50 protein-coding genes and 1 riboswitch (1 of these 51 running past the window's edge) are annotated in these 57,671 nt (G+C 73.2%); of the genes, 24 read left to right on the top strand and 26 right to left on the bottom strand.

Annotation, left to right across the window (positions count from 1 at the left end):
• From araD to ACFOSY_RS27930, 11 genes are all read left to right on the top strand, one after another.
• Window positions 1–151, top strand: partial view of an L-arabinonate dehydratase gene (araD, locus tag ACFOSY_RS27980; RefSeq protein WP_394311945.1) — the end only. Its footprint begins 1,580 nt before the window's first position; 151 of the gene's 1,731 nt are visible here — the last part of the coding sequence; its start codon lies beyond the left edge, outside the window; the stop codon is at window positions 149–151.
• 123 nt (window positions 152–274) lie between these two features.
• Entirely contained in the window at window positions 275–1,207 is a 933-nt protein-coding gene (locus ACFOSY_RS27975; protein WP_394311939.1) for a carbohydrate ABC transporter permease, read from the top strand.
• Window positions 1,204–2,100 (top strand): carbohydrate ABC transporter permease, encoded by an 897-nt coding sequence (locus tag ACFOSY_RS27970; RefSeq protein WP_394311937.1) that lies wholly within the window; start codon window positions 1,204–1,206, stop codon window positions 2,098–2,100. Before ACFOSY_RS27975 ends, ACFOSY_RS27970 begins: the two co-directional genes overlap by 4 nt.
• Window positions 2,097–3,263 carry a Gfo/Idh/MocA family protein gene (locus ACFOSY_RS27965; protein ID WP_394311935.1) on the top strand — a complete coding sequence of 389 codons (1,167 nt, stop codon included), beginning with the start codon at window positions 2,097–2,099 and terminating at the stop codon, window positions 3,261–3,263. The genes ACFOSY_RS27970 and ACFOSY_RS27965 overlap by 4 nt, the downstream gene beginning before the upstream one ends.
• Window positions 3,260–4,105 carry a DUF6807 domain-containing protein gene (locus ACFOSY_RS27960; protein ID WP_394311933.1) on the top strand — a complete coding sequence of 282 codons (846 nt, stop codon included), beginning with the start codon at window positions 3,260–3,262 and terminating at the stop codon, window positions 4,103–4,105. Before ACFOSY_RS27965 ends, ACFOSY_RS27960 begins: the two co-directional genes overlap by 4 nt.
• Window positions 4,102–5,652, top strand: coding sequence for a glycoside hydrolase family 43 protein (locus ACFOSY_RS27955; RefSeq protein ID WP_394311931.1), 1,551 nt, complete (start codon window positions 4,102–4,104; stop codon window positions 5,650–5,652). Before ACFOSY_RS27960 ends, ACFOSY_RS27955 begins: the two co-directional genes overlap by 4 nt.
• The gene (locus ACFOSY_RS27950; RefSeq protein WP_394311929.1) at window positions 5,649–7,013 is read left to right on the top strand and encodes an ABC transporter substrate-binding protein; all 1,365 of its coding nucleotides are present in this window, start codon (window positions 5,649–5,651) and stop codon (window positions 7,011–7,013) included. Before ACFOSY_RS27955 ends, ACFOSY_RS27950 begins: the two co-directional genes overlap by 4 nt.
• Window positions 7,014–7,128: 115 nt before the next feature.
• The gene (locus tag ACFOSY_RS27945; protein ID WP_394311927.1) at window positions 7,129–8,454 is read left to right on the top strand and encodes a pectate lyase family protein; all 1,326 of its coding nucleotides are present in this window, start codon (window positions 7,129–7,131) and stop codon (window positions 8,452–8,454) included.
• A gap of 89 nt (window positions 8,455–8,543) precedes the next feature.
• Window positions 8,544–9,656, top strand: coding sequence for a pectinesterase family protein (locus ACFOSY_RS27940; RefSeq protein ID WP_394311924.1), 1,113 nt, complete (start codon window positions 8,544–8,546; stop codon window positions 9,654–9,656).
• A gap of 14 nt (window positions 9,657–9,670) precedes the next feature.
• Window positions 9,671–10,759 carry a dienelactone hydrolase family protein gene (locus ACFOSY_RS27935; RefSeq protein WP_394311922.1) on the top strand — a complete coding sequence of 363 codons (1,089 nt, stop codon included), beginning with the start codon at window positions 9,671–9,673 and terminating at the stop codon, window positions 10,757–10,759.
• 164 nt (window positions 10,760–10,923) lie between these two features.
• Complete coding sequence (locus ACFOSY_RS27930) at window positions 10,924–12,372, top strand: NCS2 family permease (RefSeq protein ID WP_394311921.1); 1,449 nt, start codon at window positions 10,924–10,926, stop codon at window positions 12,370–12,372.
• A gap of 69 nt (window positions 12,373–12,441) precedes the next feature.
• Here the strand turns inward: ACFOSY_RS27930 and ACFOSY_RS27925 are convergent, their stop codons facing one another.
• The 3 genes from ACFOSY_RS27925 to ACFOSY_RS27915 all read right to left on the bottom strand — a co-directional run bounded on the left by ACFOSY_RS27925 (window position 12,442) and on the right by ACFOSY_RS27915 (window position 15,274).
• Window positions 12,442–13,899: a peptidoglycan D,D-transpeptidase FtsI family protein gene (locus ACFOSY_RS27925; RefSeq protein WP_394311917.1), complete on the bottom strand. Its 1,458-nt coding sequence runs from the start codon at window positions 13,897–13,899 to the stop codon at window positions 12,442–12,444.
• Between the two features lie 124 nt (window positions 13,900–14,023).
• Entirely contained in the window at window positions 14,024–14,497 is a 474-nt protein-coding gene (locus ACFOSY_RS27920; RefSeq protein WP_394311914.1) for a GNAT family N-acetyltransferase, read from the bottom strand.
• Between the two features lie 3 nt (window positions 14,498–14,500).
• Complete coding sequence (locus tag ACFOSY_RS27915; protein WP_006132716.1) at window positions 14,501–15,274, bottom strand: IclR family transcriptional regulator; 774 nt, start codon at window positions 15,272–15,274, stop codon at window positions 14,501–14,503.
• Between the two features lie 142 nt (window positions 15,275–15,416).
• Between ACFOSY_RS27915 and ACFOSY_RS27910 the strand changes: the two genes are divergently transcribed.
• A complete protein-coding gene (locus ACFOSY_RS27910) occupies window positions 15,417–16,946 on the top strand; it encodes an aldehyde dehydrogenase (NADP(+)) (RefSeq protein WP_394311911.1) in 1,530 nt (509 codons plus the stop codon).
• Between the two features lie 7 nt (window positions 16,947–16,953).
• Here the strand turns inward: ACFOSY_RS27910 and ACFOSY_RS27905 are convergent, their stop codons facing one another.
• Window positions 16,954–17,616: a response regulator transcription factor gene (locus ACFOSY_RS27905; RefSeq protein WP_394311910.1), complete on the bottom strand. Its 663-nt coding sequence runs from the start codon at window positions 17,614–17,616 to the stop codon at window positions 16,954–16,956.
• Between the two features lie 90 nt (window positions 17,617–17,706).
• The gene (locus ACFOSY_RS27900; RefSeq protein ID WP_394311907.1) at window positions 17,707–19,437 is read right to left on the bottom strand and encodes a sensor histidine kinase; all 1,731 of its coding nucleotides are present in this window, start codon (window positions 19,435–19,437) and stop codon (window positions 17,707–17,709) included.
• Between the two features lie 418 nt (window positions 19,438–19,855).
• Here ACFOSY_RS27900 and ACFOSY_RS27895 point away from each other — a divergent pair, with 418 nt between their 5' ends.
• From ACFOSY_RS27895 to ACFOSY_RS27880, 4 genes are all read left to right on the top strand, one after another.
• Window positions 19,856–20,128 carry a hypothetical protein gene (locus tag ACFOSY_RS27895; RefSeq protein WP_394311905.1) on the top strand — a complete coding sequence of 91 codons (273 nt, stop codon included), beginning with the start codon at window positions 19,856–19,858 and terminating at the stop codon, window positions 20,126–20,128.
• A gap of 66 nt (window positions 20,129–20,194) precedes the next feature.
• Complete coding sequence (locus ACFOSY_RS27890) at window positions 20,195–20,803, top strand: DUF1349 domain-containing protein (RefSeq protein WP_225653374.1); 609 nt, start codon at window positions 20,195–20,197, stop codon at window positions 20,801–20,803.
• A gap of 101 nt (window positions 20,804–20,904) precedes the next feature.
• Window positions 20,905–21,621, top strand: a complete 717-nt coding sequence (locus tag ACFOSY_RS27885) for a DsbA family oxidoreductase (RefSeq protein WP_394311902.1) — start codon at window positions 20,905–20,907, stop codon at window positions 21,619–21,621.
• A 96-nt stretch (window positions 21,622–21,717) separates the two neighbouring features.
• Window positions 21,718–22,770, top strand: coding sequence for an aminotransferase class V-fold PLP-dependent enzyme (locus ACFOSY_RS27880; RefSeq protein WP_394311899.1), 1,053 nt, complete (start codon window positions 21,718–21,720; stop codon window positions 22,768–22,770).
• 126 nt (window positions 22,771–22,896) lie between these two features.
• Here ACFOSY_RS27880 and thpD read toward each other — a convergent pair whose 3' ends face one another.
• The 6 genes from thpD to ACFOSY_RS27850 all read right to left on the bottom strand — a co-directional run bounded on the left by thpD (window position 22,897) and on the right by ACFOSY_RS27850 (window position 28,305).
• Window positions 22,897–23,793: an ectoine hydroxylase gene (gene thpD / locus ACFOSY_RS27875; RefSeq protein ID WP_394311897.1), complete on the bottom strand. Its 897-nt coding sequence runs from the start codon at window positions 23,791–23,793 to the stop codon at window positions 22,897–22,899.
• 6 nt (window positions 23,794–23,799) lie between these two features.
• Window positions 23,800–24,198 carry an ectoine synthase gene (locus ACFOSY_RS27870; protein WP_004932953.1) on the bottom strand — a complete coding sequence of 133 codons (399 nt, stop codon included), beginning with the start codon at window positions 24,196–24,198 and terminating at the stop codon, window positions 23,800–23,802.
• 35 nt (window positions 24,199–24,233) lie between these two features.
• Window positions 24,234–25,505: a diaminobutyrate--2-oxoglutarate transaminase gene (gene ectB, locus ACFOSY_RS27865; RefSeq protein WP_394311891.1), complete on the bottom strand. Its 1,272-nt coding sequence runs from the start codon at window positions 25,503–25,505 to the stop codon at window positions 24,234–24,236.
• 68 nt (window positions 25,506–25,573) lie between these two features.
• On the bottom strand, window positions 25,574–26,080 hold the full coding sequence (gene ectA, locus ACFOSY_RS27860) for a diaminobutyrate acetyltransferase (protein WP_394311889.1): 507 nt from the start codon (window positions 26,078–26,080) through the stop codon (window positions 25,574–25,576).
• Window positions 26,081–26,433: 353 nt separating this feature from the next.
• Window positions 26,434–26,991: a DinB family protein gene (locus tag ACFOSY_RS27855; RefSeq protein WP_394311887.1), complete on the bottom strand. Its 558-nt coding sequence runs from the start codon at window positions 26,989–26,991 to the stop codon at window positions 26,434–26,436.
• 213 nt (window positions 26,992–27,204) lie between these two features.
• Window positions 27,205–28,305, bottom strand: a complete 1,101-nt coding sequence (locus ACFOSY_RS27850) for a pyridoxal-phosphate-dependent aminotransferase family protein (RefSeq protein WP_394311885.1) — start codon at window positions 28,303–28,305, stop codon at window positions 27,205–27,207.
• 159 nt (window positions 28,306–28,464) lie between these two features.
• Here ACFOSY_RS27850 and ACFOSY_RS27845 point away from each other — a divergent pair, with 159 nt between their 5' ends.
• From ACFOSY_RS27845 to ACFOSY_RS27820, 6 genes are all read left to right on the top strand, one after another.
• Window positions 28,465–30,927 carry a phospholipase D-like domain-containing protein gene (locus ACFOSY_RS27845; protein WP_394311882.1) on the top strand — a complete coding sequence of 821 codons (2,463 nt, stop codon included), beginning with the start codon at window positions 28,465–28,467 and terminating at the stop codon, window positions 30,925–30,927.
• A 177-nt stretch (window positions 30,928–31,104) separates the two neighbouring features.
• Window positions 31,105–31,947 (top strand): ABC transporter substrate-binding protein, encoded by an 843-nt coding sequence (locus ACFOSY_RS27840; RefSeq protein WP_394311880.1) that lies wholly within the window; start codon window positions 31,105–31,107, stop codon window positions 31,945–31,947.
• A gap of 4 nt (window positions 31,948–31,951) precedes the next feature.
• Complete coding sequence (locus tag ACFOSY_RS27835; protein ID WP_394311872.1) at window positions 31,952–32,788, top strand: amino acid ABC transporter permease; 837 nt, start codon at window positions 31,952–31,954, stop codon at window positions 32,786–32,788.
• Window positions 32,785–33,582: an amino acid ABC transporter ATP-binding protein gene (locus ACFOSY_RS27830; protein ID WP_394311870.1), complete on the top strand. Its 798-nt coding sequence runs from the start codon at window positions 32,785–32,787 to the stop codon at window positions 33,580–33,582. Before ACFOSY_RS27835 ends, ACFOSY_RS27830 begins: the two co-directional genes overlap by 4 nt.
• 208 nt (window positions 33,583–33,790) lie before the next feature.
• Complete coding sequence (locus ACFOSY_RS27825; RefSeq protein WP_394311867.1) at window positions 33,791–34,882, top strand: amidohydrolase family protein; 1,092 nt, start codon at window positions 33,791–33,793, stop codon at window positions 34,880–34,882.
• Between the two features lie 178 nt (window positions 34,883–35,060).
• Window positions 35,061–35,990, top strand: coding sequence for an SCO1860 family LAETG-anchored protein (locus ACFOSY_RS27820; protein WP_394311863.1), 930 nt, complete (start codon window positions 35,061–35,063; stop codon window positions 35,988–35,990).
• A 504-nt stretch (window positions 35,991–36,494) separates the two neighbouring features.
• On the opposite strand, the gene cobC is transcribed toward ACFOSY_RS27820, so the two are convergent.
• The 6 genes from cobC to cobM are packed head-to-tail and all read right to left on the bottom strand — an operon-like array spanning window position 36,495 to window position 42,764.
• The gene (cobC, locus tag ACFOSY_RS27815) at window positions 36,495–37,556 is read right to left on the bottom strand and encodes an Rv2231c family pyridoxal phosphate-dependent protein CobC (protein ID WP_394311860.1); all 1,062 of its coding nucleotides are present in this window, start codon (window positions 37,554–37,556) and stop codon (window positions 36,495–36,497) included.
• Window positions 37,546–38,454, bottom strand: a complete 909-nt coding sequence (locus ACFOSY_RS27810) for a sirohydrochlorin chelatase (protein ID WP_394311857.1) — start codon at window positions 38,452–38,454, stop codon at window positions 37,546–37,548. Before ACFOSY_RS27810 ends, cobC begins: the two co-directional genes overlap by 11 nt.
• A complete protein-coding gene (locus ACFOSY_RS27805) occupies window positions 38,451–39,038 on the bottom strand; it encodes a precorrin-8X methylmutase (protein ID WP_394311855.1) in 588 nt (195 codons plus the stop codon). Before ACFOSY_RS27805 ends, ACFOSY_RS27810 begins: the two co-directional genes overlap by 4 nt.
• On the bottom strand, window positions 39,035–40,717 hold the full coding sequence (gene cobJ / locus ACFOSY_RS27800; protein ID WP_394311853.1) for a precorrin-3B C(17)-methyltransferase: 1,683 nt from the start codon (window positions 40,715–40,717) through the stop codon (window positions 39,035–39,037). The genes ACFOSY_RS27805 and cobJ overlap by 4 nt, the downstream gene beginning before the upstream one ends.
• Window positions 40,714–41,949, bottom strand: coding sequence for a precorrin-6y C5,15-methyltransferase (decarboxylating) subunit CbiE (gene cbiE / locus ACFOSY_RS27795; protein WP_394311851.1), 1,236 nt, complete (start codon window positions 41,947–41,949; stop codon window positions 40,714–40,716). Before cbiE ends, cobJ begins: the two co-directional genes overlap by 4 nt.
• Complete coding sequence (gene cobM / locus ACFOSY_RS27790; RefSeq protein WP_394311850.1) at window positions 41,946–42,764, bottom strand: precorrin-4 C(11)-methyltransferase; 819 nt, start codon at window positions 42,762–42,764, stop codon at window positions 41,946–41,948. Before cobM ends, cbiE begins: the two co-directional genes overlap by 4 nt.
• Window positions 42,765–42,861: 97 nt before the next feature.
• Here cobM and ACFOSY_RS27785 point away from each other — a divergent pair, with 97 nt between their 5' ends.
• A complete protein-coding gene (locus tag ACFOSY_RS27785) occupies window positions 42,862–43,590 on the top strand; it encodes a ZIP family metal transporter (protein WP_394311848.1) in 729 nt (242 codons plus the stop codon).
• Between the two features lie 17 nt (window positions 43,591–43,607).
• On the opposite strand, the gene cobI is transcribed toward ACFOSY_RS27785, so the two are convergent.
• From cobI to ACFOSY_RS27740, 9 genes are all read right to left on the bottom strand, one after another.
• Window positions 43,608–44,339, bottom strand: coding sequence for a precorrin-2 C(20)-methyltransferase (gene cobI, locus ACFOSY_RS27780; RefSeq protein ID WP_394311847.1), 732 nt, complete (start codon window positions 44,337–44,339; stop codon window positions 43,608–43,610).
• The gene (locus ACFOSY_RS27775) at window positions 44,336–45,868 is read right to left on the bottom strand and encodes a cobyrinate a,c-diamide synthase (RefSeq protein WP_394312069.1); all 1,533 of its coding nucleotides are present in this window, start codon (window positions 45,866–45,868) and stop codon (window positions 44,336–44,338) included. The genes cobI and ACFOSY_RS27775 overlap by 4 nt, the downstream gene beginning before the upstream one ends.
• A 17-nt stretch (window positions 45,869–45,885) precedes the next feature.
• Window positions 45,886–46,494 (bottom strand): cob(I)yrinic acid a,c-diamide adenosyltransferase, encoded by a 609-nt coding sequence (gene cobO / locus ACFOSY_RS27770; RefSeq protein WP_394311844.1) that lies wholly within the window; start codon window positions 46,492–46,494, stop codon window positions 45,886–45,888.
• Window positions 46,494–48,503 (bottom strand): putative cobaltochelatase, encoded by a 2,010-nt coding sequence (locus ACFOSY_RS27765; protein ID WP_394311842.1) that lies wholly within the window; start codon window positions 48,501–48,503, stop codon window positions 46,494–46,496. The genes cobO and ACFOSY_RS27765 overlap by 1 nt, the downstream gene beginning before the upstream one ends.
• Complete coding sequence (gene cobN, locus ACFOSY_RS27760) at window positions 48,500–52,165, bottom strand: cobaltochelatase subunit CobN (protein WP_394311840.1); 3,666 nt, start codon at window positions 52,163–52,165, stop codon at window positions 48,500–48,502. Before cobN ends, ACFOSY_RS27765 begins: the two co-directional genes overlap by 4 nt.
• A complete protein-coding gene (locus tag ACFOSY_RS27755; RefSeq protein ID WP_394311838.1) occupies window positions 52,162–53,673 on the bottom strand; it encodes a cobyric acid synthase in 1,512 nt (503 codons plus the stop codon). Before ACFOSY_RS27755 ends, cobN begins: the two co-directional genes overlap by 4 nt.
• On the bottom strand, window positions 53,670–54,611 hold the full coding sequence (locus ACFOSY_RS27750; protein ID WP_394311836.1) for a cobalamin biosynthesis protein: 942 nt from the start codon (window positions 54,609–54,611) through the stop codon (window positions 53,670–53,672). Before ACFOSY_RS27750 ends, ACFOSY_RS27755 begins: the two co-directional genes overlap by 4 nt.
• A 118-nt stretch (window positions 54,612–54,729) precedes the next feature.
• Window positions 54,730–54,849: riboswitch (cobalamin riboswitch) on the bottom strand.
• Window positions 54,850–55,042: 193 nt separating this feature from the next.
• Window positions 55,043–55,264 carry a hypothetical protein gene (locus tag ACFOSY_RS27745; protein WP_006132671.1) on the bottom strand — a complete coding sequence of 74 codons (222 nt, stop codon included), beginning with the start codon at window positions 55,262–55,264 and terminating at the stop codon, window positions 55,043–55,045.
• A gap of 28 nt (window positions 55,265–55,292) precedes the next feature.
• Window positions 55,293–56,555, bottom strand: a complete 1,263-nt coding sequence (locus ACFOSY_RS27740; RefSeq protein ID WP_394311833.1) for an inorganic phosphate transporter — start codon at window positions 56,553–56,555, stop codon at window positions 55,293–55,295.
• A 155-nt stretch (window positions 56,556–56,710) separates the two neighbouring features.
• Between ACFOSY_RS27740 and ACFOSY_RS27735 the strand changes: the two genes are divergently transcribed.
• A complete protein-coding gene (locus tag ACFOSY_RS27735) occupies window positions 56,711–57,448 on the top strand; it encodes a class II aldolase/adducin family protein (protein ID WP_394311831.1) in 738 nt (245 codons plus the stop codon).
• Window positions 57,449–57,671: the final 223 nt, after the last annotated feature.

Below are 57,671 nucleotides of genomic sequence, written 5' to 3'. Positions count from 1 at the left end.
CCGCCGCCGCGCGGAGTGGACGCCGCCGCCCGCGCGCTACGAACGCGGCTACGGCGCGCTCTACCTCGACCAGATCACCCAGGCCGACACCGGCTGCGACTTCGAGTTCCTCGCCCGGCCGGGCGCCGTCCAGGACCCGTACGCGGGCTGATCCGCCCTCCCCGGGCGGACCGGGCTCCCGCACACCCGTGCAGAAAGCGCTTCCTGCCAAGCGCCCCCCGGATCGGCCCAGGCACCCCGCACAGCACGACGTACCGAGAAACGGAGAACAGTCATGGCCCAAGCCGCAGCCGTGGCGAAACCGCCCGCGCCACCGAGGCGGCGCCGTGCCTCCGCCGCACCCCGCCGACTGCCCTACCTGCTGATCGCGCCGGCCGCCCTGCTCATGCTGGGGTTCATCGCGTACCCGGTGCTCAGCGTCTTCTACTACAGCCTGCGGGACTACAACCCCACCAAGCCCTGGCGGAACGGCTTCGCGGGACTGGACAACTTCACCCGCATCTTCACCGACGACCCCCTCTTCCGGGACACCCTCGTCTTCAGCGCCAAGTGGGTGTTCGTCGAGGTCGGTCTCCAGCTGCTGTTCGGGCTCGCCCTCGCCCTCGTCGTCAACCAGACCTTCGTCGGCCGGGCCCTCGGCCGCGCGCTGGTGTTCTCCCCGTGGGCCGTCTCCGGCGTGCTGACCTCCGCGATCTGGGTGCTGCTCTACAACTCCCAGACCGGCATCACCCGTTACCTCGCGGACATGGGCATCGGCGAGTACGGGGTGAGCTGGCTGTCGGACACCTCCACGGTGTTCCCCGCCGCGGTCGTCGCCGACCTGTGGCGCGGCGTGCCCTTCTTCGCGATCCTCATCCTCGCCGACCTCCAGTCCGTCTCCAAGGACCTGTACGAGGCCGCCGAGGTGGACGGCGCCAGCCGCTTCAAGCAGTTCTGGCACATCACGCTGCCGCACCTGAAGGACGCCATCATCCTCTCCACGCTGCTGCGCGCCGTGTGGGAGTTCAACAACGTCGACCTGCTCTACACGCTGACCGGCGGCGGACCCGCCGGCACGACCACCACGCTGCCGCTGTACATCGCCAACACCTCCGTCGACGCCCACGACTTCGGCTACGCGTCGGCCCTGACCACGGTGGCGTTCGTGATCCTGCTCTTCTGCTCGACGGTCTACCTGCGGCTGAGCAAGTTCGGAGGCGAGAAGTGATCACCAAGGAGGCCACCGCGGCCGCCCCCGCCCCCGCGCCGGCCGTCCCCGAGCCGCCCCGGCCGGCCAAGAGGCGCCGGGCCTGGGACGAGGCGCCCCGCTGGCAGATCTACCTGCCGCTCGGCATCTACCTCGTCTTCACCCTCATCCCCTTCTACTGGATCCTGCTGTTCGCGCTCCGCCCGGCCGGCTCCACCTCGCTGGTGCCCTGGCCGATGACCGGCGCCCACTTCGAGAAGGTGTGGACCGACCGCGGCTTCGCCACCTTCTTCCAGAACAGCGTGCTGGTCGGTGTCGCCACCCTGATCATGACCACCCTGGTCGCCCTGGCCGGCGGCTACGCCCTCGCCCGGTTCGACTTCAGGATCAAGCGCGGCTTCATGCTCGCCCTGCTCTGCTCGCAGTTCGTGCCCGGCGCGCTGCTCCTCGTCCCGCTGTTCGAGATCTTCGCCGAGCTGCGGATGATCAACTCGCTCGGCAGCGTCATCCTCGCCGAGACGGTGTTCCAGCTGCCGCTGTCGATGATCCTGATCAGCAACTTCATCAAGAACGTGCCGTACTCGCTCGAGGAGGCCGCCTGGGTCGACGGCTGCGACCGGTTCCGGGCGTTCCGGGTGGTCGTCCTGCCGCTGCTGCGGCCCGGTCTGATCGCCGTCGGCTCCTTCGCCTTCGTCCACTCCTGGAACCACTTCCTGTTCGCCCTGATGTTCCTCAACAACCAGGAGAAGCAGACCATCCCGGTCGGCCTCAACACCCTGATGAGCGCGGACAGCGTCGACCTCGGCGCGCTCGCCGCGGGCGGCATCGTCGCGGCCGTCCCCGTCGTGATCGTGTTCGCCTTCATCCAGAAGTGGCTGATCACCGGCTTCAGCGCGGGGGCGGTGAAGGGATGACGTCCGCGCCCGTTCCCGTCGTCCTCGCCGGCGCCCGCGGCCACGGCCGCCGGCACCTGGAGAACATCCGCCGCCTCCAGGCGAAGAACCTGGCCCGGCTCGTGGGCATCTGCGAGCTCACCCCGCTCACCGAGGACGAGTGCGGCGGTGAACTCCCCGAGCAGTCACCTGACTTCGGCGCGCTGCTCGACTCCACCGGCGCCCGCGCCGCGGTCATCTGCACCCCCATCCCCACCCACACCCCCCTCGCCCTCACCGCGGCCGAGCGGGGCGTGCACCTGCTGCTGGAGAAGCCCCCGGCGCCCTCCTACGCCGAGTTCCGCCGGATGGCCGACGGGGTCGCCGCGGCCCGGGTGGCCTGCCAGATCGGCTTCCAGTCGCTCGGCTCGCACGCCGTGCCCGCGATCCGCGAGCTGATCGCCGAGGGCGCCGTCGGCCGGGTGACGGGGATCGGCGGGGCCGGCGCCTGGGTGCGCGACGAGGCGTACTTCCGCCGCGCGCCCTGGGCGGGCCGCCGGCGGCTGGACGGCGCCGACGTCGTCGACGGGGCGCTCACCAACCCCCTCGCGCACGCCGTCGCCACCGCCCTCGCGCTGGCCGGCAGCATCCGCGCCGAGGACGTCGCCGGCATCGAGACCGAGCTGCTGCGCGCCAACGACATCGAGTCCGACGACACCTCCTGCGTCCGCGTCACCACCGTCCAGGGCGGTTCGGTCACCGTCGCCGCCACCCTGTGCGCGGAGCACGACGGCGAGCCGTACGTGGTGGTGCACGGCACGAGCGGCCGTATCACCTTCTGGTACAAGCAGGACCGCGTCCTGCTCCAGCGCGCCGGCCACGGCCCCGAGGAACTCCGCTTCGGCCGCACCGACCTGCTGGAGAACCTCCTCGCCCACCTCCACGACGGCACCGGCCTGCTCGTCACCCCCGACGACACCGGCGCCTTCATGCGGGTCGTCGAGGCCGTCCGCTCCGCCCCCGACCCGGCCCCGCTGCCCGACGACGCCTGGCACCGCGTACCCGGCGAGGACCGCCGGGTGGTGCCCGGCATCGACGCCCTGGTCGCGGCCGCCGCGGAGAGCCTGTCCCTCTACTCCGAGCTGGGCGCCCCCTGGGCCCGTCCCGTCCACCACCATCCGCCGAAAGAGGTGAGCCCCCGATGACCGGCAACGACTCCGTGGTGCTGCGCGTCGCCGGACGGCCCGTCGGCCGGTACGTCACCCGGCCCGAACTGCCCGCCCGGCTCTCCCCGCGCCCCTACCTGCACCCCGTCACCACCCTGGCCGGCACGGCGGTCACCGAGCTGAGCCCCGCCGACCACACCCACCACCTCGGCGTCGGTGTCGCCGTTCCCGACGTCGAGGGGTTCAACTTCTGGGGCGGACGCACCTTTGTCCGCGACCAGGGGCCGACCGAGCTGGACAACCACGGCGCCCAGCGGCACACCGCCTACCACCGGCGCGAGGCCGACGGCTTCACCGAGGAGCTGCGCTGGGTGGCCGCGCCCGGCGAACTGCTCCGCGAGCGGCGCACGGTCACCGCGACCGCGCTCACCGACAGTGCGTGGGCCCTGGATCTCGCCTTCGCCCTCACCAACGTCTCCGGACGCCCGCTGTCCGTCGGCAGCCCCGCCACCAACGGCCGCCCCGGCGCCGCCTACGGGGGCTTCTTCTGGCGGGCCCGCAAGGAGGACGCGGCGCCCGGGGTGTTCACCGAGACGGCCGACGGCACGGACGCGGTGCACGGTCACACCGCAGACTGGGTCGCCCTGGCCGGCTCCGCCTGGACCCTCGTCCTCGCCGCGGCCACCGAGGCGACCCGCCGGGACCCGTGGTTCGTGCGCACCGAGGAGTACCCCGGTGTCGGCTCCTCCCTCGCGCACGACGCGCGGCTGCCCGTCCCGCCCGGGGAGACGGTGGAGCGCCGGGTCGTCACCGTCGTCGCCGACGGCCGCCTGGACCGCCGGGAGGCGGCGGCCCTGGCCGCCAAGGCGGTGAGCGCATGAGCGCCGCCCCCGGCGACCCCGTCTACCGCAACCCGGTCCTCGACGCCGACTGGTCCGACCCCGACGTGATCCGCGTCGGCGACGACTTCTACCTCACCGCCTCCAGCTTCGGCCGCGTCCCTGGGCTGCCCCTGCTGCACTCCCGCGACCTGGTCAACTGGACCCTCGTCGGACACGCTCTCGAACGCCTCGAACCCGAGGGCGAGTTCGCCGTCCCCCGGCACGACTGCGGGGTGTGGGCCCCCGCCCTGCGCCACCACGACGGCCGCTTCTGGATCTTCTGGGGCGACCCCGACCAGGGGATCTTCCAGGTCAACGCGCCCGAGATCCGCGGCCCGTGGACCCGCCCCCACCTGGTCAAGGCCGGCAAGGGACTGATCGACCCCTGCCCGCTGTGGGACGACGAGACCGGCGAGGCGTACCTCGTCCACGCCTGGGCCAAGTCCCGCTCCGGCGTCAAGAACCGGCTCACCGGCCACCGGATGCACCCGCACGGCACCGAACTTCTCGACGAGGGCAAGGTGATCGTCGACGGCGACCGCGTCCCCGGCTGGTTCACCCTCGAAGGGCCCAAGCTCTACCAGCACGACGGCTGGTTCTGGATCCTCGCCCCCGCCGGGGGAGTGGAGACCGGCTGGCAGGGCGCCTTCCGCTCCCGCGCCTTCTTCGGCCCGTACGAGGAGAAGGTGGTCCTGGAGCAGAAGGACACCGACGTCAACGGCCCGCACCAGGGCGGCTGGGTGCGCACCCCGTCCGGCGAGGACTGGTTCCTGCACTTCCAGCAGCGCGGCGCCTACGGCCGGGTGGTCCACCTCCAGCCGATGCGGTGGGACGGTGGGGGCTGGCCGGTGATCGGGGACGACGGCGCGCCCGTCGCCTGGCACCGCCGCCCCGACCTGCCGCCGCAGCCGCCCGCCGCGCCCGCCACCGACGACGACTTCCCCGGCGGACGCCCCGGCCGCCAGTGGCAGTGGACCGCCAACCCCCGGGACGGCTGGGCCACCCACCACTTCGCCGACGGGTTGCGCCTCACCTGCGTCCGCACCGCCGACGCGCACGATCTGCGCGCCCTGCCGAACGTCCTCACCCAGCGGCTGCCCGGCGCCCCGTGCACCGTCGAGGTGGACCTGCGGCTCGACGACGGCGAACCCGGGGCTCGCGCCGGGCTCGCGGTGCTCGGGGACGCCTACAGCTGGATCGGACTCGAGCGCGGCCCGGACGGCACGGTGCGGCTCGTGCACCGGTTCGCCGAGCCGGCCGCCGACCACGAACGGGACGCCGCGCCCCCGCGCCCCGCCCCCGGCGGCCGGGCCCGGCTGCGCGTCGACATCGGCGCCGGCGCGCGCTGCCGCTTCTCGTACGACACCGGAGACGGCGCCGGGGAGGGCTTCCGCCCCTCCGGCCAGGTCTTCGCCGCGACTCCCTGGCGCTGGGTCGGTGCTCTGCTCGGCCTGGTCGCCCTGGCGCCCACCGGTCAGGGACACGCCGGTACCGCCACGTTCACGCAGTTCAGGATCCGTATCCAGGAGAAGAGAGCCGACCGATGAAGATCAGCATTCTCGGAAGAAGCACGGACAGAGGGCGCCGCGGCAGGACGTCTGTGGCCGTCGCCCTGGGAGCGGTCCTGGCGCTGACCGCCACCGCCTGCGGGGACGACGGCAGCGGCTCGGGCGACGGCGCCGAGGGCAGCGGCACGGGAAAGATCGTCTTCTGGGACAACAACGGCGGTGTCCGCACCGACATCTGGAAGGAGATCATCGCCGACTTCGAGAAGAAGAACCCGGACATCGACGTCGAGTACGTCGGCATCGCGTCCACCGAGTACCAGTCGAAGGTGGACACCGCGATCCAGGGCGGCGGGCTGCCGGACGTGGGCGGCATCAGCGCGTCGATGCTCGCGGGCTTCGCCGCCCAGGGCGCGCTGGAGCCGCTGGACGAGCGGCTGGAGGGCTCGTCCCTGAACGGCAAGCTCAACAAGGACATGATCGAGTCGCTGCGGGCGGCCGGCGGCGGGGACGACCAGCTGTACTCCGTGCCGACCTCCGCCAACAACGGCGTCCTGTACTACCGCACCGACATGTTCGAGAAGGCGGGTCTGGAGGAGCCGACCACCTGGGACCGCTTCTTCGACGCGGCAGAGAAGCTCACCGACAAGGGCAGCAACCGCTTCGGCTACACCATCCGCGGCGGCGCCGGCTCCATCGCCCAGGCCCTCGACGCCATGTACGGTCAGTCCGGCATCACCTCGTTCTGGGACTCCACGGGCAAGAGGACCACGGTCAACGACCCGCGGAACGTCAAGGCGCTGGAGCGGTACGCGGCGCTGTTCAAGAAGGTCACCCCTGCCGCCGACCTCAACAACGACTTCACCAAGATGGTCGCGCAGTGGGACTCCGGCGAGATCGGGATGCTGAACCACAACCTCGGCTCGTACCAGGACCATGTGAAGGCGCTGGGCACGGAGAAGTTCCGGGGCATCCCGCAGCCGGTCGGCCCGGGCGGCAAGCGGGTGCAGGTCTCCAACCCGGTCGACGGCATCGGCCTGTTCAAGAGCTCCAAGAACAAGGACGCGGCCTGGAAGTTCATCGAGTTCGCGGCCTCCGCGCAGTCGAACTCGAAGTTCAACGAGTCGGCGGGGCAGGTGCCGGCGCACGCGGACGCGGCGAAGGACGCGTGGATCGCGAAGGCGGAGCCGACGAAGCTGGCGGCGCAGGCGCTGTCGGACGGGTCCACGACCATCGTGCAGCTGCCGTACTACCTGCCGGACTGGAACACCGTCTCGAAGGCGGACAACGAGCCGAACTTCCAGAAGGTGCTGCTGGGGGACATGAGCGCGAAGTCCTTCCTGGACGGGCTCGCCGAGCAGCTGAACGAGGCTCAGGCCGAGTGGGACGAGCAGATGGGTTGATCCCGGTTCGGGGGCGGCCTGTGGTTGTTCGGCTGCCGGCCGTCCCCGGCTGGGCGCGCAGTTCCCCGCGCCCCTGAGGGGCGCTTCACATCCCCGCGAACAGGAGAGCCGCACCATGGACAGATCAAAATGGCATGGACATGCCAGGCGCGTCGGTGTTCCGGCCGGCTGCGCCGCCCTCGTGCTGGCCCTGACCGGTACCGCCGCGCAGGCCCGCACCCCCGCGCACCACGACCCCGCCCGCCGGACCCTGCCCGCGGGCGACGGCTGGGCCTCCTACGGCACGGGCACCACCGGAGGCGCCGCCGCCGACGCCGCGCACGTCCGGACCGTGACCGACTGGGCCCAGTTCACCGCCGCGCTCGCGGAGGGCGGGGACGCCCCGAGGATCATCAAGGTGAAGGGCGTCATCGACGCCGTCGCCGACGGCTGCGACGCGCTCGCCGTCCCCGGCTACGACTTCGACGCCTACCTGGAGACCTACGCCCCCGAAACCTGGGGCCTGGAGCGGGACCTCACCGGCGAGCCCGACGACAGCCCCGAGGGGCTGCGCCGCGCCTCCGCCGCCCGTCAGGACGCGACGGTCAAGGTGAACGTCCCCTCCGACACCACGATCATCGGCGTCGGCCGCAACGCCGCGATCAAGGGCGCCAGCCTCCAGATCAAGGACGTGGACAACGTCATCGTCCGCAACCTCACCCTGGAGAGCCCCGTCGACTGCTTCCCGCAGTGGGACCCCACCGACGGCGACCGCGGCAACTGGAACAGCGAGTACGACACCGTCGTCGTGCACGGCTCGACCCATGTGTGGCTGGACCACAACACGTTCACCGACGGCGCGCACCCCGACAGCGCCGCCCCCACCCACTTCGGCATGCTCTACCAGCAGCACGACGGCGAGCTGGACATCGTCAAGGGCGCGAATCACGTCACCGCCTCCTGGAACGTCTTCACCGAGCACGACAAGACGATCCTCATCGGCAACAGCGACAGCGAGTCCACCGCCGTGGGCGACCGGGGCAAGCTGAAGGCGACCTTCCACCACAATCTGTTCGAGGACCTCACCGAGCGCACCCCGCGCGTCCGGTTCGGGCAGGTCGACGTCTACAACAACCACTTCGTGGCCGGCTCCGGGTACGGCTACAGCTTCGGCGTCGGCAAGGAGTCCCAGCTCGTCGCCGAGCACAACGCGTTCACCCTGCCCCGGGGCGTCAGCCCGGCGAAGGTCCTCAAGCGGTGGAACGACGCCCCGCTCACCGCCCGGCACAACCTCGTCAACGGCCGCCCGGTCGACCTGATCGCCGTGCACAACGCGGAGATCCCCGAGGAGGCCCTGCGCTCCGGCGCCGGCTGGACGCCCACCCTGCGCACCTCCGTGCACCCCGCGTGGGCCGTGCCCGCCCTGGTCGCCCTCGGCGCGGGCGCCGGCCGCGCCCGCTGACCCGCGCGCCGTCCCAGGCCGCCGGTGCGGTCCGCCCCCACTGCGGACCGCACCGGCTCACCCCACGCGTCCCCACAAGGAGCCCTCGTATGCCCTCGCACCTGTCCCGGAGGAACGTCCTGCTGGCCGGCGCCGCGGCCGGCTCCGCCCTCGCCCTGGCCGCCGCACCGGCCCACGCGCACCGCCCGCCGCCCCGCCCCTTCGGCCGCTACGGCTCGCCGTCCGCGCGGCTCACCCCCGCCACCCTCTACGTCCACCCGCGCGGCGCCGGCGACTTCACCGGCCTCCAGGCCGCCGTCGACGCCGCCACCGGCACCGGACGCACCCTCGTCATCGCCCCCGGCGTCTACCGCGAGACCGTCTCCGTCCCCGCCGACCGCACCGGCATGACCTGGCTCGGCGCCTCCGAGGACCCCCGTGACGTGGTCGTCGTGTACGACAACGCCGCCGGCACCCCCAAGCCCGACGGCTCCGGCACCTACGGCACCTCCGGGTCGGCCACCACCACCCTGCGCCCCGACGGCTTCACCGCCCGCCGAATCACCTTCGCCAACGACTGGCTGCGCGCCGACCACCCCGGCATGACCGGCACCCAGGCCGTCGCCGTCAAGGTCATGGGCGACCGCAGCGCGTTCCTCCACTGCCGGTTCCTCGGCCACCAGGACACCCTCTACGCCGACACGGCGTCCCTGGACACCGTGGCCCGCCAGTACTTCGCGCACTGCTACGCCGAGGGCGACGTCGACTTCGTCTTCGGCCGGGCCACCGCGGTGTTCGAGGACTGCGACTTCCGCACACTGACCCGCCCCGACCTGACCTCCGCCCCGTTCGGCTTCGTCTTCGCGCCCTCCACCGCCGTCACCACCCCGCGCGGCTTCCTGGTCACCCGGAGCAGGATCAGCGGCGAGGTCCCCGACGGTCACTACAAGCTGGCCCGCCCCTGGGTGCCCAGCTCCGACCCGACCGCGCGGCCCATGCTCACCGTGCGCGACACCCGCCTCGGCCCCGGCATCGACGCCGTCGCGCCCTACACGAACATGGCGAGCGGCCACCCCTGGCAGGACCAGCGGTTCGCCGAGTACCGCAACACCGGACCCGGCGCCGTCATCACCGTCCCGGCCAACCGGCCCCAGCTCAGCCCCGCCCAGGCCGTCGCGCACACCCGCCAGGCCTGGCTCGGCGACTGGCGGCCCCGGGCATGACCTCCCTGCCCGGAATGCCCGGACTGCCCGGACTGTGCGGACCGCCCGGACCGCCCGGCCTGCTCGACGCGCTCAAGGACGACCTGACGTTCCCGCTCGCCTGGGGGACCTCACCCGTCCGCGACCCCGCGCGCTGGCGCCGGGCGGCCCGGGCCGCGGTGGAGGACGCGCTCCTCGTCCCCGCCGAACCCGCCCTGCCCTTCGACCCCGTGCATGTCCCCGGGCCCGAAGGGGACGGCTACGCGCGCGAGTCGGTGACCGTCACGCTCACCCGCCGCACCCGCGCCCGCGGCGTCCTCCTCACCCCGCACGGCACCGGACCCTTCCCTGGCGTGCTGCTGCTCCACGACCACGGCTCCCGCTTCGACATCGGCAAGGAGAAGTGCGTCCGCCCGTGGTACGACGACACCCGGCTCGCCTCCGCCGAGGAGTGGGCCGGGCGCCACTTCGACGGCCGCTTCCCCGGCGACGAACTCGCCCGCCGCGGGCACGTCGTGCTCTGTCTCGACGCCCTCGGCTGGGGCGAACGCGGCCCGCTCGCGTACGAGGACCAGCAGGCGCTCGCGAGCACCCTCTACCAGCTGGGCTCCTCCCTCGCCGGACTGCACGCCCGCGAGGACCAGCGCGCCGCCGCCTTCCTCGCGGGGCTCGACCGGGTGGACGCCCGCCGGGTCGCCGCCGCCGGCTGGTCCATGGGCGGCTTCCGCGCCTGGCAGGTTGCCGCGCTCAGTGACCACGTAACCGCCGCCGCGAGCGTCTGCTGGATGACCGGGCTGAAACAGCTGCTGGTGCCGGGCAACAACACGCTGCGCGGCCAGTCGGCGTTCCACATGCTGCACCCCGGACTCGCCCGCCATCTCGACCTCCCCGACGTGGCGGGCATCGCCGCGCCCAAGCCGATGCTGTTCCTCCACGGCGGGCGCGACCCCCTCTTCCCCGCCGACGGCGTACGGGCCGCGTACGACAGGCTGCGCACGGTCTGGCGGGCCTGGGACGCCGAGGACCGGCTGCGGCTCGAGGTCCGGCCCGGACACGGCCACACCTTCGACTCCCCGATGCAGGACGAGACGTACGCCTGGCTGGACTCCGTGCTCCACGCCTGACGCACCCCGCGCGTGACGCACCCCCCGTGCGAGGGCCCGGACCGTGTCCGGCCGGCCGGTATGCCAATCCGTCACACGAAGCACACCGGAACGACGTACGGCACGGGCACAATCCAGCCAGCGTTCCCCAGATCATCATCTCCCGCTCATCGAGGAGCAGTTGCATGTCCGAGGCGCAGAAGACGGCCGGCCGGCAGGACGCCGGGCCGTCCACGGTGACGGGTGCCGACCGGTTCTTCCGGATCACCGAACGAGGCTCGACGTTCGGCCGGGAGATACGCGGCGGCTTCGCCACCTTCTTCACGATGGCCTACATCCTCGTGCTCAACCCGCTCATATTGGGCAGCGCGAAGGACAAGTTCGGTGAGCAGCTCGACCCCGTGCAGCTCACCACCGCCACCGCCCTGGTGGCCGCCGTGATGACGATCGTCATGGGCGTCGGCGGCAACCTGCCGCTCGCCCTGGCCGCCGGGCTCGGCCTCAACGCGGTCGTCGCCTTCCAGCTCGCCCCGCTGATGAGCTGGGACGACGCGATGGGCCTGATCGTGCTGGAGGGCCTGCTCATCTGCGTCCTGGTGGTGACCGGGCTGCGCGAGGCGGTCATGCACGCCATCCCGCAACAGCTGAAGCAGGCCATCAGCGTCGGCATCGGCCTGTTCATCGCCCTGATCGGCTTCGTCGACGCCGGGTTCGTCACCCGCATCCCGGACGCCGCCAACACCACCGTGCCGGTCCAGCTCGGCAGCACCGGCACCCTCGCCGGCTGGCCGATGCTGGTGTTCTGCCTGGGCGTGCTGCTCACCGTCGGCCTGCTCGCACGCAAGGTGCGCGGCGCCATCCTCATCAGCATCGTCACCATGACCGTCGTCGCGCTCGTCGTCAACGCGCTCGCCGACGTCAAGACCTGGGGCCTGACCACCCCGGAGTGGCCCGACAAGGTGGTGGACGCCCCCGACTTCGGCCTCCTCGGCCAGTTCAGCCTGTTCGGGGCGTTCGGCCAGGTGGGCGTGGTCACCGTCGTGCTGCTGGTGTTCACCCTGATCCTGTCCGACTTCTTCGACACCATGGGCACCGTCGTCGGCGTCAGCGCCGAGGCGGGCCTGCTGGACGAGGACGGCAAGGTGCCCGGCCTCGGCAAGGTCCTGCTGATCGACGGCGCCGCGGCCGTCGCGGGCGGCGCCGCCTCCGCCTCCTCGGCGACCTCCTACATCGAGTCGGCGGCCGGCGTCGGCGAGGGCGCCCGCACCGGCTTCGCCAACCTGGTCACCGGCTCGCTGTTCGGGCTCGCGCTGTTCCTCACCCCGCTGCTCACCATCGTCCCGCTCCAGGCCGCCGCCCCCGCCCTGGTCGCCGTCGGGTTCCTGATGATGACCCAGGTCCGGCACATCGACTGGGACCGGTACGAGATCGCCATCCCGGCGTTCCTGACCATCGCCGTGATGCCGTTCACCTACTCCATCACCAACGGCATCGGCGCCGGCTTCCTCGCCTACGTCCTCGTCAAGACGGTGCTGGGGCGCGCCAAGGAGGTCCACTGGCTGCTGTGGGGCGCCTCGGCGCTGTTCCTGGTCTACTTCGCGATCGACCCGATCGAGCAGCTGCTCGGCGTCTGACCGCCGCACACCACCGCGGGCCGCCCCCTTCGCGTACCGGGGGCGGCCCGCAGGCGCTTCCTCTTCGGCTCAGTCCCGGAGCGCGGCCTTCATGGTCTCCCGCGCGATCGGGGCGGCCAGGCCGTTGCCGCTGACCTCCGAACGCTCCGCGTCCGACTGCTCCACCAGCACCGCCACGGCCACCTTCTTGCCGTTGGACTCGGACTCCGCGTACGAGGTGAACCAGGCGTACGGCGTCTTGCTGTTGTTCTCGCCGTGCTGCGCCGTGCCGGTCTTGCCGCCCACCGTGGCGCCGGACAGCTGCGCGTTGGTGCCCGTGCCCGCGTCCACCACCGTCTGCATCGCCGACCGCAGCTGCTCGGCGGTCGAGGAGCTGACGATCCGCCGCGTGGAGGCGTCCTCGTCGTGGTCCTCCAGCACGTCGCCGCCGCTGTCGGTCACCCGGGACACCATGTGCGGCGACACCAGCTCGCCGTCGTTCGCGAGCGCCGCCGACACCATCGCGATCTGCAGCGGCGTCGCCGTCACGTCGAACTGGCCGATGCCGCTGAGCGCGGTCTGCGCCTCGTCCATGTCCGAGGGGTACACGCTGGCGTAGGCGCGCACCGGCACGTCCTGCTCGTCGTCGTTGAAGCCGAACTTCTCGGCCATGTCGCGCACCTTGTCCTGCCCCAGGTCGACGGCCATCTTCCCGAAGACGTTGTTGCAGGAGTACTGGAGCGCCACCCGGATCGAGGCGTTCTCGCAGGGCGCGTCCGGGTTCTCGTTGCCGAGGTTCCTCTCCGTGCCCGGCAGCGGGTAGGGGTCGGGGCTGTCGGTGCGCTCGTCCACCGAGGAGTACCGGCCGTCCTCCAGCGCGGCGGCCGCCACCACCAGCTTGAACGTCGAGCCGGGCGGCAGCGGCTGGCGCAGCGCCCGGTTGGTCAGCGGCTTGTCCGGGTCGTCGTTCAGCCGCGTCCAGGCCTCGCCGGCGGTGTTGGCGTCGGTCAGCGCCGCCGGGTCGTAGGACGGGGTGGACACGGCGGCGAGGATCCGGCCGGTCTCCGGGTCGATGGCGACCGCGGCGCCCTTCTTGTCGCCCAGCGCCTGGTACGCGGCCTTCTGCACGGCCGGGTCGACGGTCGTCACCACGTCCCCCGGGGCCGCCCGCCCGTTGGTCACCGTATCCGTCACCGTCCTCAGCCGGGGGTCGGTGCCGTTGAGCACGTCCGCGTAGATGCCCTCGAGCTGGGTCGGCGCGTAGGCCTGCGAGGCGTAGCCGGTCACCGCCGCGTACAGCGGACCGTCCGTGTAGGTGCGCTTGTACGCGAGGTCGCTCCCCTTCGTCCGCGCCGAGCCGGTGATCTGCTCACCGCCCACGACGATGTTCCCGAGCGGCTCCGCGTACGTCTCGATCGCGTTGCGCCGGTTGTCGTTGTCGTCCGCCAGTGCCCGGCCCTCGTAGAACTGCACCCAGGTCGCCCGCACCAGCAGGGCGAACACCAGGAGCAGGGTGAAGACGGAGGCACGCCTGATCGTCCTGTTCATCGCGTCCGGACAGACGAACGGCAGGCGTCGGAACGTTCCCGTCCGCCCGGATTCTCACCTGCCGTTCATACAGCGCCCCGCCCGGCGTGAGCCCGCTCACCCGCGCGGCCGGGGGAGGGCCGCGTCAGCGCTCCAGGGACAGCACCAGCTCGTCCGTCTCCGCGCCGCGCCCCGCCGCGTACCCACGGGCCTTCCCGGTGACCTCGAAGCCGCACATGCGCAGCACCCGCAGCGAGCCCGCGTTGTCGGCGGCCACGCGCGCGTACAGCGGGCGCTCGGTCACCTCCGCCAGCAGGGCGCGCAGCGCGGCCGTGGCGATGCCCTTGCCCCAGTAGGCGCGGTCGATCCAGTACGTCACCTCGCGCTCGCCCGCCTCGCCGTAGACGGACACGCTGCCCACCACGTCGCCGTCCGCCAGCACGGTGCGCGCCACGATCTCGGGGGAGCTGCGGATGTGCGCCCACTTCGCGTCGAAGCGGTCCCGGTCGGCCGGGTCCTCGGGCGTGAAGGCCGCCATCCGCAGCGACTCGGGGTCGTTGAACTGGCGGAAGAAGACGGGCAGGTCGCTGTCGTGCACCGGGCGCAGGGCGATGTCCACGGGTCAGAGCCTCCGGGTGGCCAGGGTCAGCCGGTCGCGGGCGTCGAACAGGGCGTCCTTCACCATCTGTTCGTGGGCGGGGGTGAGCCGGGCCACCGGGACCGAGCAGCTGATGGCGTCCCGGGCGGGCGTGCGGTACGGGATGGCCACGCCGAAGCAGCGCAGCCCCAGGGTGTTCTCCTCGCGGTCCACGGCGAAGCCCTGCTCCCGCACCTGGTGCAGCTCCTCGATGAGCTTCTCCCGGTCGGTGATCGTGTTCTCGGTGAGCGCGGGCAGCGTCTCGGGGAGCATCTTGCGCACCTGCTCGTCCGAGTACGTGCTCAGCAGCGCCTTGCCCAGCGACGTGGAGTGCGCGGGCAGCCGGCGTCCGACCCGGGTGAAGGGGCGCAGGTAGTGCTGGGACTGGCGGGTGGCGAGGTAGACGACGTTGGTGCCGTCCAGGCGCGCCAGGTGGATCGTCTCGGTGGTGTCGTCGGAGAGCCGGTCCAGCGTGGGCCGGGCCGCCGCGACGACCTCGTCGCCGTCGATGTACGAGGTGCCCACCAGCAGCGCCCGCACGCCGATGCCGTACCGGGTGCCCGTCGCGTCCGTCTCCACCCAGCCGAGGTCGACGAGCGTGCGCAGCAGCATGTACAGGCTTGACTTGGGGTAGCCGACGGCCTCCTGGACCGCCGCCAGGGAGTGCATCCCGGGGCGCCCGGCGAAGTATTCGAGCAGTTCAACGGTCCGCACCGCGGACTTGACCTGCGCCCCGCCGCCCGTCTCGCCAGCCGACATCGCCCTTGACCCCTTCGTTCGCCGGGAAATACTCTCCGAAGCGCATTCACCCACAGAGACAGTGTTCAGTATATCGAACACCCGCCTTGGGTGACGTACATACTGCGGCATTGCATGCGGCATTCAAGTGGAGGGACCCGCGGTGGCAGCAGCACCAGTCTGGAGTGTCGACCCCCGAACCGGGAAGCAGCGTGAACAGGTTGCGGTGGAGGCCACAGCCCAGGAGGTGGACGCCGCCGTCCGGGCCGCCCACGACGCCCGCGAGGCGCTGACCGACCGCACCGTCCGTGCCGCCTTCCTGCGCTCCGCCGCCGACGAACTCGAGGCGGCCCGCGACCGGCTGGTCGAGGCCGCCGACGCCGAGACCGCGCTCGGCCCGGTCCGGCTCACCGGCGAACTCGCCCGCACCTGCTACCAGCTGCGCGCCTTCGCCGGCATCGTCGAGGAGGGCGCCTTCCTCGACGTCGTCATCGACCACCCCGACGACACCGCCACCCCGCCCGTGCCCGACCTGCGCCGCTACAAGATTCCGCTGGGCGTCGTCGCCGTCTACTCCGCGTCCAACTTCCCGTTCGCCTTCTCCGTGGCCGGCGGCGACACCGCGAGCGCGCTGGCGGCCGGCTGCCCGGTCGTCGTCAAGGCCCACCCCGACCACCCCGCGCTGTCGGAGCTGGTCGCCAAGGTGATCCGGCGGGCCGCCGCCCGGCACCAGGTGCCCGACGGCGTGCTCGGCCTGGTGCACGGCTTCGACGCCGGCATCGAGCTGATCCGGCACCCGCTGGTCGCGGCGGCCGGCTTCACCGGCTCGGTGCGCGGCGGCCGCGCCCTCTTCGACGAGGCCGCCGCCCGGCCCGTCCCCATCCCCTTCCACGGCGAACTCGGCTCGCTGAACCCGGTCCTGGTCACCGAGGCCGCCGCCGCCGAGCGCGGCGAGGCCATCGGCGCCGGACTGGCCGGCTCGATGACGCTGGGCGTCGGCCAGTTCTGCGTGAAGCCGGGCCTGGTCCTCGCCCCGGCCTCCGCGGCCGGCGACGCCCTGCTGAAGTCCCTGACGGACGCGGTCAGCGACACCGACCCCGGCGTCCTGCTCGACCACCGCATGCGCGACAACTTCCTCGCCGGCGTCACCGAGCGCACCCAGCTCCCCGACGTGGAGTCCCCGGTGACCGCGGGCGCGGGCGGCGAGCACACCGTCAGCGCCGGCTTCCTCACCGTCCCGGCGGAGCGGCTGACCCGCGAGGGCGCGCACGACCTGCTGCTGGAGGAGTGCTTCGGACCGGTCACCGTGGTGGCCCGCTACACGGACGAGGCCCAGGTGCGACAGGTGCTGTCGAGGCTCCCCGGCAACCTCACCGCGACCGTGCACGTGTCCTCCGAGGAGGCGGCCGGTCAGGGCCGCGGCGCCGAACTGGTGCGGGACCTCACCCCGCTGGCCGGACGCGTGCTGGTGAACGGCTGGCCGACCGGCGTCGCCGTCGCCCCCGCCCAGCACCACGGCGGCCCCTACCCGGCGACCACCTCCACGTCCACCTCCGTGGGCGGCACGGCGATCGAGCGGTGGCTGCGGCCCGTCGTCTACCAGGGCGCCCCGGAGGCGCTGCTGCCGCCGGAGCTGAGGGACGACAACCCGCTCGGGCTGCCCCGCCGCTTCAACGGCCGCCTGGAGCGCTGACCCGCGCTCACCCGCCGGCCGGCTCCAGGCCCGCGTCCCGGGCCAGGAGCGCGGCCTGCACCCGGTTGTCGCAGTCCAGCTTGGCCAGGATCCGGCTGACGTACGTCTTCACCGTGGCCTCGCTCATGTGCAGCCGGGCCCCGGCGTCCGCGTTGGACAGGCCCTCCCCGAGCAGCGCCAGCACCTGGAGCTCCCGCTCGGTGAGCGCGGACAGGCGGCGGCGGGCCTCCTCGCCGCGCGCGGTCGCGGCCGGCGAGGCCAGGGTGTCCACCACGTGCCGGGTGGCGGCCGGGGAGAGATAGGCGTTGCCGGCCGCCGCCGCGCGGACCGCGTGGATCAGCTCCTGCGGCGCGGAGTCCTTCAGCAGGAACCCGGCGCCGCCGTGGCCCAGCGCCCGCAGCACGTTCTCCCGCTCCCCGAACGTGGTCAGGATCAGCACCCGCACCCCCGGCGCCGCCCGGCCCATCTCGGCCAGCGCGGTCAGCCCGTCCATCACCGGCATCTGGATGTCCAGCAGCGCCACGTCGACGGCGGTCGAGCGTGCGGTCTCCACCGCCTCCCGGCCGTCCCGCGCCTCGGCGACGACGTCGATGTCGTCGGCCGAGGTGAGGATCATCCTGATGCCGGCCCGGATGAGCGGCTCGTCGTCGGCGACCAGGACCCGGATCACGCGGCCTCCTGCGCGGTGCGGTGGGACGGGCGGACGGCGGTGCCGTGCCATCATGCCCGATCCCCCCGCCGGCCCGGAGCCGGCCGCCCGTCAGATCTCGTGCGGGTAGGACTCCTTGGCGACCAGCTTCCCGTCGCGGAAGCAGAACCGGTACACGATGTCCTTCTCGTCGTCCACGAAGTGCTCGCACACCGCGTCCTGCGGCAGCGGCGGGCCCTGCTTCTCCACGCCGTCGGTGAGGATCGAGCCGCCCTCCGGGAACTTCTCGCGCAGGCCGGCCTCGGCGTCGCCGACGCGTGCCTCCTCGTACACGCTCGCCGGTATGACGCCCTTCTCCACCTCGTCGACCAGCTTGCCCACCCCCCACACCAGCAGGGTGACGGTGCCGGCGACGAGGGCGACGGAGACGAGGGCGCAGCCCAGGGCGACGTTCTTCTTGCTGCTCATGATGGCGGCGTACTCCTTCGGGTCGGAGCGGTCGATGTCCGCTCCACCGTCGCCCGCGCCGCCCGCCCCGGTCTGCCCCCGAAAGTCGCCGCCCGGCGCGACGGACGTCGCGTCCTCACGGCCGGCGGGCGAGCCGCCGTCGCCGTACGGCAGCACCCCGGCGACGCGGAAGCCGCCGTCGGGCGAGGGGCCGCTGTGCACCATGCCGCCGACCAGCCGGGCCCGCTCCCGCAGTCCCGCCAGGCCCTGGCCGCCGCTGACCGCGGGCGGCGCCGCGGGCGCCCCGTCCGGCACCGGCCCGTTGGCCACCTCCACCACCAGGCTGTCCGGTTCGTAGCGCAGCTCCACGGTCATCGGGGCGCCCGGCGCGTGCTTGTGCGCGTTGGTGAGGCCCTCCTGCACGATGCGGTACACCGCGTGGTCCGCGGCCGGGGCGAGCGGCCGCTCCTCGCCCGAGCGGCGCAGCTCCACCGGGGCGCCCGCGCTCCTGGACGACGCCACCAGCGCGTCCACCCCGGCCGCGCCCCGGGCGGGCGGCGCCCCGGACGCCTCCGGTCCGGGGCCGGGAACGGGCGCGGGCGGCTCCTCGGCGTCGTCCCGGAGGATGCCGACGGCCTCGCGCAGCTCCCGCATCGCCGACCTGGCGGCCTCCCGCAGAATGCCCACCCCCTCCCGCGGCCGGTCGCCGAGCTCCGGGTCCACCTCCAGCGCCCCCGCGTGCACGGCGATCAGGGCGAGCTGGTGGCCGAGGCTGTCGTGCATGTCCTGGGCGATGCGCTGCCGCTCCAGCAGCCGCGCCTGCCGCGCCACCATCGCCCGCTCGCGCACCAGTTGGGCGTTGTGCCGGCGCAGCGCCTCCAGCAGGTCACGGCGCTGGGCGCGGTACCGGGAGGCGAGCCCCGGCACGACCGCCAGCACCAGATAGGGGCCCGCGCCCAGCGCCGCCGTCATCAGCAGCGACAGCTCCAGCGCTTCGCCCCCGCCCTCGAGCAGACCGCGCGCGACGTACAGCGCCATCCCGGCGGCGTACGCGCCGGCCGCGCGCCAGGGACGCCTGATGCGGCTGCCCGCCGACCAGCTCACGTAGATCAGCAGCGGGCCGGCCCCGAGGACCGAGCCGGCCAGGGCCGACGAGACGACGAGCACGGTGGCGGGCAGCGCGCGCCGGGCCAGGGACAGCAGCCCGACGAGCAGGGCCAGCGCCCAGCCCTTCGCGGGGGATCCGCTCTCCGTGGCGTACGCCGCTCCCGCGATGCCGGCGAGCACGACGAGCAGCACGCTCTCCCCGGCGACCCGGCCGCGCGACCAGGGGGAGGCGGCGGCCAACCGGGACAGCAGGGGACGGGCGGGGCGGGAGATCTGCGCTGTGTCCACGCGCCCGACCCTAGGGTCCCGCACCGGGGCGCCGGCATCCTCCCTCCGTAGCGGGGCCGGACGACCAAAGTGAACGGCGTCCGTCAACATCCGTGTGCTCTTCGGTCGTTGGGGACCGCGACGTCCGGAGACTGCGCCCCCGCGGCCCGCCCGGCGACGATGGCGGCGCCGATGCGGACCCCCGCCGGCGAGCGCCGGACGGCTCCGACGGCCCGGTCCTCGCCTGCACCGAGCGGAGACGGTTCTTCTTCGACCGGAACCTGACCTTCTACACCGACGCCTCCCAGCGCCTGGTCGCGTTCACCGTCGAGCAGCGCACCGCGCCGGGCGACGGCTTCGACCTGCTAAACCGGAGGGCACGCCGATCGGCTCCCTCCGCGAGAGGGTCCTCGCCTCGCTGGTCCGCTCCACCTGGGTGATGCGGCAGCCGGGCGCGCCCGACGCCGTCGGACGGGAGCGCAACCGGTTCGTGGCCGTGCTGCGCAGGGCCCGGGACGTGCTGCCGCTGGAGCCGGTGCCGTTCGCCTGGCCCTATCACTTCGACTTCGAGACGGACGGCAAGCCGGTGATGACGGTCGAGCAGAGGATCGCCCTGCGCGACCGCCACCTGGTCGAGGCGACCGCCCCCGGCCTCGACCCGCGGCTCGCCGTCGCCCAGGCGGTCGCCCTCGACACCTACCAGGGCCGCTGACCGGGACCGGGTGCGCCGACCGGGACCGGGTGCGCGGGCCGGGGCGGCGCCTGGGACAATCCCGCCATGGACCTGGACATACCCGAACTCCCCTTCCCGCTGCGGACCTACGGCCCCGACGGCTCCTGGTCCTACGAGGACGGCGTCCTCACCGGATGGGCGGGACCCCGGCAGGACCGCTTCGTGCCGCCCACCGGCGAGTCCCTGGAGCCCGCCGCCGACGCCCCCCGGCTGCTCGGCGCGCCCGAGGGCGACTTCCAGCTGATCGCCCGCGTCACGGTCGGCTTCGCCGGCAGCTTCGACGCCGGGGTGCTCTACGTCCACGTCGGCGAGCGCGCCTGGGCCAAGCTGTGCCTGGAGTACTCCCCGGACGTGCCCACCGTCTGCACGGTCGTCACCCGGGGCCACTCCGACGACGCCAACTCCTTCACCGTGGACGGCAAGACCGTCTGGCTGCGGGTGAGCCGCACCGGGCGCGCCTTCGCCTTCCACGCCTCCCGCGACGGCAAGCAGTGGACCTTCGTCCGTCTGTTCACGCTCGGCGACGAGAAGGAGACGGGCGCCGCCCTGGTCGGGTTCGCGACGCAGTCGCCGATCGGGGAGGGGTGCGTGGTGACCTTCGACCACCTCGAGTACCGGCCGCACTGGCCGCCGGACCTGCGCGACGGCAGCTGAGCGAAACCTGCCCGCACGGGGAATGCCGCCGGTTGCTTGAACGTTCACCGGTTTGCGGAGGGCGTCTCCGCAGCCGTGCCGACCCTGGAGAGAGCCCGCCCATGCGCGTCGAGATCTGGAGCGACATCGCCTGCCCCTGGTGCTATGTCGGAAAAGCCCGCTTCGAGAAGGCGCTGGCCTCCTTCCCGCACCGTGACGGGGTCGAGGTGGTGCACCGGTCCTTCGAGCTCGACCCGAACCGCGCCAAGGACGACGTCGAGCCCGTGCTCACCATGCTCACCAAGAAGTACGGCATGAGCCAGGCGCAGGCCGAGGCCGGCGAGGACAACCTGGGCGCCCAGGCCGCCGCCGAGGGCCTGCCCTACCGCACCCGGGGCCGCGACCACGCCGGCACCTTCGACATGCACCGCCTGCTGCACTTCGCCCGCGAGCACGGCCGCCAGGAGCAGCTGCTCGACCTGCTCTACCGGGCCAACTTCGCCGAGGAGCGCTCCCTGTTCGGCGACGACGAGCGGCTCGTCGAACTCGCCGGCGCCGCAGGCCTCGACACCGGGGCGGCCCGCGAGGTGCTCGCCGACCCGGAGGCGTACGCCGCCGAGGTCCGCGCCGACGAGCAGGACGCCGCGCGGCTCGGCGCGCGCGGGGTGCCGTTCTTCGTGCTCGACCGGAAGTACGGCGTCTCCGGCGCCCAGCCGGTCGAGGTCTTCACCCGGGCGCTCACCCAGGCCTGGGGCGAGCGGTCGCCGCTGACCCTGGTCGACGGCGACACGGACGCCGACGCCTGCGGTCCCGACGGGTGCGCGGTGCCCCAGCGGTAGAACGCGCAGGCCGGCGCGGATGTATAAGAAATTTTTCGCGATACCGCGCAGACATATGCAATGGACGGGGGGACGGCGGGGCCGCACAGTGGTTCCATGGAGACCTTCGAGAGCCTCGTCCGTGCCGAGTTCACCCCGGAGAACACCTACCTGAACACCGCGAGCAACGCCCTGCTGCCCGCCCGGACCGTGGCCGCGCTCGACGCGGCCGCCCGGCTGCGCGCGGCGGGGCGCCCGCTCGACCCCCTGTTCGCCGACGTCGAGGCGTGCCGCGCCGCGTACGCCCGGCTGGCGGGCGTGCCCGTCGAGCGGGTCGCGGCCGGGGCGACCGTCGCCCTGTACTCCTCGCTGGTCGCCGCGTCCCTGCCGCCGGGCGCCGAAGTCCTCACCGCCGACGACGACTTCACCTCGGTGTTGAACCCCTTCCACGCGCGCGGCGACCTCAAGGTGCGGGCCGTGCCGCTGGAGGGGCTCGCCGACGCCGTGCGGCCGGGCACCGCGCTGGTCGCGGTGAGCGCCGCCCAGTCCGCCGACGGCCGGATCGCCGACCTGCCCGCGCTGCGCGAGGCGGCCCGGTCCCACGGGGCGCGCACCTACGTCGACTTCTCCCAGGCCGCGGGCTGGCTGCCGGTGGAGGCCGACGCGTACGACTACAGCGTCACCATCACCTTCAAGTGGCTGCTCGGACCGCACGGCGCGGCCTTCCTCGTCGTCCCCGAGGACTTCGGCGACCTCGTCCCGGTGCAGGCCGGCTGGGTCGCGGGGGAGGACCCGTGGGCCAGCTGCTACGGTCCCGTCGTCGAACTCGCCCACTCCGCACGGCGGTTCGACGCCAGTCCCGCCCTGTTCAGCTACGCGGGACTGCGGGCGTCCCTCGGACTGCTCGAGGAGATCGGCGTGGACGCCGTCCGCGCCCACGACCTCGCCCTCGCCGACCGGTTCCGCGCGGGGCTCGCCACGCTGGGCCACGAGCCCGTGCCCGCGCCGGGCTCGCCGATCGTGTCCGTGCCGGGGCTGGGACGGACGCAGCCGGAGCTGTCCGCGGCGGGCATCCAGGTGTCGAACCGCGCGGGCAACCTGCGGGCGTCCTTCCACCTCTACAACACGGCCGCCGACGTGGACCGGCTGCTGGACGCGCTGTCCGGCTGAGCGCACGGCAGCGGGCCGGCGCCTCCTTGTCCCACACGAGGAGGCCCGGCCCGCAGTCGGTGCGGCGGTGCGCACACCTCACCGCCGTGCCGGCGCGGTGCGCTCGGGGCGTACCGCGCGTCGTGCCTACTTCACCGGAGTGAAGTCCCGCGCCCCAATGAACTCCGGTCGGCGGATCGGGGCGGCGAAGGGCTCGACCGCCGCGTTCTCGACGCTGTTGAACACGATGAACACGTTGCTGCGCGGGAACGGCGTGATGTTGTCGCCGGAGCCGTGCATGCAGTTGCAGTCGAACCAGGTCGCCGAGCCGGCCTTGCCGGTGAACAGCTTGATGCCGTACTCCGACGCCATCGTGGTCAGCGCCTCGTCGGACGGCGTCCCCGCGTCCTGCATCTGGAGCGACTTCTTGTAGTTGTCCTTCGGCGTCGCGCCCGCGCAGCCGAGGAACGTCTTGTGCGACCCCGGCATGATCATCAGACCGCCGTTGGTGTCGTAGTTCTCGGTGAGCGCGATCGAGACCGAGATGGTGCGCATGTTCGGCAGGCCGTCCTCGGCGTGCCAGGTCTCGAAGTCCGAGTGCCAGTAGAAGCCGCTCGCGCCGAAGCCCGGCTTGACGTTGATCCGGGACTGGTGGACGTACACGTCCGAGCCGAGGATCTGCCGGGCGCGGCCGACGACCCGCTCGTCGCGCACGAGCCGGGCGAACACCTCGCTGATCTTGTGCACCTCGAAGACCGAGCGGATCTCCTGGGACTTCGGCTCGACGATCGAGCGCTCGTCCGCGCGGATCCCCGGGTCGGTGACCAGCCGGTCCAGCTCACGCCGGTAGACCTCGACCTCGTCCGGGCCGATCAGCTGGTCGACGGCCAGGAAGCCGTCGCGGTCCAGCGCCTGGAGGTCACCCGCCGAGACGGGGCCGGGCGTGTCCGGGGAGCCCCAGACGACCGGGTCCTGGCGCGGGGTGACCACCTCGGTGGCACCGCGGGTCGGGTAGAGATCGGTGACGTGCGTGGTCGTGGTCACGGTGGATCACACCTCCTCGGTGAGCAGCGGGTAGACGCCGTTCTCGTCGTGGTCCTCCCGTCCGGTCACGGGCGGGTTGAAGACGCAGATGCAGTGGAAGTCCTCCTTGACCTTGAGCGTGTGCCGCTCGTGGCCGTCGAGGAGGTACATGGTGCCGGGGGTGATGTGGTACGTCTTCCCGGTCTCGCGGTCGGTCAGCTCGGCGTCGCCCTTGGTGCAGACGACGGCCTCGATGTGGTTCGCGTACCACATGTCCGTTTCCGTACCCGCGTACAGGATCGTCTCGTGCACGGAGAAGCCGACCTTCTCCTTGGCGAGGACGATGCGCTTGCTCTCCCACGTGCCGGACGCCGATTTCACGTGCCGGTCGGTGCCTTCGATCTCCTTGAACGAACGGACGATCACGGTGTTGCGATGCCTCCTCGGCTGGGGTGTGTGTTTCAGGCGGTCTCACGGACGGCGCGGGCGAGGACGGTGAGGCCCTCGTCCAGCTCGTCCGGGGTGATGGTCAGGGCGGGGAGCAGCTTGACGACCTCGCTCTCCGGGCCGGACGTCTCGATCAGCAGCCCGAGCTCGAAGGCGCGCTTCGCGACCCGGCCGGCGCGCTCCTTGTCGTGGAACTCCAGGCCCCACACCAGGCCGCGGCCCCGGTACTCCTTGACGTCGGCGAGGTTCTCCTCGGTGATGGCGGTCATCGCCTGCTCCACCTGCTCGCCGCGCCTGCGGGTCTGCTTCTCCATCGCGGAGCCGTCCGCCCAGTACGCCTCCAGGGCGGCGGTGGCCGTCACGAACGCGGGGTTGTTGCCGCGGAACGTGCCGTTGTGCTCGCCCGGCTCCCAGACGTCCAGCTCCGGCTTGAACAGGGTGAGGGCCATGGGCAGCCCGTAGCCGCTGATCGACTTGGAGACGGTGACGACGTCCGGCGTGATGCCGGCCTCCTCGAAGGAGAAGAACGCGCCGGTGCGGCCGCAGCCCATCTGGATGTCGTCGACGATGAGCAGCATGTCCTGGCGCTCGCACAGGTCGGCCAGGGCGCGCAGCCACTCGGGCCGCGCCACGTTGATGCCGCCCTCGCCCTGCACGGTCTCGACGATCACCGCGGCCGGCTTGTTGAGGCCCGAGCCCTGGTCCTCCAGGATGCGCTCGAACCACAGGAAGTCCGGGACCTGGCCGTCGAAGTAGTTGTCGAACGGCATCGGCGTGCCGTGCACCAGCGGGACGCCCGCGCCGGCCCGCTTGAACGCGTTGCCGGTCACGGCGAGCGAGCCCAGCGACATGCCGTGGAAGGCGTTGGTGAACGACACCACGGACTCGCGGCCCTTCACCTTCCGCGCCAGCTTCAGCGCGGACTCCACGGCGTTGGTGCCCGTCGGGCCCGGGAACATGACCTTGTACGGCAGGTCGCGGGGGCGCAGGACGTAGTTCTGGAAGGACTCCAGGAACGCGCGCTTGGCCGTCGTCGACATGTCGAGGCCGTGGGTGACGCCGTCGCGCTCCAGGTAGTCGATCAGGGCGCGTTTCAGGACGGCGTTGTTGTGGCCGTAGTTGAGTGAACCGGCTCCGGCGAAGAAGTCGAGGTACTCGTGGCCGTCCTCGTCGTACATGCGGCTGCCGTGCGCACGGTCGAAGACGGTGGGCCAGCCGCGGCAGTAGCTGCGCACCTCGGACTCGAGGGTCTCGAAGACGCTGAGGTCGGGCTGGGTGATGGTCACGACGAATCGCTCCTCGGTGGCGTGGGAGGTCAGAGGGAGTCGGAAGATCGGAGGGCCGGGCCGGCGCGTCAGAGCGCGAACGGCCCGATGCGGTGCAGGACTTCGGGGTCGTGCGGTCCGTCGGGGAAGTCCGCGGTCCCGAAGAGCACCTCGCGCTCCAGCAGGGCGCCGTGGCGCTCCGCGAACGCGGTGAACAGGCGCTCGGAGGCGGTGTTGCCGGGAGCGACGGTGGTCTCCACGGTGTCCACGCCGTGCTCCGCGGCGGTCCGGGCGGCCAGTGCGTCGAGCATGGCGGCGGCCAGACCGCGTCCGCGGTGCGCCTCGTCGACGGCGACCTGCCAGACCAGCAGGGTGCGCGGGCTGTCCGGGCGGAGGTAACCGGTGACGAAGCCGACCGGCTCCCCGCGCTCGTCGCGAGCGACGGCCGAGGTGGCGGCGAAGTCACGGCACCACAGCAGATAGCTGTACGACGAGTTCAGGTCGAGGACCTTCGAGTCCCTGGCTATCCGCCACAGCACGGCTCCGTCCGCCACGGTCGGGCGGTCGATTTGCAGGTCTGCTTGTGCGGCAGTCATGCGAATTGAACTTACCGAGGTAAATTCAAAATTGCATCGTCCTGCGGGGTTACGTACGAGCGTGTCCTGTGTTATCGCGCGTGCGGGCGTGTCCGCGCGAGGGGTCGGCGAAATGCCCCGTTTCGCACGGGAGGAAGCATGATGAATCGGGCACGATGTGGAACCGGTCACATTGGTGTAACTCTCGTGACCACACCCGGAAACGTCCGGTAGCCGCTTCTCCGATCGGGGCGTTTAGGGTCGGGAAGAGCGGGCAGAAGAGGACGGGAAGCTGCGCTGCCGAGTAATAGGGAAATAAGCCGGAGAATGTCGCGGGAGTATCTGTGCGAGGGATTTCGATAATCCCCCGGAATTCAGCTGCCGGTCACCCCGTCGATGCGCTCCCGCAGGAGATCGGCGTGACCGTTGTGGCGCGCGTACTCCTCGATCATGTGGATCAGCACCCAGCGCAGGCTCACCTCCGCGCCGGCCATCGGGCCGTCGGCGATCCGCCCGGTGCCGTCCAGGGGAAGCCCGGCGCACAGCTCCCGACCCCGGGCGATCTCCCGCCGCCACATGTCGAGCGCCTCGTCCATCCCGCGCGCCGGGTCGAGCGAGAACCCGGTGACGTCGTCGAACACGGGCGGTACGTCCTGACCGGCGACGATCCGCTGGAACCAGTTCCGCTCCACCACGGCCATGTGCTGCACCAGCCCCAGCAGCGTCATCGCCGACGGCTCGACCGACGCGACCCGCACCTGCGCGTCGTCCAGCCCGGCGCACTTCAGCGCGAGCGTCGCGCGATGGTAGTCCAGCCAACTCTCGAGCATGGCCCGCTCATCCCCGGTGAACAGGGGCACGGGCCGCCCGTCGGGCAGACTAAGGGCATCGGCCGGATCCGAGAAGGCATCAACAGACATACGCCGCAGCATGCCACGGGGAAGCCCCCGCCATCCGCGGGCAGTCGTGCCGCCTGGGGCGCCGGGGGACCGCGAAACCGCGGGCATGCGTGCCGCCTGGGGCGGCACGGGTGGGCGCGGGCGGCACCCCGTTAACGCCGGGCTGCGCAACACCCCCCGCCCGGCACCAGCACCGGCGCCGAAAGAAGGCGCACGCTCAGAACCGCCGGGCGCCCGCCCCGCCGCTCACCCCCAGGCCCGCTCCGCAGCAGCCAACGCCCCAGCCAGGTCAACGGCCACCCCCGCGTCCGCCAGCGCCGCACCCAGCGCCGTCAGGCACCCCCGAACCGCCCCCCGAGTCGCCTCCGCCCCGTAATGGTTGACCCGGATCATCTCCCGAGCCAGCTCACCCCCACCCGCCGCGAGCGGCACCCCCGGATCCGCGGCCAACGCCCGAGCGACCAGCTCGGACGCCGTCGTCCCGGCCGGCACCCGCAGCGTCGTCGCGACCGGCGCCGCATCCGCCGCGTCCCGCACGTACGGCGTGACCCCGCCCCCGAGCGCCACCGCCCCTGCCCGGGTCGCCGCGGCGGCCGACGCGTGCCGCCGCATCACCGTCTCCAGCCCCTCCGCCTCGATCCGCTCCACGCACGCCTCCAGCGCGAGCATCTCCAGCTGCGCCGGGGCGTGCAGCAGCGTCTTGCGGCCGCCGTCGATCCACCGCTCCTTCCAGTCCAGGAGGGAGAGGTAGGAGCGGCGCGGCGCGTTCGGGTTCGCCGCCATGCGGGCCCACGCCCGCTCGCTCACCGAGACCGCCGACACCCCGGCGGGCCCGCCCATCGCCTTCTGCGCCCCGATGACGCACAGGTCCACGCCCCAGGCGTCCGGCAGCACCGGCTCCGCGCCCACCGAGGCGACCGCGTCGAGGTAGAACAGCGCACCGTGCTCGCGCACCACCTCGCCGATCGCGGCGACCGGGTTGGTGTTGCCGGTGGCGGCCTCGGCGTGCACCAGCGACACGAAGTCGATCTCCGGGTGCTCGGCGAAGGCGTCCCGCACCTGCGCGGCGGTCACCGCCGTGTGGAACGGCACGGCCAGGTCGACGACGGTGGCGCCGCAGTCCCGCAGCCAGTCGCCGAAGGTCTGCCCGTAGGGGCCGGTGATGACGTTCAGCGCGGTCGTCCCGGGCCCGGCCGTCGCGCGGATCGCGCCCTCCAGCGGCAGCAGCGCCTCGCCCTGGGTGATCAGCACGTCCTGCCCGGTGCCCAGCAGCCGTGCCACGCGGTCCTCGACGGAGGCGAAGCGGGCGGCGCTCAGCGGCGGCAGGTCCAGGAGGAGGTTCGTCACGGTGGTGCTCTTTCGCTCAGGATCGCGGTACGCGCCTGCGAGCCTAACCGTTCTTCCCGCACCGCCCCGCAGGATGGCCGAACCACCGCGTTGATCTTGCCTGCCCGTTTCACTAGCGTGACGTCTCTGCTCCCACACCCCTCACAAGGAGGCGCTCGCGTGCGAAGACGCATACGGCTCGCCGGCTCGTTCGCCGTACCCGCCCTGCTGGGCCTCTCCCTGGTGGCCCCCACCACCGCCCAGGCCGCGGACGTGACGTCCGGCGACTACAAGGCGGTGTTCAACTACACCAAGCCGGGCAGCACCACGCTCGACCACTCGATCCTCAACGACCTCGCCGGTCTCGTCGACCACGCGGCGCCGGGCTCCACCGTCTACATGGGGATGTACTGGTTCGGGCTCGAGGAGCTGAAGGCCAAGATGCTCGAGGCGCAGGACCGCGGGGTCACCTTCCGCATGGTCTCGGAGAAGCGCAACGAGTCCATCAGCACGCCCTTCACGGCCGCGGAGCTGAAGAACGGCTCCACCTGGACCTGGTGCACCAACAGCTGCCTGGGCAACGGACCCGACGACGTCAACGCCATCAACCACGACAAGTACTTCGTCTTCACCGCCCTCGACGACGGGCGGAAGAACGTGGTCTGGCAGAGCTCCGAGAACATCGCCGTCTCCCAGTCCGGGGAGCTCAACAACGCGCTGATCGTGTCGAACAACGCGCAGCTCGCCGCGCGCTACATCGCGCACTTCCAGGATCAGGTCAAGCACGCCGGCGACAGCGCGCACACCACGTACGACCACACGACGAGCGACCCGGACGCCCCGGTGGAAGCGTTCTTCTTCCCCCGCGACACGGCGTCCGACGCCTCGCACTACGGCAACGCCGACATCGTCGCCTCCTTCATCGACGACGTCGACTGCGCCCGCGGCGGCCGTATCCGGATCTCCGCGGCCGAGCTCGACGAGCGCAGCTCGCGGCCCGCGATCTACACCGCCCTGGAGGCCAAGAAGGCCGCCGGCTGCGCCATCGAGGTCAACGGGCGGGACCTGAGCGACCCCAACGGCGACGGCGACAACGCGGGGGTCAACGAGCTCACCGGCCTGGACATCCCCGTCCACGCCAACCGCCCCGGCGGCTGCCGCTACGCGACCGTCACCTGCAACCGCGGCACCACCCACTCGAAGTACCTGCTCACCGAGTGGCGGAAGGCCGACGGCACCGAGGTCCGGCATGTCTTCACCGGCTCGCACAACTGGACCAAGGGCGCCCTCCAGCGCAACGACGAGACGCTGCTGCGGATCGACGACCCGGTGATCTACCAGGCGTACGTCGACAACTTCGACGCGGTGCGCCAGGGCACGTACGACATCGACTCCACCGTCTACGGCTCCACCGCCCAGCACTACTCGCGGGTCAACACCAAGGCCGACGGGGACCAGCACTACAGCGCGGTCGCCTCCGGCGGCACCGGCTCCACCACCTGGACCGCGGTGGTCTACGAGGAGGGCGACCGCCACGACTCCTCGGACACCGAGCTCGGCACCGACGTGTACATCCGCATGTACAAGGACGGCGTGCCGCTGTGGAGCGAGAAGAAGCTCAGCCCCGGCGGCACCGGCGCCACCTGGTCGCACCAGAAGCCCGACGTGGGCGTCGACGCGAACGGCAACGCGATCGTCGTGTGGACCGCCGACGACGACGGCAACAAGTACGGTGACATCGCCGTGCGCAAGGTCGCCCCGGACGGAACCGTGACCAGCCTGCCGCGTCCGCACGCCTCGGGCGACGGCGACCAGCTCCGCCCGACCGTGGCCGTCGCCCCGGACGGCTCCTACGCCGTGGCGTGGGAGTCCACCGCCGACGGGTCCACCCTGAACCAGGTGTACGCCGGCAGCTGGTCCGGTACCGGCGCCCTGCAGTACCAGGACGTGCGGGTCAGCACGATCAACTCCGGCGCCGCCGGCTCCAACCGCCGCCCGGACGTCGCCCTCGACGACGCCGGCCGGGCGACGGTCGTGTGGGAGGAGGACGCGGACGGCAACGGCGGCCTGAACATCGGCCTGGCGACGCTGGACACCTCGGGCGGCTTCGCGGTCGCGCGCAAGGTCGCCAACACGCTCACCGACGGCCAGCAGACCAGGCCGGCGGTCGCGGTGGCCGGCGACGGACGGATCGTGGCCGCGTGGGCCGACGCGTACACCACCGGGAGCGGGACGGTGGAGCGCCCGCAGAGGGTGTACCACCGGATCTTCTCGGCGGCCGGCGCCCCCGCGGGCGCCGAGGTGCGCACCACGCCGGACACGGCCCAGGTGCCGTCCGGCCGTCCGATCGGCACCCAGGCCGACCCGGACGTGGCCGTCTCCGACGCCGGTGACTTCGTGGTGACCTGGAAGGAGGCGTTCGTCGACGGCCTGGACGACGTGTGGGCCCGCGGCTTCAACGCCGACGGCAGCACCACCGGACGTCTCCCGGCGCTGCGGATGAACGTCGTCTCGGGAGGCGGACAGGGCGGCCCCGCGGTCGCCCTGGCGCCGAGCGGCCGGCTGTCCCTGACGTACTCGGACGACTACGACGGCAACAAGTTCAACGAGATGCGGCTGCGGGACGCCTTCGCCAACAAGTAGGCGCACCCCTGACGTCCCCTTCCGCCCGACGGCCCGGACCGCTTCCCACGCGGTCCGGGCCGTCGGCGTGAGGCGGAAGATCGGAGGCCGAACGGCGTACTCCTCCTCCGATTGATGTGAGGTGCTCAAACCTTTCCTTATAATCGGAACTTCTCGTTCGCTTACTGGAGGCTCCTCGTGAACACGCTCCTCGGCCGCAGGACCCGGGTCCTGGTTGCCACCACCGCGACGGCCGGGATGGTGCTCCTCGCCGCCTGCACGTCCACCGACGACTCAGGCGGCGGGTCCACGACCGCCGGCGGGGTCGAGCTCGTCAAGGCCGGGCAGCTCACCACGTGCACCCACCTGCCGTACCCGCCGTTCCAGTCGGAGATCGACGGCAAGGTGCAGGGCTTCGACGTCGCCCTGATCGACCTGGTCGCCGACGACCTGGGCGTGAAGCAGGAGATCCTCGACACGCCGTTCGAGAACTTCAAGACCGGCGCCTTCCTCAACTCCGGCGAGTGCGACCTGGCCGCCGCCGGCATGACCATCACCGAGGAGCGCAAGAAGAACGTCGACTTCTCCGACCCGTACTTCGAGGCCACCCAGGCCGTCCTGGTCGACAAGAAGAGCGGCATCTCCTCCTTCGCGGACCTCGAAGGCAGGAAGGTCGGCGCCCAGGCGCAGACCACCGGCGAGGACTACGCCAAGAGCAAGGGCCTGGACCCGGTCTCCTTCGAGTCCTCCGACGCGGTCCTCAACGGCCTGCGCACCGGCCAGGTCGAAGCCGTCGTCATCGACTACCCGGTCGTCCAGGGCTGGCTGAAGGACAAGGCCAACGCCGCCGCCTTCGAGGTGGCCGAGCAGGTCAACACCGGTGAGCAGTACGGCGTCACGGTGAAGAAGGGCAACGACAAGCTCCGCGAGGCCGTCAACAAGGCGATCAAGGACGCCAAGGCCGACGGCACGTACAAGAAGCTGTACGAGCAGTGGATCGGCCCGTACGACGAGTCCGCCGCCTCGCCGGCCGCGTCCTGACCCCATGACCGACACGGAGAAGACACCGCTCCCGCCGAAGCGGAAGGGCCTGACCCGGCGGCAGAAGCGCAGCCTGTCGCGCGGTATCCAGTACGCCGTGTTCGCCGCGGCCGTGATCGCCTTCGGGGTCACGGCCGACTGGGGACGGCTGCAGAACCAGTTCGCGCAGGTCGACATCGCCGAGCGGATGTTCCCGGACGTCATCACGCTGGCGCTGAAGAACACAGTCCTCTACACGGTGACCGGCTTCGGCGTCGGGCTGGCGCTCGGCATGGTGATCGCCCTGATGCGGCTGTCGTCCGTCGGCCCCTACCGGTGGCTGGCCGGCATCTACATCGAGATCTTCCGCGGCCTGCCCGCCCTGCTGATCTTCATCTTCATCGGCGTCGCCGTCCCGCTCGCCTTCCCCGGCACCGAGATCGTCGGCGGGACGTACGGCAAGGTCGCCCTCGCCCTCGGCCTGGTGGCCGCCGCCTACATGGCGGAGACCATCCGGGCGGGCATCCAGGCCGTGCCCAGGGGACAGATGGAGGCGGCCCGCTCGCTGGGCTTCTCGCCCGGCCGGGCCATGGTGTCGATCATCATCCCGCAGGCCTTCCGGATCATCCTGCCGCCGCTCACCAACGAGCTGGTCCTGCTGTTCAAGGACTCCTCGCTGGTGCTGTTCCTCGGCGTCACCCTGGAGGAGCGCGAGCTGTCCAAGTACGGCCGCGACCTGGCCAGCCAGACCGCCAACTCCACGCCCATCCTGGTGGCCGGCCTGTGCTACCTGCTGATCACCATCCCGCTCGGCTTCGTCGTGCGCCGCATGGAGGCCAAGGCCCAGGAGGCCGTCAAATGAGCACGAGCCGACCGGAGATCCGCGTCAGCGGACTGCACAAGTCGTTCGGCGACAATCACGTGCTGCGCGGCATCGACCTGGAGATCGGCCAGGGCGACGTCGTCTGCGTCATCGGCCCGTCCGGGTCCGGCAAGTCCACCCTGCTGCGCTGCGTGAACCTCCTGGAGGAGCCCAGCAAGGGCCAGGTCTTCGTCGGCGGCATCGAGCTGACCGACCCGGACGTCGACATCGACGCCGCACGCCGCCGCATCGGCATGGTCTTCCAGCAGTTCAACCTGTTCCCGCACCTGACCGTCACCGAGAACCTCACGCTGCCGCAGCGCCGGGTGCTCCGGCGCGGCAAGGCGGAGGCCGCGAAGGTCGCCGCGCAGAACCTGGAGCGGGTCGGCCTCGCCGAGAAGGCGGACGCCTACCCCGCCTCCCTCTCCGGCGGCCAGCAGCAGCGCGTCGCCATCGCCCGGGCGCTCGCGATGGGCCCCGAGGTGATGCTGTTCGACGAGCCGACCTCGGCGCTCGACCCGGAACTGGTCGGCGACGTGCTCGCGGTGATGCGGATGCTCGCCGACGAGGGCATGACGATGATGGTCGTCACCCACGAGATGACCTTCGCCCGCGAGGTCGCCGACCGGGTCGTCTTCATGGACGGCGGAGTGATCGTCGAGGACGGCGCCCCCGAACGTGTCATCGGCGCCCCGCAGCACGAACGCACCCGCCACTTCCTCTCCCGCCTGCTCGACCCCGCCATGGCGGAGGTCGAGGAGGAGACCTCGGACCAGGTGGGCAAGTCCGGGTAGCGGGTCATTAGCGCCTCTCGTTTGGATCAGGCCGGCCGTGAGGCGCGGTGCCTCGTCGACTGGCCCGAGCGGGGTCTGGTGCGTGCAGCTGCAAGGCGGAGGAGGGCGTCAACGCGGAGCGTTGGCAACCGACGACAACGCCGCAGATGTGCGTGCCAGGCCCCGCGACGCCGGGGTGATCCAAACGAGAGGCCCTAAGGTGCGGTGCATGAGCGAACGCGCGGTGCTGCACGTGAAGGGACGGATCCTCGTCGGCCCCGACGAGGTCCGCGACGAGCTGTGGGTGGTCGGCGGACGCGTCTCCTACGACCGTCCGGCCGGCGCCCGCGACGTCCGGAACGTCGACGGCTGGGTGCTGCCCGGCCTGGTCGACGCCCACTGCCACGTGGGTCTCGACCGGCACGGCGCCGTCCCCGAGGACGTCGCGGAGAAGCAGGCGCTCACCGACCGGGACGCCGGCGCCCTGCTGCTGCGCGACGCCGGTTCGCCCTCCGATACCCGGTGGACCGACGACCGCGACGACCTCCCGAAGATCGTCCGGGCCGGGCGGCACATCGCCCGCACCCGCCGCTACATCCGGAACTACGCCTGGGAGGTCGAGCCCGACGACCTCGCCGCGTACGTCGCCCAGGAGGCGCGGCGCGGCGACGGCTGGGTGAAGCTGGTCGGCGACTGGATCGACCGCGACCTGGGCGACCTGTCGGCCTGCTGGCCGCGCGGCGCGGTCGAGGCGGCGATCGCCGAGGCGCACCGGCTGGGCGCCCGCGTCACCGCCCACTGCTTCGCCGAGGATTCCCTGCGGGACCTGGTCGAGGCCGGCATCGACTGCGTGGAGCACGCCACCGGGCTGACCGACGAGACGATCCCGCTGTTCGCCGAGCGGGGCGTGGCGATCGTCCCCACCCTGGTCAACATCGCCACCTTCCCCGCGCTCGCCGACGGCGGCGAGACCAAGTTCCCGCGCTGGTCCGCCCACATGCGCCGGCTTCACGAGCGCCGCTACGACACCGTGCGCTCCGCGTACGACGCCGGCATCCCCGTCTTCGTCGGCACCGACGCCGGCGGCGCCCTCCCGCACGGGCTCGCCGCCGAGGAGGTGGCGGAACTGGCCAAGGCCGGCCTCCCGCCCGTGGAGGCCCTCGCCGCCGGCACCTGGAAGGCCAGGGCGTGGCTCGGCCGCCCCGGCCTGGACGAGGGCGCCCCGGCCGACCTGGTGGTCTACGACGCCGACCCGCGCGCGGACCTCGGGGTGCTCACCGCTCCGCGCCGGGTGGTGCTAAACGGGCGCGTCGTCGCATAGGACGCGCCCACCGGTGAGGCCCCGGAGGGTGACGGCGGGGAACAGCCGTACCCAGGGAATCGAAAAGGTGCTCCGGTCTTCCCCGAAGGAGTGAAGAGTCGCCGGATCGCTGACGGGGTGGCGCGGGCGCGGACATTCTTTCCGGGTCCCAGCACAGTCCCATGGGGGTCCCACCGCCTTGAACACCATCAACGTGCCCACGCATGCCCGCCGTTGGTCCGCGCTCGCCGCGGCCTGCGCGCTCACCGCCGGACCCGTCGCCCTCGCCGGCGCGGGACCGGCGCACGCCACCGAGGGCCACGGCCACGCGAGCGCCTCCGTGCTGCGCACCGACCTCGACGTGTCCCTGCTCAACAAGTCGGTGCAGGTCCCGCTCACCGTCTCCCTCAACCAGGTCGAGGCCCCGCGCAGCGCGCGGAAGACGGCCCTCACCGCCACCCTCGACGGCGTCGACCACGGCAAGCCGTTCAGCGTGCTGCGCGCCGGGACGGCCGACGCGGTCGCGACCGTCGAGGGGGACAGGGCGGAGGCGTCCACCACCCTCGCGGACGCCCGCCTGCACGTCCCCGGGCTGCCGCTGCTGTCGCTCGTCGAACTCGAGGCGGTCAGCTCCAAGGCGGTCTGCGAGGCCGGGAAGACCCCGCACGCCTCGGTCACCCTGCCCGCCGCCGTCACCGTCCTCGGCAAGCGGGTCTCCCTGAGCGCCGGCGGCCCGACCCACGTCGAGGTGCCGGGGGTGGGCGCGGTCCGGCTCGACCTGTCGCAGACGGAGACGACGTCGTCCACGGCCGCGGCCACCGCGCTGAAGCTGGAGGTGTCGGTCGACCCGGCGGAGCTGAATGTGGCCGAGGTGGAGGGGCGCCTCACGCTGGCGGAGTCCCGCTGCGAGACGCCTGCGGCGGGTGAGGAGGGGGAACCGGAGGCGGCCGCCCCCGAGGCCCCCGCCGATGAGGACGCGGCTGTCGAGCCGCAGGGCGCCCGGGCGGAGACGAACCTCGCGGAAACGGGCGGGGATTCGGCGACGCCGTACGTGGCGGCGGGGGCGGTGGCGCTGCTCGCCGCGGGCGGGGGAGCGGTGCTGGTGGCGCGGCGGGGGCGCCGGAACTGAGGCACGGGTGCCGGGGCGCCCCTTCAGGGGCGCGGGGAACTGCGCGACCAGCCACGGCGCCGCCTGCACCCGGCGTGCGACAGTTCCCGGCACTCTGGTGGCCGTCCGGGGGGTGTGGCGCGGGCCCGCTGAAGGGGTGCCGCCTGCGCCCACCCTCCCCCACTCTCGGCTTCGCTCGAGCGGGAGGTACCCCCATCGCCCCAGCGGCACGACTGCCCGCAGTCGGCGGGGGCGCCCTGTCAGGGGCGCGGGGAACTGCGCGACCAGCCACCGTGCGGCCCGCACCCGGCGTGCGACAGTCCCCGGCATCCCGGTGGCCGTACGGAGGTGCGGCGCGGGCCCGCTGGGGGGTGCCGCCTGCGCCCACCCTCCCCCACTCTCGGCTTCGCTCGAGCGGGAGGTACCCCCATCGCCCCAGCGGCACGACTGCCCGCAGGTGGCAGGGGCAGCGCCCCTTCAGGGGCGCGGGGAACTGCGCGATCTGCGACAGACCACCCGCACCTCTCAGGCGTCCAGCGCCCGCCCCAGCGCCCGCAGGAACCCCTCCGTCGTCCCCCTGTCCCGTACCGCCAGCCGGAGCCACTCCTCGTCCAGACCCGGAAACGTGTCCCCGCGGCGAACCGCGTACCCCAGGGCGCGCAAGCGCCGCCGCACCGCTGCCGCGTCCGGCACGCGCACCAGGACGAAGGGGGCCTCCGCGGGGGACACCACCCGCAGGCCGTGGGACGCGAAGTCCCGCAACCCCGCGAGCAGAAACGCGCGGTCCGCCGCGATCCCCCGCGCCGCCTCCTCCGCCTCGGCCAGCGCCGCAGGCGCCACACAGGCCTCCGCCGCCGCCAGCGCCGGTGTCGACACCGGCCACAGCGGCTGCGCCCGCTCCAGCAGGGCGACGGTCTCCGGGGCCGCGAGGACGTACCCGACGCGCAGGCCCGCCAGGCCCCACGTCTTGGTCAGGCTGCGCAGCACCACCAGGCCCGGCACGTCCGTCCGCCCGGCCAGCGCCTCGCGCTCCCCGGGCACCGCGTCCATGAACGCCTCGTCCACCACCAGCGTCCGCCCCGGACGGGCCAGCCGGACGAGCGAGTCCGCCGGGTGCAGCACGGACGTCGGGTTGGTCGGGTTGCCGATCACCACCAGGTCCGCGTCCTCCGGGACGGCCGCGGGGTCGAGACGGAAACCGTCGGTCTCCCGCAGCAGCACCCGGTCCACCGTGTGCCCGGCGTCCCGCAGTGCCGCCTCCGGCTCGGTGAACTGAGGGTGCACCACCACCGGCCGTGACACCTTCAGCGCCCGCGCCAGCAGCACGAACGCCTCCGCCGCGCCCGCCGTCAGCAGCACCCGCGCCACGGGCAGCCCGTGCCGCGCCGCCACCGCGGCCCTCGCGGCCCGCCCGTCCGGGTAGGCGGCGAGCCCCGCCAGCGACGCCGCGACGCGCTCCCGCAGCCACGCCGGGGGCGTGCCCGCGCGGACGTTCACCGCGAGGTCGACCAGCGCGCGGCCGTCGTCACGGACCTCGGCGTCCCCGTGGTGCCGCAGATCGTGCCCGGACCCCGGCTCAGTGGGCATGACTGTGCGAGTGCGCGTGACCGTGCCCATGCCCGTGCCCGTCGTCGTCGGGATGGAAGTGCGGCTGCTGCGGCAGTCCCACCTTGTCCTCGAAGCCGGGCAGCGCGATCCGGTACACGCAGGAGTCGCAGTTCATCCGCAGATCGCCCTTCACGGCCTCCTCGTACCGCTCCAGCACGAGGTCCAGCAGCTCCGGCTCCGGGCCGATGACGTCCGCCGAGCGCACCTCGGTGTCGGGGTGCGCCGCCGCCCACTCCTCGGTCTGCGTCCGCACCCGGTCCGGCAGGATGCCGGTGAACAGGAAGTACGGCAGGACCACGATCCGCCGCGCCCCCAGCCGCGCGCACCGGTCGAGGCCGCTCGGCACGTCCGGCGCCGCCAGCGACACGAACGCCGTCTCCACGCCCGCGTATCCGCGCCCCTCCCACAGCAGCCGGGCCGCCTTGAACACCTCGGCGTTGGCGTCCGGGTCCGTCGACCCGCGCCCCACCAGCAGCACCGTCACCTCGGCGGGATCCCAGGACGGGTCCACCGCCTCCGCGAGCCGCCGCTCCAGCACCCGCAGCAGCGCAGGATGCGGCCCCAGCGGACGTCCGTACGTGTACGTCAGACCGGGGTGGCGTTCCTTCTCCCGGGCCAGCGCCGCCGGGATGTCGCCCTTGGCGTGCCCGGCGGACACCAGCATCAGCGGCACGGCCGCGAACCGCCGCACCCCCCGCTCCACCAGTTCGGCGACGGCCTCGCCCAGCGGCGGCGGGGACAGCTCGATGAATCCGCCCGCGACGGGCAGGCCGGGCCGGCGGCGGCCCAGCTCCCGCACGAAGGCGCGGAACGCCTCCGCTCCGGCGTCGTCCCGGGTGCCGTGGCCGGCGATGAGCAGGGCGGGCGGGGTGGTCACAGGGTCTCCTCGGTCGTAACGGGGTGGTACAGCAGGGCGTTGAGCGCGGCGGCGGCGACCGCCGACCCGCCCTTCTCGGACACGTTGCTCACGGCGGGCAGTCCGCTCTCCCGCAGCGCCGCCTTCGACTCGGCGGCGCCGACGAACCCGACGGGCAGGCCGATGACGAGCGCGGGGGAGGCGTCCAGGGTCAGCAGCTCCTCCAGCGCGGTGGGCGCGCACCCGATCACCCACAGGGCGCCCGGCCCGACCTCCTCGTAGGCGAGCCGCACGGCGTGCGCGGACCGGGTGAGTCCCGGCCCGGACCGCGCCTCGCGCAGCCGGCACACGGTCTCGCGGCGGGTGATCCCGGCCGCGACCATCTCCACGTCCGTGACGACGGGCGCGCCCGCGTGCAGCGCGGCGTGCGCCCGCACCAGGTCGTCCTCGTCCATGACGAGGTCGGTGGCGTACTCCAGGTCGGCCGCGGAGTGGATGACCCGCTCCACGACCGCCCGGGTCAGCGGCGGGAAGCCGGAGGTGTCCAGGCGGGCCCGCAGCCGCCGGAAGGACTCCTGCTCGATGGGGTGGATCACACGGTTCACCGGGTCTCCTCCTGCCAGCGGTAGCCGCGCGGGGTGACCATGCGCCCCGCGACGTCCCGGGTCGCCGTGTTGCCCACGGTCACGACCGTCATCATGTCGACCGTCGCCGGGTCCAGCGCGGCCAGCGTGGTCAGCCGCACCGACTCGTCCGCACGGGACGCGTTCCGTACGACGCCGACGGGTGTGGCGGGGGAGCGGTGTCCGGCGAGCACGGCGAGCGCCTTGGGCAACTGCCAGTCACGGCCCCGGCTGCGCGGGTTGTAGAACGTCACCACCAGGTCCGCCTCGGCCGCCGCCCGCACCCGCCGCTCGATGACCTCCCACGGCGTGTGCAGGTCGGACAGGCTGATCGACACGTGGTCGTGGCCCAGCGGCGCCCCGAGCAGCGCGCCCGCCGCGAGCGCCGCCGTCACCCCGGGCACGCCGACCACGTCGATGTCGTCGGACGCCTCCGCGAGCGCCGGCGACGCCATCGCGTACACCCCGGCGTCACCGCTGCCGATCAGCGCGACCGCCTGCCCGCGCCGGGCCTCCTCGACGGCCGTACGCGCCCGCTCCTCCTCCGCGCCGAGCCCCGACTCCAGCACGCGCGTGCCGGGCCGCAGCAGGTCGCGGATCTGGTCGACGTACTGGTCGAGCCCCACCAGCACGGACGCGCGCCGCAGTTCGTCCCGCGCCCGCGGGGTGAGCAGGTCCCGCGCGCCGGGCCCGAGCCCGACCACCGCGAGCCGCCCCCGCCCCGGACGCCGTACGACCGCGCAGGTCGCCATGGCGGGGGAGCCCGCCGACTTCCGCTTGGGCACGAGGAGTTCGCCCCCGCCGACGAGCGCGGCGGCCTCCGCGACGGACGGGGTGCCGACGGCGGCGAGCGGCGCCTCGGACGGGTTGGGCACCTCCACCCGCGCCAGCGCCTCGGCCGCGTGCGTCACCAGCGGCACCCCGAGCCGCCGGGCGGCCTCCACGAGCCCCGGCTCCCCGGCCTTGGCGTCCACGGTGGCCAGTTCGGCCACGGACGCCGCCGACAGCCCCGCCTCCCGCAGCGCGTCCCCGACCAGCCCGAGCACCTCCTCGACGGGGGCGCCCTTCGACGCTCCGACCCCGACGACGAGCGTCGGCGGCCGCAACACCGCCTCGCCGTCGGCCGGTTCGACCAGCCGGTCCGTCACCCGCACCGTGTAAGCGCCCTCGGCGGCGACCGGCAGCGGCGGCAGCGGCCACGTCACCTCGGCGCGCAGCGCCACCGCCTCCCCGTCCAGCAGCGCCCGCGACACGGCCGCGACATCGCCCTCCACCGGCAGGCCCAGCGTGTCGAGTCCGGGCAGCCCCACCGCGTCCGTCGCGGTCGTCACCACCGGCTCCGCGCCCAGCACCTCGCCGACCTCGCGGGCCAGCTCGTTCGCCCCGCCGCCGTGCCCGCCGAGCAGCGACACCGCGAACCGCCCGGCCTCGTCCATGCACACCACGCCCGGGTCGTCCGTCTTGCCGCGCAGCAGCGGAGCCACCAGCCGCACCACGGCCCCGGTGGCGAGGAAACACACCAGCCGGTCGCACTCCGCGAACGCGGCCCGTACCGCGTCCGCCACCGGACCGTCGTACACACGCGTGCGGTCCGGCCAGGCGGCGGCCAGCCGGTCCCGCGCCGCCGCGCCCGCCGCCGTGGCGGAGATGAGGCCGATCACTCGCAGACTCCTTCACTGTGCGCCGGGGGCCGGACGCCCCACAGCAGGAAAACCGGATTGGTCGCCGCCAGCCGGGTCACGTCCCCCGGCAGCGGCGCGAGCCGCGACGACTGCACCAGCACGCCGTCACACGTCAGGCCCGCGTCGGTCAGCGCCGCCCGCGCGGCCGGCACCCGGTCGAGCGCGGCCATCGCGACGACGACCGTCCGCCGCGCCCGCCGCGCGCACGCGGCGACGACCGCCGGCAGCTCCCGGCCCCCGCCGCCGACGAACACGGCGTCCGGGTCGTCGCCCAGCCCGTCCAGCGCGCCCGGCGCCTCCCCGTGCACCACCCGCACGCCGACCCCGTGCGCGGCCGCGTTCGCGCGCACCCGCTCCACACCGTCCGCGTCACGCTCCACGGCGACGGCGGCCGCGCCGAGCCGCGCACACTCCACGGCCACCGAGCCCGACCCCGCGCCGACGTCCCACACCAGGTCGCCGGGGCGCGGACCCAGCCGGGCCAGCGCCAGCGCCCGCACCTCGAACTTGGTGATCATCGAGTCCCGGTGCGTGAACTCCGTCTCCGGCAGCGCCCACCCGGCCGGACGCTCCGGCAGCCCCGCGACCGTACGCACGGGGCCGAGCGCCCGCGCCTCGTCCAGGCACAGCACCACGCTCACCGCCGGACCCCAGTCCCGGCCGGCCGCCTCCTCGGGCGTCACCCGCTCCACCGACTCACCCGCCGACCCCAGCGCGGACGCGACGACCAGCACCCGCCGCTCACCGCGCAGCGCCGCCCCCAGCTCGGCCGGTCCCGCGCCCGGCCCGGTCAGCACGGCGACCTTCGGATGCGCCCGGCACAGGTTCACCGCCGTACGCGGATCCCGCCCGTGCGCGCTCACCACCACCGCGTCGTCCCACGGCAGCCCGGCCCGCGCGAACGCGGCGGCGATGGACGACACCCCCGGCCGCACGTCCAGCCGCTCAGGACCGAACCGTTCGGCCAGCGCCCGCACGATCCCGAAGAACCCGGGATCGCCCGACGCCAGCACCACCACCGGCCGCTCCTCGGCCACGTACGCGGCGATCGTGTCGAGCGCGGGAGCCAGCGGCCCCAGCACGATCCGCTCGGCGTCCTCCGGCACCTCCACGGCGTCCAGATGCCGCCGCCCGCCGACGACGAGCGCGGCCTTCCCCACCTCGGGCAGGTCGACCGGCGCGCCCGTACCCGTCCCCACCACGGTGATCATGTGCTCGCCCCCCGCTCCCGCAGCTCCCTGCGCGCCCGCGGGTCGGCCTTGCGGAAGCCGTGGAAGTGTCCCGGGTGGTACAGGTGCGAGCGGGTGCCGTGCGCGTCGAGCGCGGGACCGACCAGGAACAGCGTGTGCTTCCACAGCTTGTGCTCCTTGACGGTCTCCTCCAGCGTGCCGATCGTGCACCGCACCACCAGCTCCTCCGGCCATGTCGCCTGGTACGCCACCACGACCGGCGTCGACGTCGGATACCCGCCCTCCAGCAGCTCCCGCACCAGCTGCCCGCTGCGCGCCGCCGACAGGAACACCGCCATCGTGGTGCCGTGCCGCGCGAACTCCCGGACCTCCTCGCCCGGCGGCATCGGCGTCTTGCCGCCGCCCAGCCGGGTCAGGATCACCGACTGCGCCACCTCCGGGATCGTCAGCTCCCGCCCCGCGAGCGCCGCCACCGCAGAGAACGACGACACCCCGGGCACGATCTCCGTGGCGATGCCCAGCTCCGCGCACCGGTCGACCTGCTCCTGGGTGCCGCCCCACAGCGCCGGGTCACCCGAGTGGATCCGCGCGACCTTCAGCCCCTCGTCACGGGCGCGCGCGTAGACGGCCACCACGTCCTCCAGCGACATCGCCGCCGAGTCGAGGACCTCCGCGTCCTCGCGTGCGTGCTCCAGGATCTCCGCCTGGACCAGGCTGGCGGCCCAGATCACCACGTCCGCCTCGGCGACGGCCCGCGCGCCGCGGAACGTCAGCAGATCGGCGGCGCCGGGACCGGCCCCGACGAAGGTCACCTTGCCGGTGGGGGCGTCGGTCATGGAAACAGGTCCTTCCCTGCGTGCGGTTCGGAAGTCGAAGGGGGCCGAGCGGCTGTCACGCGTGCGCGAGCACACGCCGATCGGATACGAAGAGCACATGGCGGTCCTCGTCGCGCTGGGCGCGTTCCTGATGACGCTGGCCGGCGGCTGGTCGGCACACCGTGTGACCGACCGCCGCCACCTGGTGCTGGGCCTGGCCGGCGGACTGATGCTCGGCGTCGTCGGCATGGAACTCCTCCCGGAGTCCCTGGAGACCGCCGGCACCGAGGTGCACGGCGTACCGGCGGCGCTGCTCCTCTTCGTCGCCGGCTTCCTGCTGGCCCACCTGGTGGAACGCCTGCTCGCCCACCGGCAGGCCGCGCACGGCGCGGCCGAGAACCACGGCCGCACCCCCGAGGTGGGCCTCACGGCCGCCGCGGCGATGGTCGGCCACAGCGCGATGGACGGCGTGGCGATCGGCGCCGCCTTCCAGGTCGGCGGCGGCATGGGCGCCGCCGTCGCGGTCGCCGTCACCGCCCACGACTTCGCGGACGGCTTCAACACGTACACGCTCGCCCACGCCTACGGCAACGCCCGCCGCCGCGCGCTCGCGATGCTGTGGGCGGACGCCGTGGCGCCGGTCGTCGGCGCCGCCTCCACCCTGTTCTTCACGATCCCCGAGCCGCTGCTCGGCGGCTACCTCGGCCTGTTCGGCGGCGCGCTGCTGTACCTCGCGGCGGCCGAGATCCTCCCCGAGGCCCACCACGCCCACCCGGCCCGCTCCACCCTGGTGTGCACGGTCGCCGGAGTGCTGTTCATCTGGCTGGTCGTGGGCGCCGCCCACTGACCGCCCGTCCGCCCCGCTCACAGCTTGCCGCCCCGCCCGCCCGAACGCCGGGGCGGCGCGATCAGCGTCGACAGATACGGCAACGGCTCCCCGTCCAGCTCCGCCGCGGGCCGCACCGACTCCTCCGGCAGCCCCAGAGCGGACCCCCACACCGCGTCGTCGAGCCGCCCGGTCTCCCGCAACGCGTCGGCGACCTCCCCGGCCTGCCGCCCGAACTTGTACGCGACGACCGTGCCGGGCCCGGCAAGGGCCTCCCTGAGCACGGCGGCCCCGGCGGTGACCGGCACCAGCGTGAGCGGCTCGGTCCCCTCGGTCAGCACGGCCCCGGACCGGGCGGCGAGATCCTGCATGGCGGTGATCCCCGGCACGGTCTCCACGACCACGCCCGGCACGAGCTCACCGACGGTCAGCGCGAGATACGTGAACGTCGAGTAGACGTTGGGATCGCCGATGGTCGCGAACGCCACGGTGCCGCCCTCCCGCAGCATCCCGGCGACCCGCTCACCGGCCGCGTCCCAGGCCGCCTCCCGCCGCGCCCGGTCGGTCCGCTCGTTCAGCGCGAACACCACCCGGACCACCTTCTCGGCGGGCACGTAGTGCAGCACGGTCGCCTCGGCCCGCCCCCGCTCACCCGTGTCCATCACGGGGACGACGACGACATCGGCGGCCCGCAGCGCGTTGACCCCCTTGACGGTCACCAGCTCCGGGTCCCCGGGCCCGACGCCCACCCCGATCAGCCTGCTGCTCATGACGTCCGGCACCTCTCCACGAACCGACGGGCGACACCGGGCGCCGACGCCCAGTGCGTGTGCAGATAACTGGCGTGCACGCCGCCTACGACGAACCCCTCGACCCGCCGCACGGGCGCACGCAGCCCCCACGCGGGCGAGCTCCCGGCCCCCGGCTCGACGACCGTCCGATGGAACTCGTGCCCCCGCATCCGCGTCCCGGCCGGCGCCAGCACGCTGTCGCCGACGGCCACGGCATCCCGGTACCCGAGCGTCAGCCGCTCCGACATCCGGGCGGAGGCGTCCAGGACGCCGCACATGGGCATCCCGTCCAACTCCCGGCACAGATACAGCAGCCCGGCACACTCGGCGGCGACGGGCGCGCCACGCGCGGCGAGTTCGGCGATCCGCTTGCGCAGGGCTTCGTTGGCGGACAGCTCGGAGGCGTACACCTCGGGAAACCCACCCCCGATCACGACCCCGGAGGTCCCCTCGGGCAGTTCCTCGTCCCGCAACGGATCAAAGGTGACGACGTGGGCGCCGGCGGCGGCCAGCAGCTCGGCATGCTCGGCATAGGAAAAGGTGAACGCGGCCCCACCGGCAACGGCGACAACCGGCTCACGCGTCTTCTGCGGACGGCCCCCCAGGTCCGCACCCCCCAGCCCGTCCGGCGTTTGAGGACGAGGCCCGAAGGGCCGATGGGGGTCTGGGGGCGAAGCCCCCGGGGACGATGGGGGTCCCCCCGCTCGAGCGAAGCCGAGAGTGGGGGAGGGAAGGGGCGGCGGGGGCGAGCAAACCAACGCCTCACCCGCATCCCACCCCGCTCCCGCCAACGGCCCCGCACTCCGCGCCAGCGCGACCAACGCGGACAGATCACACCCACCATCCACCTGCGCGGCCATCGCGGAAACCGCCTCGACAGCCACACCGCTCCGCTCGGCCACCGGCACCAGCCCCAGATGCCGAGACGGCGTCTCCACCTGAGCGGCCCGCCGCAGAACCCCCATCACCGGTACCCCGACGGAGTCCAACGCCTCCCGCAACAACTCCTCGTGCCGGTCCGAGGCCACCTTGTTCAGGATCACGCCCCCGACCCGCACCTCCGGATCCCAGCTCACGAACCCGTGCACCAACGCCGCCACCGACCGAGCCTGCGCCGACGCGTCGACCACCAGCACCACCGGCGCCCGCAGCAACTTCGCCACCTGCGCGGTCGACGCCAGCTCCCCCTCCCCGGCGGCCCCGTCGAACAGCCCCATCACGCCCTCGACGACGGCGATGTCACACCCCCGCGCGCCGTGCGCGAACAACGGAGCCACCAGCTCGGCCCCGCACAGATACGCGTCGAGATTCCGCCCGACCCGCCCCGTGGCGAGCGCGTGATACCCGGGATCGATGTAGTCCGGCCCCACCTTGTGCGGCGACACGGCCATCCCGCGCCGGGACAACGCGGCCATCAGCCCCGTGGCCACGGTGGTCTTCCCGCTCCCCGACGAGGGCGCGGCGATCACCAACCGAGGGACGGAGCGACCGGAGCCCGCGGACCCCACGGAGCCCGCCGCCCCCGTCACCACTCGATCCCCCTCTGCCCCTTCTGCCCGACGTCCATCGGATGCTTCACCTTGGACATGTCGGTCACCAGATCGGCGAAGTCCACCAGCTCCGCGGGCGCGTTGCGCCCCGTGATCACCACATGCTGGGTGCCCGGCCGCTCCCGCAGCACGGACACCACCTCGGCGGTGTCCACCCACCCCCAGTGCATCGGGTAGGCGAACTCGTCCAGCACGTACAGCTTGTACGTCTCGGCGGCCAGGTCCCGCTTGACCTGCTCCCAGCCCTCGCGGGCCTTCTCCTCGTTGCTGAGGTTGTCCCCCTGCAGTTCGCGCTGCACCCAGGACCAGCCCTCGCCCATCTTGTGCCAGGCGACGGACCCGCCCTCACCGGAGTCCCCGAGCACCCGCAGCGCCCGCTCCTCGCCGACCTTCCACTTCGCCGACTTGACGAACTGGAACACCCCGATCGGCCACCCCTGGTTCCAGGCGCGCAACGCCAGCCCGAACGCCGCCGTCGACTTGCCCTTCCCGACGCCCGTGTGCACGACGACCAGCGGACGGTTCCGCCGCTGCCGCGTCGTCAGCCCGTCGTCCGGCACGACACTCGGCTGCCCCTTCGGCATTACGCGGCCCTCCTCTGCACGTCCTTCACCAGTCCGGCGATGCTGTCCGCCCGCAGCTCGTCCAGGGTCACGGCGGTCCCGCCCAGCTCCCCGGCGAGCTGCCCGGCGAGCCCCAGCCGTACCGGCCCCGACTCACAGTCCACGACCACCGACGCGATGCCCTCGGCCGCGAACAGCCGCGCCGCACGCGACGCCAGCGCCACCGGCTCAGGACCACCGGTCGCCCGCCCGTCCGTCACCACGACCACCAGCGCCCGCCGTGCGGGGTCCCGGAGCCGCTCCACCCGCAGCACGTCGTGCGCCTTGAGCAGTCCGGCCGCCAGCGGGGTACGCCCTCCGGTCGGCAGCGACTCGAGACGGGCCGCCGCCGCGTCCACCGACGAGGTGGGCGGCAGCGCCACATCGGCCGCCGACCCCCGGAAGGTCACCAGACCCACCTTGTCCCGCCGCTGATAGGCGTCCAGCAGCAGCGACAGCACCGCGCCCTTCACAGCACTCATCCGCTGCCGCGCCGCCATGGACCCGGAGGCGTCCACGACGAACAGCACCAGGTTGCCCTCGCGGCCCTCCCGGGCCGCCTGCCGCAGATCGTCCCGGCGCACGACCAGCCCACGCCCCGAGCGCCCCCGCGCCCGCTGATGCGGAGCCGCCGCCTGCACGGTCGCCGCCAGGTGCAGCTTGGTCAGGGCGCCCCGGGGCCGGTGCGCCCCGGTGGTGCGCCCGTGCTCGGTCCGTGCCCGCGACCGCCGCCCGGCGGCGCCCTCACCGATGCCGGGGACGCTCAGCACCTTGGTGCGGAAGGGCTCCGCGGCCCGCACGGGGGACTGCTCCCCGCCGCCACCGGGGGCGGGCGCTCCCTCACCCTCCTCGGGCCGGGCGCCGGCCCCGTCGCCCGCCGGCCCCTCGTCCGGCTCCGGCTGTCCACCGCCCCCACCCGGACCACCGGGACCACCGCCGTCCCCGTCCGGGTCGGGGTCGTGGTCCGGGTCGTCGTCCCCGGAGAACTCCTCGAGCGTCTGGTCGAGCTTGTCCTCGTCCAGACCGGGCGCGTCGAACGGATTGCGCCGCCGCCGGTGCGGCAGCGCGAGCAGCGCGGCCTGCCGGACGTCCTCGGCGAGCACGTCCGTCCGCCCCGCCCAGGCGGCCAGCGCGGTCGCGGTACGCGCCATCACGATGTCGGCCCGCATGCCGTCCACCTCGAACGCGGCGCACGTCGCCGCGATCTGCCGCAGCGCCCCGTCCCCGAGCCGCACCGACGGCAGCAACTGCCGCGCCGCGACGATCCGCTGCCGTACGGCGGCCTCCTCGTCGGCCCACCGCGCGGTGAACCCGGCCGGGTCGTCGTCGTACGCGAGCCGCCGCCGTACGACCTCCACCCGCTGGTCGGGTTCGCGTGAGGCGGCGACCTCGACGGTCAGGCCGAAGCGGTCCAGCAACTGCGGCCGCAGCTCGCCCTCTTCGGGGTTCATGGTGCCGACGAGCAGGAACCGCGCCGCGTGCCGCACCGACACGCCCTCGCGCTCGACGTACGAGGCACCCATCGCCGCCGCGTCCAGCAGCAGGTCGACCAGGTGGTCATGGAGCAGATTGACCTCGTCGACGTACAGAATGCCCCGGTGCGCGGCGGCCAGCAGCCCCGGCTCGAACGCCTTCACGCCCTCCGCCAGCGCCCGCTCGATGTCGAGCGCGCCGACCAGCCGGTCCTCGGAGGCGCCGACGGGCAGCTCCACCATCCGCGCGGGCCGCGAAGCGCCTCCGCCCCCGCCCTCGTGCGGCCCGTCCGGGCACCCCGGGTCGGGCGACAGGGGCTCGCAGGAGAACCGGCAACCCGGCACCACCGCGACCTCCGGCAGCAGCGAGGTCAGCGCACGCACCGCCGTGGACTTGGCGGTGCCCTTCTCGCCGCGCACCAGCACACCGCCGACGGACGGCGAGACCGCGTTCAGCAGCAGCGCGAGCCGCAGATCGTCCTGACCGACAACGGCCGTGAAAGGAAAGGGGGTGGTCACTGGTCGTCGCCCTCCGAGTCGCCTTCGAGGTCGCCCTCGAGTTCCAGGTAGGTGGCGCGCAGCCGCTCGAGCGTGTCGGCGTCCGGCTGGTCCCACAGCCCGCGGTCCGCCGCCTCCAGCAAGCGTTCCGTGATGCCGCGCAGCGCCCAGGGGTTGGACTTCTTCATGAAGTCGCGGTTCTCCGGGTCGAACACGTACTCCGCGCTGAGCTTCTCGTACATCCAGTCGTCCACGACCCCGGCCGTGGCGTCGTACCCGAAGAGGTAGTCCACGGTGGCCGCCATCTCGAAGGCGCCCTTGTAGCCGTGCCTCCGCATCGCGGCCATCCAGCGCGGGTTGACCACCCGAGCCCGGAACACGCGGTGCGTCTCCTCGCCCAGCGTCCGCGTCCTCACCTGGTCCGGTGTCGCCGAGTCACCCACGTACGCCTCGGGGCTGGCGCCCGTCAGGTGCCGGACCATGGCGACCATGCCGCCGTGGTACTGGAAGTAGTCGTCCGCGTCGACGAGATCGTGCTCACGCGTGTCGACATTCTTCGCGGCCACCGCGATCCGCCGGAACGCCGTCTCCATGTCGCCGCGCGCCGCGCGCCCGTCGAGCCCGCGCCCGTAGGCGTAGCCGCCCCACACCGCGTACACCTCGGCGAGGTCCGCGTCCGACCGCCAGTTCCGCGCGTCGATCAGCGGCAGCAGCCCGGCGCCGTACGCCCCCGGCTTGGAGCCGAAGATGCGGGCCGTGGCCCGCCGCCGGTCGCCGTGTTCCGCCGCGTCCTCCTCCACATGCGCCCGTACGTAGTTGGACCCGGCCGGCTCGTCCAGCTCCGCCACCGCCCGTACCGCGTCGTCGATCAGCCCCACCACGTGCGGGAACGCGTCCCGGAAGAAGCCGGAGATGCGGACCGTGACGTCGATGCGAGGGCGGCCCAGCTCCTCCAGGCCGACCACCTCGAACCCGGTCACGCGCCGCGACGCGTCGTCCCACACCGGACGGCAGCCGAGCAGCGCCAGGATCTCGGCGATGTCGTCACCCTGCGTCCGCATCGCCGACGTGCCCCACACCGTCAGGCCGACGGACTTCGGATACTCACCCGTGTCCGCCAGGTAGCGCTGCACCAGCGAGTCGGCGAGCGACTGCCCGACCTCCCAACTCAGCCGCGACGGGATCGCCTTGGGGTCGACCGAGTAGAAGTTCCGGCCGGTCGGCAGCACGTTGACCAGTCCACGCGTGGGTGATCCGGACGGTCCCGCCGGGACGTATCCGCCGTCCAGCGCCCGCAGGATGTGCCCGATCTCGTCCGTCGTCCGGGCCAGGCGCGGTACGACCTCCGTGCAGGCGAACTGCAACACCGCCACGGCGTCCGGGAGTTCGGTCCCCAGCACCTCCCGCACCAGGCCCGCCACGCTCCCGGCAGCCCAGTCCCGCTGCTCCATGCCCTCCGCGAGCCGTCGGCACAGCTGCTCCAGCAGGTCGATCGCGTCCGCCGCCGACCGCGCCGGGCCGTCCACCAGATCCGTCAGCTCCACCGGCGCCTTCACCGGCGCGCCCGGCTCGGCCAGCAACTCCTTCTCCGCCAGCCCGAAGTGCTCGGCCAGCGCCGCCCTGAGCCCCGGCAGCGCGTTCGCCTGCCCGCCCCACACCTGCGAGGCGCGCAGCACGGCGAGCACCAGGTTCACGCGCGGCTCGCCGACCGGGCCGCCGCCGAGGACGTGCAGTCCGTCGCGGATCTGCACATCCTTGATCTCGCACAGGTAGCCGTCGATGTGCATGACGAACTCGTCGAACGCGTCGTCGTCCGGCTGGTCGTCCACGTGCAGGTCGTGGTGCAGCTCGGCGGCCTTCACCAGCGTCCAGATCTGCGCACGGACGGCCGGCGCCTTCGCCGGGTCCAGGTCGCTGACCAGCGCGTACTCGTCGAGCAGCTGTTCCAGCTTCGCCAGGTCGCCGTAGGTGTCGGCCCGCGCCATCGGCGGCACCAGGTGGTCGACCACCGTCGCGTGCCCGCGCCGCTTCGCCTGGGTGCCCTCACCGGGGTCGTTGACGATGAACGGGTAGACCAGCGGCAGGTCGCCCAGCACCGCGTCCGGCGCGCACCCGGCGCTCAGCCCGAGGCCCTTGCCGGGCAGCCACTCCATCGTGCCGTGCTTGCCCATGTGCACGACCGCGTCCGCGCCGAAAGTGTTCTCCAGCCAGCGGTAGGCGGCCAGGTAGTGGTGCGAGGGCGGCATGTCGGGGTCGTGGTAGATCGCGATGGGGTTCTCGCCGAAGCCGCGCGGCGGCTGGATCATCACGACGACGTTCCCGAACTGGAGGGACGCCAGCACGATGTCGTCCCCGTCGACGTACAGCGAGCCCGGCGGCTCACCCCACGCCTGCGTCATCGCCTCCTTGAGCTCCGGGTCGAGCGTCTCGAACCAGGCCCGGTAGTCGGCCAGCGGCACCCGCGCGGGCGCGGCGGCCAGCTGCTCCTCCGTCAGCCACTCCACGTCGTGCCCGCCGGCGGAGATCAGCCGGTGGATCAGCTCGTCGCCCTCGGCAGGGTGTCCCTCGACCACGTACCCGGCGTCCCGCAGCGCGTCCAGGACGCGCACCGCCGAGGCGGGCGTGTCCAGCCCCACCGCGTTGCCGACGCGCGAGTGCTTCGTCGGGTACGCGGTGAAGACCAGGGCCAGCTTCTTCTCCGCGTTCGGCTTGTGCCGCAGCGCCGCGTGCCGTACGGCGATCCCGGCGACGCGCGCGGCCCGCTCGGGGTCGGCGACGTACACCGGCACCTCGTCGGGGCCCTGCTCCTTGAAGGAGAACGGGACGGTGATCAGCCGCCCGTCGAACTCCGGGATCGCGACCTGCATCGCCGCGTCCATGGGGGAGAGGGCCGCGTCGGACTCCTCCCAGGCCGCCCGTGAGGTGGTGAGGCACAGCCCTTGCAGCACCGGCACGTTCAGCTCGGCGAGCGCGCCGACGTCCCAGGCCTCCTCCTCGCCGCCCGCCGACGCCTGCGAGGCGTGGCTGCCGCCGGCCGCCAGCACCGTGGCGACCAGCGCGTCCGCCCGCCCCAGCAGCTCGTACAGCTTCGGGTCCGCGCCGCGCAGCGAACCGCAGTACACGGGCAGCGCGTTGGCGCCCCGCGCCTCGATCGCGTCGCACAGCGTGTCCACGAAGGCGGTGTTGCCGCTGAGTTCGTGCGCGCGGTAGAAGAGCACGCCGACCGTCGGGCGGCCCTCCACGAGGTCCCGGGAGCCGTGGACGCCGAACTCCGGCATCGTGCGCGGCTGTTCGAACCCCTCGCCGGTCAGCAGCACGGTGTCCGACAGGAACCGCGCCAGCTCCGCGAGGTTCTCCGGGCCGCCCTCGACGAGGTACCGCAGCGCCTCGGCCACCACGCCCGCCGGGACGCTCGACTCGGCCATCAGCTCCGCGTCCGGCACGCTCTCCCCGCCGAGCAGCACCGTGGGGATGCCGGACGCCTTCAGCGCGGCAAGACCGTCCTCCCAGGCGCGCTTGCCGCCGAGCAGCCGTACGACGGCGAGGTCCGCGCCGTCGAGCAGCGCGGGCAGTTCCTCCGCGACGTCCACGCGGGTGGGGTTGCCGATGCGGTAGCCGGCGCCGGAGGCCCGGGCCGCCAGCAGGTCCGTGTCGGCGGTCGACAACAACAACACTGTGCTCATGCGGGCGCTCCCGGTGGGATGAAGGGCAGTCCTGTCGGCGCGCCGGACTCGATGAGCCGCCACAGCGCGTCCGTGTCCGCGTGCTGTTCGATCAGGTCGCCGAGCCGGTCGAGCTGCTCCTCGCGCAGCGCGGCGAAGGAGGTGTCGGGGGCCGGCACGAAGCGGCGGCCCGCGGCCCGCGCCACCTCGCGCAGGAAGGCCCGCCGGAAGGCGTCCGACTCCAGCGAGCCGTGCCAGTGGGTGCCCCAGGTCTGTCCGACCCGGCACCCGTCCAGGAAGGGTTCGCCGCCGAGGACCTCGGCGACCCCGTGATGGATCTCGTACCCCTCGACGGGCTCACCGAGGGCTTCGCCCGACGGACGCGTGAGGGTCTTCTCCCGCGCGAACCGCACCCGTACGGGCAGCACGCCGAGCCCGTCGACCCGTCCCCGCCGGCTCTCGACGTCGTCCTCGATGTGCTCGCCGAGCACCTGGAAGCCGCCGCAGATCCCCAGCACGGGCCGCCCCTCGGCCGCCCGCCGCCGCAGCGCGTCCGCCAGCCCGCGCTCCCGCAGCCACTCCAGCGCCTTCACGGTCCCGCGCGTCCCCGGTACGACCACGAGGTCGGCGTCGGCCAGTTCCTCGGGGCGGTCCACGAACCGCACCACGACGCCCGGTTCGGCGGCGAGCGCGTCCACGTCGGTGAAGTTGGACATCAGCGGCACCGCGCACACGGCGACCCGCAGCACGTCCTCGCCGACCGGAGCCGCGACCACGGACTCCCGCACGGTGCCCCGCAGCGACACCCTGAGTCCGTCCTCCTCGTCGATGCCGAGCCCGTGCCGGAACGGCAGCACGCCGTACGTGCGCCGCCCGGTCAGGCCGTGCAGCATGTCCAGGCCCGGCTCCAGGAGCGAGACGTCGCCGCGGAACTTGTTCACCAGGAACCCGGCGACCAGTGCCTGGTCCTCGGGGGAGAGCAGCGCGACGGTGCCGAAGAAGGACGCGAAGACGCCGCCCCGGTCGATGTCGCCGACGACGAGGACCGGCAGGCCCGCGTTGCGTGCGACGCCCATGTTCACGATGTCGGTGCGCCGCAGATTGATCTCGGCCGGGCTGCCGGCCCCCTCGCAGATCACTGCGTCATACGTGCCCCGCAGCCGCTCCAGACAGTCGAGGACCGTGCCGAGCAGTTGTTCCTGCCGTCCGCCGTGGTAGCCGCGGGCGCTCATCTCGCCGACCGGGCGGCCCATCAGCACCACCTGGCTGGATCGCTCGCCGCCCGGCTTCAGCAGCACCGGGTTCATCAGCGCGGTCGGCTCGACGCGGCACGCCTGGGCCTGCATGGCCTGCGCCCGGCCGATCTCGGCGCCCTCCCGCGTCACGAACGAGTTCAGCGACATGTTCTGCGCCTTGAACGGCGCGACCTTCACGCCCTGGCGCACCAGCCACCGGCAGATCCCGGCGGTGACCACGCTCTTGCCGGCGTCCGAGGTGGTCCCGGCGACCAGCAGTCCGCCACCGCTCACGTCGCACGTCCCTTCAGCACGCGCCGCGCCGCCACACCGGCCGCCAGCGCCAGCCAGCCGACGCGCCGTGACAGGCGCACCGCCCGGTCGATGTCGGAGACGGCGACGGGGCGTCCGCCGCCGTTGAGGACGGGCCGGTGCTCGACCCGGCCGCCGTAGGAGAGGGGCCCGCCGAGCCGTACGCCGAGCGCGCCCGCGAAGGACGCCTCGACGGGACCGGCGTTGGGGCTGGGGTGCTTCGCCGCGTCCGCGCGCCACGCCCGTACGGCGCCGCGCGGGTCGGGCCCGGTGAGCGCGGCGAGGACGGCCGTCAGGCGTGCCCCCGGCCAGCCGGCGACGTCGTCGAGGCGGGCGGACGCCCAGCCGTAGCGGCGGTAGCGGGGCGACCTGTGACCCACCATCGCGTCCAGGGTGTTGACGGCCCGGAAGCCCACCAGACCCGGCACCCCGGCGACCGCGCCCCACACCAGGGCGCCCACCACGGCGTCGGAGGTGTTCTCGGCGACGGACTCCACCACGGCGCGGGCGATCCCGTCGGCGTCCAGGGCCTGCGGGTCACGCCCGCACAGGTGCGGCAGCCGCTCCCGGGCGGCCTCGACGTCCCCGGCCTCCAGCGCCCGCGCGATGACGCGGGCCTCGCGGGCCAGCGAGGTCCCGCCGACGACGGCCCAGGTGGCGACGCCGGTCAGGGCCGTGGAGGCGGCGGGGGAGGAGCGTACGAGACGGGAGGCGAGGGCGGCCGACGCGACGGCTCCGCCGACGCACACGGCGGTGTGCACGGCTCCGCGGCCCCGGTCGTCGCGCCACAGCACCCGCTCCACGGCGGCCGCGGCCCGCCCGAAAGCGGCGACCGGATGCCCACGGCGCGGATCGCCGAGCAGCAGGTCGCCGAGGAGGCCGGCGGCGGCGCCGTACGCGAACACGCGATCGGCACCCATGGGTCAGCCGGTGACGGATCCGGAGGGAACGGCCCCGAAGGGGGGTGGGGTGTCGCTGGTCGACCTCGGCAGGCTGCCGCGCATGGCGATATGTCCTCACTCAGGGTGTCCGCGCCCTGGTTCGACGAGACCGGCGGCGAGAGTTCCTGGCTCCCGGGGGTGGTGACCCCGGTGACAGTGGCGGGACCGCGCCGGATTCGCACCGGCTTCCTCTCCTGCCGCCGTAATGGCGGAGGCAGTCCACCATGCCCCCGGAAGGGCCGTCAACTTGCCGTTGACCTGCGGGGCTGAAGTGTGCCGAGGCCCACAGAGGGGCTCACGTGGGTGACGGCCGTGCACGCCGTGACCGGCCGGCGGGGGCGCGGACACGGCGAAGGGCGGGACGGGAGCCGCTGCTCCTGCCCCGCCCGCTCACGCGTGCGGCCCGGTGGTCAGGCCATGATCAGGTAGATGCCGTAGCCCACCGCCGCCGCGCACGCGGCGAAGCAGGCGTAGGCGCCGGTGACCGCGAGGCCCGCGGACCGGCCCTCGGCGGTCGCCCGCTCGCGGCGGGACAGACCGGAGATGCCGAGGGTGAACAGGGCCACCAGGGCCACGGTGACCACGAGGCTGACGCCGAACACGGAGCCGAGGGCCGCCCAGTCGATCTTCATGCTGCTTCTTCCTTCGTGCCGGACGCGGTCAGACGGTCGTCGAGGCGGCCGACGGGGCCTGCGGGTCGGCGCCGACCGGCGCGGGGATGGTGGCGGAGAGCTCCTCGGCGGCGGGGCCGGCCGGCGGCGGGGTCACGGCGGCGATCGCCTGGGTGACCACACCGGCGGGCTCCTCGGAGGCCTCGGGGGTGTCGTGCTCGTTGACGTTGGTGTGGTCGACGACCTCGCGCCGGGAGATCTTCCAGATGGCCGCGCTGGAGGCGACCAGGAAGACGGCCACCACGGCCGTGCCCCAGCTCCCGAAGCCGCACACCCACTCGGCGAGGGCCGCGACCAGGGCGGCGGCCGGCAGGGTCAGGCCCCAGGCGACGAACATCCGGGTGGCCGTGGACCAGCGGACCACGCCGCCCTTGCGGCCGAGGCCGGCGCCCATCACGGAACCGGACACGGAGTGCGTCGTGGAGAGGGAGAAGCCCAGGTGCGAGGAGGCCAGGATGACCGTCGCGGCGCTGGTCTGGGCGGCGAAGCCCTGCTGCGGCTGGAGGTCGGTCAGGCCCTTGCCCATGGTGCGGATGATGCGCCAGCCGCCCAGGTAGGTGCCCAGCGCGATGGCGAGACCCGCGGAGAGGATGACCCACACCGGCGGGTCGGAGTCGGGGGCGACGGCGCCGCCCGCGACCAGGGCGAGGGTGATGATGCCCATCGTCTTCTGGGCGTCGTTGGTGCCGTGGGCCAGGGAGACCAGGCCGGCCGAGGCGATCTGCCCGGCACGGTAGCCCTTCTCGGAGGCCTTGGTGTCGGCGTCGCGGCCCAGGCGGTAGGTGAGCCGGGTGGCGAGCATCGCGGCGATGCCGGCCACCAGCGGGGCGGCGATCGCGGGGAGCAGGACCTTGGTGACGAGCACGTCGCCGTGCACCGCGCCGAAGCCGGCGGAGGCGACCGTCGCGCCGATCAGACCGCCCATGAGGGCGTGCGACGAGCTGGAGGGCAGGCCGACCAGCCACGTGAGGAGATTCCAGAGGATCGCGCCGACCAACGCGGCGAAGATGACCTCGGGACGGATGCCGGCCTCGTCGACGAGGCCCTTGGAGATCGTGTTGGCGACCTCCACCGAGAGGAATGCGCCGACAAGGTTCAGCACGGCGGACATGGCCACCGCGACCTTGGGCTTGAGTGCACCGGTCGAAATGGTCGTTGCCATCGCGTTGGCGGTGTCGTGGAAACCGTTCGTGAAATCGAACGCGAGTGCGGTTACCACCACAATCGCGAGGATCAGCGAGAAGCTTTCCATTTACCCAGGCAATCGTTCGAGGTCATTGGCTGGTCGAACGTAAGTAACCAGGGTGAACGGAAGATGAACTGGAACGGGCATCGCGGTGACCGTAAGAGGGGGTGTGTGCTCCGCCGTCCAGCCCAGGCCGCCAGGGCTCCTGGCAGGATCTCCACATGGCCGAACGACACAGGACCGGACAGGAAGCGGAGGGCGCCGTGCGTGGCGTCCCGGGCACGCGCGGTGAGCGCTCCGCGGGGGTGGACGAGCGGGTGGACGAGGCGGTGGCGCGCGCCTGGGAGGAACTGGTCGCGACGGCCCGCCGCACCGTCGCCGACGGCCTGGTCGTCGGCACCTCCGGGAACGTCTCCGTACGGGTCGGCGACACCGTCCTCGTGACGCCCACGGGCGTCCCCTACGACCGGCTGACCCCGGCCGACGTGACGGGGGTGGACCTCACAGGCCGGCAGGTGATCGGCACGCTGGTCCCCACCAGCGAGCTGCCCCTGCACCTGGCCGTCCACCGCACGACCGACGCGCGTGCCGTCGTCCACACCCACGCCGTGCACGCCACCGCCGTCTCCACCCTCGTCGACGAGCTGCCGGCGATCCACTACATGACCGCCGCCCTCGGCGGCCCCGTCCGCGTGGCCCGCTACGCCGCCTACGGCACGCAGGAACTGGCCGAGAACGCCCTGCGCGCCCTCGACCACCGCACCGGCTGCCTGATGCGCAACCACGGCACCCTCACCCACGGCGCCACCCTCGACCAGGCGTACGACCGCACGGCCCAGCTGGAGTGGATGTGCCGGGTGTGGCTCACCGCCTCCTCGGTCCCGGGCCTGACCCCGACCCTGCTCACCCCGGACCAGCTCGCGGAGGCGGGCGAACGGCTGAGGGGCTACGGGCAATAGGCCCGTCCACCGCCTCCGGCCCGTCCACCGCCTCCGGCCTGTTCAGCCCCCCGGCCCCCTCCGCCCCTTCCAGCCCGTCCGGCCCTTCCAGCCCCTCCGCCCCTTCCAGCCCGTCCGGCCCTTCCAGCCCCTCCGCCCCTTCCAGCCCGTCCGGCCCTTCCAGCCCGTCCGGCGTTTGAGGACGAGGGGGGTCCGGGGGCGCAGCCCCCGGGGACGGGACGGG

It is taken from the genome of Streptomyces lusitanus, assembly GCF_042647945.1.
Lineage (GTDB): Bacteria > Actinomycetota > Actinomycetes > Streptomycetales > Streptomycetaceae > Streptomyces > Streptomyces pseudogriseolus.
This window is presented reverse-complemented; position numbering and strand designations above follow the sequence as displayed.

Coding starts and splice junctions, on each gene's coding strand:
- ACFOSY_RS27975 (WP_394311939.1), top strand. CDS start 275: ATGGCCCAAGCCGCAGCCGTGGCGAAACCGCCCGCGCCACCGAGGCGG.
- ACFOSY_RS27965 (WP_394311935.1), top strand. CDS start 2,097: ATGACGTCCGCGCCCGTTCCCGTCGTCCTCGCCGGCGCCCGCGGCCAC.
- ACFOSY_RS27960 (WP_394311933.1), top strand. CDS start 3,260: ATGACCGGCAACGACTCCGTGGTGCTGCGCGTCGCCGGACGGCCCGTC.
- ACFOSY_RS27955 (WP_394311931.1), top strand. CDS start 4,102: ATGAGCGCCGCCCCCGGCGACCCCGTCTACCGCAACCCGGTCCTCGAC.
- ACFOSY_RS27950 (WP_394311929.1), top strand. CDS start 5,649: ATGAAGATCAGCATTCTCGGAAGAAGCACGGACAGAGGGCGCCGCGGC.
- ACFOSY_RS27945 (WP_394311927.1), top strand. CDS start 7,129: ATGGACAGATCAAAATGGCATGGACATGCCAGGCGCGTCGGTGTTCCG.
- ACFOSY_RS27940 (WP_394311924.1), top strand. CDS start 8,544: ATGCCCTCGCACCTGTCCCGGAGGAACGTCCTGCTGGCCGGCGCCGCG.
- ACFOSY_RS27935 (WP_394311922.1), top strand. CDS start 9,671: ATGCCCGGACTGCCCGGACTGTGCGGACCGCCCGGACCGCCCGGCCTG.
- ACFOSY_RS27930 (WP_394311921.1), top strand. CDS start 10,924: ATGTCCGAGGCGCAGAAGACGGCCGGCCGGCAGGACGCCGGGCCGTCC.
- ACFOSY_RS27925 (WP_394311917.1), bottom strand. CDS start 13,899: ATGAACAGGACGATCAGGCGTGCCTCCGTCTTCACCCTGCTCCTGGTG.
- ACFOSY_RS27915 (WP_006132716.1), bottom strand. CDS start 15,274: ATGTCGGCTGGCGAGACGGGCGGCGGGGCGCAGGTCAAGTCCGCGGTG.
- ACFOSY_RS27895 (WP_394311905.1), top strand. CDS start 19,856: ATGCGGCAGCCGGGCGCGCCCGACGCCGTCGGACGGGAGCGCAACCGG.
- ACFOSY_RS27890 (WP_225653374.1), top strand. CDS start 20,195: ATGGACCTGGACATACCCGAACTCCCCTTCCCGCTGCGGACCTACGGC.
- ACFOSY_RS27885 (WP_394311902.1), top strand. CDS start 20,905: ATGCGCGTCGAGATCTGGAGCGACATCGCCTGCCCCTGGTGCTATGTC.
- ACFOSY_RS27880 (WP_394311899.1), top strand. CDS start 21,718: ATGGAGACCTTCGAGAGCCTCGTCCGTGCCGAGTTCACCCCGGAGAAC.
- ectA (WP_394311889.1), bottom strand. CDS start 26,080: ATGACTGCCGCACAAGCAGACCTGCAAATCGACCGCCCGACCGTGGCG.
- ACFOSY_RS27855 (WP_394311887.1), bottom strand. CDS start 26,991: ATGCTGCGGCGTATGTCTGTTGATGCCTTCTCGGATCCGGCCGATGCC.
- ACFOSY_RS27835 (WP_394311872.1), top strand. CDS start 31,952: ATGACCGACACGGAGAAGACACCGCTCCCGCCGAAGCGGAAGGGCCTG.
- ACFOSY_RS27830 (WP_394311870.1), top strand. CDS start 32,785: ATGAGCACGAGCCGACCGGAGATCCGCGTCAGCGGACTGCACAAGTCG.
- ACFOSY_RS27825 (WP_394311867.1), top strand. CDS start 33,791: ATGAGCGAACGCGCGGTGCTGCACGTGAAGGGACGGATCCTCGTCGGC.
- cobC (WP_394311860.1), bottom strand. CDS start 37,556: ATGCCCACTGAGCCGGGGTCCGGGCACGATCTGCGGCACCACGGGGAC.
- cbiE (WP_394311851.1), bottom strand. CDS start 41,949: ATGATCACCGTGGTGGGGACGGGTACGGGCGCGCCGGTCGACCTGCCC.
- cobM (WP_394311850.1), bottom strand. CDS start 42,764: ATGACCGACGCCCCCACCGGCAAGGTGACCTTCGTCGGGGCCGGTCCC.
- ACFOSY_RS27785 (WP_394311848.1), top strand. CDS start 42,862: ATGGCGGTCCTCGTCGCGCTGGGCGCGTTCCTGATGACGCTGGCCGGC.
- cobI (WP_394311847.1), bottom strand. CDS start 44,339: ATGAGCAGCAGGCTGATCGGGGTGGGCGTCGGGCCCGGGGACCCGGAG.
- cobO (WP_394311844.1), bottom strand. CDS start 46,494: ATGCCGAAGGGGCAGCCGAGTGTCGTGCCGGACGACGGGCTGACGACG.
- cobN (WP_394311840.1), bottom strand. CDS start 52,165: ATGAGCACAGTGTTGTTGTTGTCGACCGCCGACACGGACCTGCTGGCG.
- ACFOSY_RS27750 (WP_394311836.1), bottom strand. CDS start 54,611: ATGGGTGCCGATCGCGTGTTCGCGTACGGCGCCGCCGCCGGCCTCCTC.
- ACFOSY_RS27745 (WP_006132671.1), bottom strand. CDS start 55,264: ATGAAGATCGACTGGGCGGCCCTCGGCTCCGTGTTCGGCGTCAGCCTC.
- ACFOSY_RS27740 (WP_394311833.1), bottom strand. CDS start 56,555: ATGGAAAGCTTCTCGCTGATCCTCGCGATTGTGGTGGTAACCGCACTC.
- ACFOSY_RS27735 (WP_394311831.1), top strand. CDS start 56,711: ATGGCCGAACGACACAGGACCGGACAGGAAGCGGAGGGCGCCGTGCGT.